Source organism: Lysinibacillus sp. NPDC048646 (assembly GCF_050272295.1).
In the GTDB taxonomy this organism is placed as follows: domain Bacteria; phylum Bacillota; class Bacilli; order Bacillales_A; family Planococcaceae; genus Lysinibacillus.
Genome location: NZ_JBNNLZ010000016.1, coordinates 1 through 57671, shown reverse-complemented (window position 1 = coordinate 57671; position 57671 = coordinate 1). Strand labels below are relative to the sequence as shown.

The window sequence follows — 57671 nt, the reverse complement described above, 5'->3', positions numbered from 1 at the left end:
TATGCAGGAACTGTAGAAGATGGTGCTGATTTTTACATTTCCGACTGTGCATTTTCAGATTTTTCGATGCTACTTAGACAAATTGCTAAAACGGAATTTAAGTATGGCTCCATCATTCCAATTGGATTTGCAGATTTTTTTGTACGCCTTCGAGATGGTTATTCGTTTAAAAGCGTCACGCCTGCAGAAGCCGTTACACATATTGAGAAGCCCGTACTCTTTATCCATAGTATTCCTGATACGTTTATTCCGGCTTCAATGTCATTGGATTTATATCATAAAAAGATGGGTACAAAAAAATTAAAACTTTTTGATCTGGGGGCTCACGCACAGTCCTTTAATGAAAATATGGATGAATATGAGGAACTAATACATGAATTTTTAGAAAGTTTCATCTATCAAAAAATCAAGCATGATTCTTCATCGTCTAATGTCATTCCATTTCACTTTTAAAGGGTAATGATTTTTCTGATAAAAGCTGGCCTTTCATGCAGAATGGAGCTATCTCAAAATTATGAGACAGCTCCATTTGTTGTTTTTATTCGGCGAAAACGATATGCCATTCATCGCGTTTTGCTAAAAATTCTTGTGCTAATGCTTGTGCACCTTTAAGGCTATGGCTTGCTGCCCAGCCACACTGCACTTCATTGCAAGCAGGTACCGCTGTTGCTTTTGTAACATCCGTAAATGTTTTTTCTAAAATATTTAACAAATCCTCATAATCATTGTGATTTATTAATGAGACGTAGAAACCCGTTTGACATCCCATTGGACTAAAATCAACGATATTATCTGAGTAATTTCGGATAATGTCCGCCGATAAATGCTCTAAGGAATGTAAAGCTGGCATATTCATATGTTCCTTGTTTGGTTGTTTGAAGCGAATATCGTATTTGTATACTTCATCGCCATTTTTTCCTGCTTTTACTCCCGCTAAACGAACATACGGTGCCTGTACTTTCGTATGATCTAAATCAAAGCTCTCTACATTTGTTTTTTCTTTTTGCAAAACGAACAACTCCTTTTTGTCTATTATTTCTATTATAACGAGTTTTCCAATAGAATTATATGATTTTTATGAATTTTACAAAAAGAAGGGCCGCTCCACTTATCTTAAATCACCAAAGAAAAAAGCAACTAGCTTGGCTTAGACTAGTTGCTCCTTAAAAATCCCCATTTATTTTTGGACTTTATTCATTTGTGCCATCATTTGACGTACTTGCTTTTCAGACGGAGTACGACCCATTTGTGCCATCATCATACGAATCATTTGTTCATTAATTGGTGGGTTTTCTTTTAAATATTTCATCATAGCTTGACGAGCGAAATAGAAACCAAGCGCTGCCCCTGCTGCTAAAGCAATAATTACAATAATAATCCAAATCCAAGTTGCCATATTGCCAACCTCCTCCACTAACAATATACCGAGAAAAAACTCTCCACGCTCCATTATACACGAAATAGTAGCGTGTTACTATATATTGTCGTGAAAATTCCTAGTGCATGGTATACTTCATCGGCTTTAGCCAACCGCACTCATTTTCTTGTTTATTAAAAGCAATAAAGCGATCACTCATTTTTGCAAGCATCTGAAATAGATCCAAATCTAGCATGCGTGAACCCTCACAATAGACGCAGATTTTACGCTCCACTAAATAAATGGCCATTTTCCCTTTTATCGGGTGTTCTAAAAATAAAGCATTGCGAGCTTTTTCTAAATGGGCATACTTTGAATCTAACTGCGCTTCTAGCATGGCAGCAATTTCTTCGAAACCAATTGTTTCACATATATATGCGAGTTCCTTTAAGGATTTCTCATTGGCGTCTTCACAGCCCTGCATCATTTCTAATAACTTACGCTCTCTGCCGAAAATAAACGTTAAATGCTCTTCTTTTATTTTATAGATGGAATAGGTTCTCACCAGAAATCCCCCTTCGCTCAGTTTCTTTATCGTAAGTATAGCCTATTCAAACTCGTTAATTTGTCAAACGAAGGAGGCATTCATCTTCTATTTTTGTCGAAAACCTTCTAGTTTCGGCTTCTTACAATTACCTCAGCCTCTAGACCTAGAAGAAAATCCATTTCCAGTCCGTTTTAGCAAAGCTTTCAAACAGGTAGTATTAAGGTACAAACGAAAGGAGCTAACATTATATGAAAAAATTTCTTTTACTAACAAGCGGCATTATCGCAGCATGTGTCGCACTTGCCTTAATCGGACCACTTGCAGGTCTATTATTTTCAGGCGTACTGGTAGCACTCGGTATGCACTTCTACATCGCAAGCAAATCGACATTCACCAAAATAATTTGGGCCACAGTTGGGCTTATCGGTGTTCTCTCAGCAGTATCCAACATCCCAGCAATGGTAGGTCTAGCAGCAATCGCCATTATCTATGTGATCTATAAAAAATGGAATGGCGAAGATGTAAAAATCCCAACAGTTGAAGCCAAAGAGGAAGACCCATTTACTAACTTCGAAAAAGAATGGTCAAATTTAACGAAATAAAAGGAGCGAATTAACATGAACTTATTCCAACGTTTTAGATACACAATAGAGGCAGACTTACATCAAGTATTTGATAAGAAGGAACAAAAAAATCCAATTGCGATGTTAAACCAATATATTCGTGAAGCGGAGAAACAAACAGAACAAACTGGCAAATTATTAGAGCGCCAAGGTCAGCTTAAAGAAAAGCTAGAAGTGGAATTCAAGGAAAACGCAGAGTTACTAGCAAAACGTGAAGCTCAGCTACAATTAGCAATTACAAGCAGCGAGCAAGATTTAATTGAATTCGCTACAGATGAAGTAGCAGCATACACAGCTCGCAAAAACACATTACAATCGAGCATTGAGTCAAGCACTCGCGAGTACTTTGAGCTTGAGCGTAAATTCGAAACAATGAAGCACAAAATTAAAGATATGAAGGTTCGTCAGTTACAACTGATGGGCAAAGAAAATGTGACAAGAGCGCATCATCAAATGGACGGCATGCTTGCCAAAAACAATAAAACCAATTTCGAGGATTTAGAATCATACATCGATAAGCTGGCATTCCAAATTGATAAAGATCATGAAGTCACGACTTTTGAGGCACGCCTTGCAGCACTCGAAAAAAATGCAACAGATGATAGCTCACCATTACTAATTGAAAACAAATAACATGTTATAATGGAAAGAAATGCGCCACATTTAGCGGCGCATTCTTTCATGTTTTATATTAGAGGGATATTAATTCCCTCTCTCATACTATTTAGTAGAAAGTAGGTGTCCCTCTTGCAAAATTTCACAACAAATAAACTCACATTTTGGGTACTGTGCTTCTTTTTACTCGTTTTTGTGGAGCTCACAATTTTTAATAATGGCGGTGCTTTTTGTTTATTGATTGGGGCTGTACTACTTTATTTAAGCTTTTCAAAAAATGTACGATTTTTCAAATGGACAGGAATTTTCTTTATTGCGATTGCACTCTTTACGATGTGGAGTTTGCGCCTATTTATTGTCTTACTGCTCTTATACATGCTGTACCATTATTTGCAAAAAGAAAATGAACCTAAAGTGGTAACATTAGAATTTGAAAAGCTTCCCGCAAGTAAAAATGATATATTTGGCACAATGCCTGCACCTGTAGAAGCTTATAAATGGCAGGATGTACAAATTCAACGACTTGCAGGTGACATTACAATTGATACAACACAAACGATTTTACCAGCCGGCACAAGCCTTATTACAATACGACAAGGGATCGGCAAAGTACAAGTTTATGTCCCTTATGAAATACCATTCCGGTTGCATTATACGACGCTGTTTGGAGAGTTAACATGCTTGCATACTGGTCCGCAGCGACTCCTTAATGAAAGTGTAGTTTTCTCTGACGGAAACCCTGAGGATGCGAAGCGTACACTTGTGATTCATGTGGCTACATGGCTTGGAGATTTGGAGGTGTTGCGAAAATGATTGCCTTTCTTTCAAGAGTATTTACCTTGTTCTTCATATTAATAGGTGCTGCATTCGGCCTCCTTTTTGCTTTGTGGGGCGAACCAAACGAGAAAGTTTGGCAACCTTTATGGCAACAAAATTACGATAATATTCCGTTAGGCGGCGTTATTGTACTTAGTCTATTTGCACTTAGTCTACTAATTTCGAGCTGGATTAGTATGACGGCTAGGGCGCGAGAGGCGCAAGCAACCCGCTTTGTAAAGGAATTAGTCGAGCCGGATTTTATGCTACCGAAAAAACAGACACTACCGAAACCACTGAAAAAAGCACTTACGCAAACAAGTGAGCTCATCGATACACAACGGAAAAGCCTACAACGCCTTTCCAATGAACGAGCTGAAGCCAATGATAAAATTATACAAGAACGCATTATTGCCGAACGTCAACGTCTTGCGCGCGAGCTCCATGACTCAGTATCCCAACAATTATTCGCTGCTTCGATGTTGCTCTCTGCATTAACAGAAAGTGATGAAAACGCCAAAAGCTTAAAGCAGGTAGAGAAAGTTGTTCAGCAGGCCCAGCTTGAAATGCGCGCATTGTTATTACATTTACGGCCTGTTGCGCTGCATAATAAAACCCTCGCACAGGGCTTAGAAGAACTAATTATCGAACTACAGCAAAAGGTCTATTTCCATATTGAGTATGAGCTAGAGGAAATGGCTTTAACTAAAGCAGAGGAAGATCATTTATTCCGCATTGCGCAGGAAGCTCTATCGAATACATTGCGCCATTCAAAGGCCACTGAGGTTGAATTACTACTCGTTGCCCGAGATGATTTAGCCATTTTACGTATTCAGGATAATGGTCTCGGCTTTGATGTCGAAACTGATAAATCGACTTCCTATGGCCTACAAAATATTGCTGAACGTGCTGTTGAGATTGGTTGTACGTACAAAATTGTTTCTGTACCTGGAGAAGGTACGATTGTGGAGGTAAAAGTCCCATTGCACAAGGAGGTTGTTGAAGTTGATTCAAGTATTAATAGTGGATGACCACGAGATGGTCCGCATAGGCGTGTCTGCCTATCTGTCAGCACAGTCTGACATTACCGTTGTCGGTGAAGCTGAAAATGGTGTGGAGGCTGTTGAACAAGCCCTCGCACTGCGTCCGGACATTATTCTAATGGACAATGTCATGCCTATTATGACCGGTGCGGAGGCGACTGTTAAAATTTTAGAAACATGGCCAGAGGCGAAAATTATGATGGTCACAAGTTTTTTAGATGATGACAAAGTCTATCCAGCACTAGAGGCTGGTGCTGTTAGCTATATTTTGAAAACATCGAACGCCAAACAAATTGCCGACGCTATCCGTAAAACAATTGGCGGTGAAACGGTATTGGAGCCAGAAGTAACTTCTAAAATGATGCATCGTATGCGTCACGGTTCAAACATTCCACTCTATGAGCAGCTAACCGACCGTGAAATGGAAGTATTACTGCTGATGGCGAAAGGCAAAGCAAACCAGGAGATTGCTGATGACTTATACATTGCTTTAAAAACTGTCAAAACACATGTCAGCAATATCTTAGCTAAGCTGGATGTACAGGACCGCACACAAGCCGTTGTCTATGCATTCCAAAATGGTTTGGCGAAGTAGATTTTTTTCGGTTTCACAAAGTTTTCAGCGTAATATGTGATTTTATCAGCGATTTTTGATGCGCTATCAGCGATTTTACAATTTGAAGCTGCACTAAAAAAGATCCATGAATGTCATGGATCTTTTCACAATATCTAGGTATTTTAAACCACAACTAAGTGAGGATTTCTTTTAACTCATTCACACTATGAACAATATATGTCGCCTTTGCATCCACCAATTCTTCAAGAGAACCATATCCATAAGTAACACCAATAGAATCGATATGGTTTTCATTCGCCCCAATCAGATCGTATTTACGGTCACCAACCATAATAAATTGGTCTTCATTAAATTCACTAAAATACGCCAGTACATCAGCAATGATGTCTCCTTTTGCTGATCGCGTACCATCTAAATTACTGCCAACGATTAATTCAAAGAATTGCGCAAGGTTGAAGTGATTTAATATTTGTTCGGCAAATACAGTTGGCTTTGAAGTAGCCACTGCTAATCTATACCCCTGCTTCTTTAAATGTTCGAGTAACGTCGTTATATGTTGATATAGTTGATTCTCAAACATCCCTTTGTCTGTAAAACGTTCACGATAGTATGTAATTGCTTGATTTATTAAAGCATCATCCAAACCATAAATCTCTTTAAATGATACTTGCAATGGAGGACCAATAAAAGTTTCAAGCTTATCTAAATCCCTTTCAACAATATCCATCTTCTCCAACGCATATTGAACGGACTTCGTTATGCCTATTTTAGGATCCGATAACGTTCCATCTAAATCAACTAAAACAACGCTATACTTTTTCATTTTCACCCATCCTTTTTCGCTTACTAGTGTTACGATCTTCTATATTTGATTTATCGAATTGATTGATAAACTTTTGAGCCAAACTCGCGAATATCTTACATAAATCCTTCGGGTGAACCAAAACGATTAAAACCTCTTACAGCTACAATATTCTTTGGTGGTATATCCAATAATGCTACACTCGTATACCCAAGTAATTGAAAACTTCCTTCAGGTAAAATGGGACTTACCGCTGTAACCCCGACGTTTAGCATTGGATAATTGTTCAACTCTACATCTTTATACTATCATTGTATATAGTGCAGATAATACTACCATATAAACTTCCATCCTGCGGAGATGTGAATAATATCAAATTACGAAACCTTTCATTTCCATAATCGTTGTTATTTGTTAACGGGAGGAGATTACTTGGACAGTCGTTTTACGTACGATAACTTCGTTAGTGATAAATCATTTACTTTGCTTGAACCAATTTTTGAAGTCATTGTTCTATACTCGGTTTTAATGCTTATCATTGCCATAATAAAAAAAATGCCGATTTGGTTTTGTTTACTCTTCGCTAGCCTAACGGTGATTGTCTCAGGACAGCTACTTTGGTTTAGTGGCATTATTGTCGATGAACTGAGTCTTGGTGGCAATTCAAAGGACTTCTATTGCTTTGTTGCAACGGTCATTTTACAAAGTGCAGCCGTCTTGATGAGCTTGTATAAATCTTCAAAAAACGAAAAAATACCGCAGCGCTCGATTGACAGTTAACCCATCATTGAGCATTGCGGTATTTTAAATTTATATTAGAAATTATAGCGCTTTAACTTTAGCTACAACATTTTCGACTGTAAATCCGTATTTCTCCATCACTAACTCACCAGGTGCAGATGCGCCGAACTTGTCGATTGCAAGTACATCACCCTCGAAGCCTGTGTATTTGTGCCAGCCAAATGATGCACCCATTTCAATAGCAAGACGTTTTGTCACTGCTTTTGGCAGTACAGATTCTTTGTAAACTGCGTCTTGTTTTTCGAAGCGATCCATTGATGGCATTGACACAACTGCTACATCCAAACCTTCAGCTTTTAACGCTTTTTGTGCTTCAATTGCAAGTGAAACTTCCGAACCAGTTGCAATTAGAAGTGCATCTGCGATTTCTTTAGAAGCTGGAGAAACTGTGTATGCACCTTTTGCTACGCCCTCGCGCACTGTATCGATCGATGCGTTGAGCACTGGTAAGTTTTGACGAGATAACACTAAAACAGTAGGTGTTTTTTCAGAAGCTACTGCAAGCTCCCAAGCAACAGCAGATTCGTTCGCATCTGCTGGACGAACTACAGATAGGTTTGGCATTGCGCGTAATGATGCTAAGTGCTCGATTGGTTCATGTGTTGGACCATCTTCACCTACAGCAATCGAATCATGTGTGAATACATATGTCACAGGTAGACCCATTAACGCAGAAAGTCGTACAGCAGGTCGAATATAATCAGAGAATACGAAGAACGTACCGCCAAAGACATTCACACCACCGTGTAGTGCCATACCGTTCATTGCTGCGCCCATTGCGAATTCACGTACACCAAACCAAATATTACGGCCCGCATAGTTTTCTGCTGAGAAGTCGCCAGCGCCTTTCATAGTTGTTTTGTTTGAGCCAGCAAGGTCAGCTGAACCACCGAAGAATGAAGGTGTTTTCTTTGCGATAGCATTGATTGCATCACCTGAAGAAGAACGAGTTGCGACAGATTTACCAACTTCATATACTGGTAATTCTGATGCGAAATCTTCTGGTAATTTACCGTTCATTGCATTTTCGAATTGTGCCGCTAATTCTGGGAACTCAGCTTTATATGCTTCGAATTTTTCATTCCAAGCAGCTTCTGGTTGAGCTCCTTGCTCTACTGTTGCTGCGTTAAATGTGTCATACACTTCAGCAGGAATTTGGAATGGCTCATGTGCCCATTCATATGCCGCCTTCGTTAAGACAACTTCATCCGTTCCAAGTGGCGCACCGTGTGAATCTGATTTACCTGATTTATTTGGTGAGCCAAAACCGATTACTGTTTTTACTTCAATAAGTGTTGGCTTGCCTGTTGATTTTTTCGCTTCTTCAATAGCAGTGTTAATCTCTGCTACATCTGTACCGTCTGCTACTTTTAAGTAGTTCCAGCCATATGATTCAAAGCGTTTTTGCACGTTTTCTGAGAATGATTTTTCTAAATCACCATCTAATGAAATATCATTTGAATCGTACAGCACGATTAATTTTTCAAGCTGTAAGTGACCAGCTAAAGAAATAGCTTCAGCTGCAACACCTTCCATTAAGTCGCCGTCGCCGCAAAGTGCAAATGTGTAGTGATCGACGATATCATGACCTGGCTTGTTGTAAGTAGCTGCTAAATGGCGCTCAGCCATTGCCATACCAACTGTCATGGCAATACCTTGGCCTAGAGGACCTGTTGTTGCCTCTACCCCAACTGTATGACCATATTCCGGATGTCCTGGTGTTAATGAATCCCATTGACGGAAGTTTTGAATTTCTTCCATTGGTAAGCCGTAGCCACCAAGGTGAAGTAGGCTGTATAAAAGCATCGAGCCATGGCCTGCAGAAAGTACGAAACGATCGCGGTTATACCATTTTGGATTTGCCGGATTGTGGCGAAGTTGTTTTGTCCAAAGCGTATAAGCCATTGGCGCTGCCCCCATTGGTAATCCTGGGTGACCTGAATTTGCTTTTTCAATCGCATCGATTGACAATGTTCGGATAGCATTAATCGCTAGTTGATCCGCATGTTGAGTCATTATGTTGTGACATCCTTTCTCGTCCTATATATTGTTCTTCTACAGTTTAGTCAACATTGCCTAAGAAAACAATGGTTTTGTTATACTATTTGAGATTTATGACATACTTAATAGCATTGTGTCACATTAATTTAAAAATTTATTTTTTTGCGCTTGTTTTACCTTCTCTGGCGTTACATCGTTGCCCTCTGCATCTACAATTTTTACGTTTTCAATTGTATCGCGCATTGATGCTCGAAACGTATCCAAGTACTCTTTACGCAGAGCTGTACGTTCTTTTGCTTCTTCTTCAGTAAGATTACCTGTTTTAGCTTTTGCTGATAATTCATTAATTCGATTAATTTTTTCTTTTGATAACATAATTCCACACCTTTCAGTACCTATCTTAATGAATATGGTAGGCAAAGTATAGCATGAATTGCTTCAAAATGCAGTTATATCAACCTTTTAAGCGATGCTATTTTCTTTCAGGTAGTGCAAGACAATGAGACTAAGTGGGGCAAGCTGGGCAAATAAAATACGGCGAGTGTGTGTACAGGAATGTGTGAATAGGATTGAGACTAATTAGGGTGCAGTTCACCTACGAAATGGTCTTTTTATGGCTTATTTAACTAGCTCATGTTTGTTTCAATCTGTTTATTTTTGATATTTTATACAATGAACTTGCTATAACAAAACAAAGCACACCCAAAGTACCTTTCCAACGTTGAGGAATAAAAGGAATATAATCCTTCAAATATACAACTTCAATCATCCCCGTAAAAATTAAAAATATTCCAACAATCAAAAATATAAAACTAATAATTTTTAGTATTTCTAACACCTCTTTAGCCTTCCATTTCAAGACGAAATCGCCGACGTTGTAAAGTAGTCGGTGATATTTCATATTGCTTACATAATTCACGCATAGAAAAATGCCCCTGCTTTAGTAGACGAAGAATTTTTAATTTCAACACTCAACTGGGTGCTTACTTCGAACCATAAAAAATCCCCCCTTAGATAACAGATTTTTATTTTTTAATCTGTCTACCTAATGGGGAGCATATCAGTTATTATGAGCGCCTGGTTATGGTGACATAAAAGTAATTCTTCAATATCTTTTTAAAGGCTTAATTGATAAATTTCTAAGGATTTAATTCCTTAAGAGAATTGTAAGCACGGTACCCCACAAGAAAATCACACCATAAAAAAGTCCTTGTAATAAACCTGCTGGCAATGGAAAGAAAATCAAAAGAACGATCAGGATAAGTAAAACTATAAGGACAAATAAATTAAAATAGGTCCATCGCTTCCCTATAGTTAATGATTTTGCATAAATCCACAGTCCAAATAAAACGGTAATCATGCCTATTTGCGCTACTATAGAATGCCAAAATAAATCGATATCAGCTGGTATAAAACCAGATACAATATTTCCCAAAGCAAAAATGAGCATAAATACTGTTGCCAATATGTTTAACCAGTTCTTCTTTAGGTACTGCGAAAGATACAACACACCAATTGAAAATGTTAAACCATTCACTATAAATAATACATTCATCCAAAAATGATATGGGGAACAAATTTCATGAGGTGCAATTTCATAAGTATACTTCCCACATGATGTCACTCCCAGATCACTCATAGCTTGTTGCATAATATTATAAGGTACAAGTGAAGTCATAATAAAAATTGGTTCTATCACAAAATATAAAATTGTAACAACCCAACTTACTATTCCAACTTTTTGAGATATATGGAACAAAATTTATCCCCCTTCATATAATTACACACTTATTTGCAGAATAAATTACCAATGTAATAATCATAAATTATATGATGACCTTAATTTAATGAGACCTAGAAGGTAATTAAGCGATATTGATTTTAATCATTTATATGGAGCAAGAGTAATTCTTCTCATATATTTTGGAGAGGATAGAATAAAAGATGTTTAACCACTCTCTTTTTTATTCATTACAAGCATTGGTTGGTTCATCACCGAAAACAGTAGCAAATGTATTAGAAACGCCCTGTGCTCCTAAACACATTTTATATTCTAATTCATCGGATACGCCATAATGCAGGACTGTACTTCCTATAATAATGATTGATACCCCAAAAAATAACATTTTCTTCACATTATTTGCTCCCTTAAATAACACTCTGATTGCTCCCTTCAACAAGAAATATTTTCTATAAATAGCATATCAAAGGTATACTTCGCTCGTAAATACAGTGTTAGACTTATACAACATCAGACTTTAGACTTACATTTGATTATGATAGTTCTTCATCTCTATTTATAACATCGTTGTAGAATAGTAATTTGCAATTCCTAATCCTAGTGAAAGAAGTAATCTCTGCCTTGTATCGTAGTGGGTTGTGGTTGGGTGTATGCAATCATTTCTTCCGGGTCAATACGAAATGCATTCAGGACTGTAGACCCGAGTTCATCAAAATCTAAAGTATTCATAATCACTAGAGCGTACTTCCCTACTAGAGCTGTATACATCAATAACTTTCCATCCCACACTGCCACACCCATGTGGATCGAAAATTGAAAAGTAAGGTATGTAACTAAATTAGCACGCTGTACGTATATGATAGCCCTTTAATACTACCCTTTAATGAATAGACTAATGAGGAAAGGGGGTGTAAAAATGTGTAGAAATAATTCTATGAATTGCGGATGCGGTTGCCCAGCTGAAAATAATGTGGGATGTAATGCAGGACCATTTGTTGGTATTGATGCTGCATGTATTCCTACAATCCCTTCCAATCTAGGCTCTGCAATCATTCCATTCTCCTCTGGAAATACACCTGCGATTATATTAACGGATGTCAGTGGTTTACCTGAGACGGTTGCCCTTTTAGGATTCGGTACCGCTATTACAGGAATACCATTTACAGGTACTTCCATAGACTTAACGGCCTCTGTTGGAACTGAAGCGTTTGCTGTTGCACGTGCAGGTAGTATTACAGCTATTGCAGCATCTTTCTCTGCAACAGCTACAATAGCTGTTGCTGGAACAGTTACAATTAGAGCACAAATTTACCGTGCAACTGCTGATAGTAATATTTTCAACCCTACAAATGCATTTGTTGATTTAGTTCCACCTCTTAGCGCAATAGCTGTAGGTACCTTGACTAGGGGTCGTAAAACTATTACACCACCAGTACAAGTGGCAGATGATGATCTTTTATTAATGGTGATCTCAGCCTCTGCAACAGGAACTGCCCCCCTAAACAATTTCATAACAGGTAACGCAAGTGCAGGAATCACTATAGCTTAAAAAATGGCTTCTTCTATCTATTAATTATCTAGCGACCCTACTCATACTGAAACAACCAATATTAAATGAACAATAAATAAGTGCATGATTTAAAAAAGTTGATTGAATCATGCGCTAATTTATTGTTATAGATAATGAATTGGTTGGCTTCTTATCCAAACACTCAATAGCCTTACTATGCACTTAGAAATACCGCTCTTAATGTACTAGCTACCGTAGGCACACCTCCTTTAATCCCATAGCAATTTTAAATAGTACGTTCTTAGCTTTTGTAAAGTCAGTTGCACTATGAACCTGTGCAGCCAATAAAGCCTTATGCATTTCATCTTTATCTGTTAATACTTCGATAATTTGTTTGTTAAATACATAATAACGAAACGTATTCAGTGGCTGATTTAACAAAAATTGCGGAAGCTTTGGATGCTGAACTGGAGATTAATTTCAAATTGAAAGATGGTACGAAGGTTTAAAACAAATTACTAATTACGGTTGTCTGTTTTTTCGCATGTACAACTGCATATCATTTCCTTTATAGTTATATAGAAGGAGGAGAGGTTTAATATGGGTTATTTATTAGTATTTTTAGGTATGTTTGGAGTTATTGTAGGTCTTGTTTTATTAGTAATTGGACTAATTAAAAAGAAGAAAATGAAAGGCGGTTTTGTGTTAGGTATCTCGATAGTTGCCTTTATTATTGGGTTTATAATAGTACCTACCAACAGTACAGAATCAACTAACAACTCTAAGGATAAAGAAAAAGTAGGAACAGCAGCAAAACCTAAAGAAGAAACACCAGAAGATAACACCGAAAAGAATATGAAAAATGTAGCTACCGTTACACCTGATGAATTTAAACAAATTGAAAAAGGTATGAGTTATGATCAAGTAAAAAAAATCCTCGGTGGCAAAGCGAAAAATGAAAAGAAAAATCAATTTGATGAAAAGTTAGTTTCACTAGATTTTGACGGTGAAAGTGGTGTAGATAAAGATTCATCTATGACTATTATTTTCAATGATGGAAAAGTTGATATTATTATGGAACGCGGCTTAATTACAAAGAAAGAGGAATTTACTAAAGAAGAGAAAGAAAAAATTGAGGAAAATATATCTCAAATAAAAAGTAGAGTTTCAACAGACGAAGTAGAAAAAATTATTACTGATAAACTAGGCAAAAATAATAATATGAAGAAAAAGGTAATCGAAAAAATAGAAGCAACAGACAGTAATTTAAATATAACATTAAATGCTTCAGAAAATTTTACAGTTGATATGACTAAGCGTAACATGTGGATGGATTCGATTAAAATACTAGAACCACTTTCGAAAACTAATAACATTAAACAAGTTAACTTTAATTGGCAACTTCCACTCGTTGATAAATTTGGTAACGAAAAAGATGCAGAAGTAATGAAATTTAGTATTGATAAATCAACACTAGATAAAATAAATTGGGATAAATTCTTAACAGAAAACTTCCCAGATGTAGTTAATAATTATAAGGAACATCCAGCTTTAAATCAAAAATAGGTCACTCAAGGTAGTGGCTTTTTATTGTCAAAAATAAACGATTTTTATTATGGTAAATAAATATTTTAATGGTTAAAGTTATATTTATAGGTTATTTAAAGAAATCACCTTTAACAAGTTAAAAGGAGGATACATAAGTGAAAAATTTATTTAATAAGAGTTTTATTTATCTAGCATTAATACTGATAGTACTAGTTAGTTATAGTGTTGAAAATGCACAGGCTGAAGATGGGTATTCAGAAAATGTAATACCCAAAATGACCTCAGATGTATCAGAGTTTGGCAAAGCTTCATCTTCAAGTAACTATAGTGGAACACCTAGTTGGAAAGCATTTGATGGTGTGCTAAACTATCAAAATGGTAGTACATACAATGCTTGGGGGACTACCAAAGAAACAGGATGGTTAGCTTACGAATTTACAACTCCAAAAGCCATCAGTAAATATGTAATGTATAATAGTGGGCAATGGCCAACTTTATTCCCGAACACATGGACGTTTGAAGCGTGGGATGGATCTCAGTGGATAGTCTTAGATTCCCAAAGTAATGTTACAAAAGAAGATTGGAAGACGAACCCAAAACAAAGTTTTACTTTTGAAAATACTAATTATTATAACAAATACAGAGTTAATATCACCCTAGCTAACGGTGCAACTGGTACTGTCAGATCCGGAATATGTGAACTGCAAATGATGGAAAAGATTTCAACTCCTTCAGAGCCTAATACTGAATCGATCACATTAGACAAGAATGCATTAGAACTTTTAGAAGGTAGTCAAGATAAGTTAATAGCCACAGTAATTCCAGATACTTCAAAAGTAGTATGGTCCTCTAGTGATGATTCAATTGCCACTGTAGATCAGAATGGTAATGTAACCGCTATTCGCGAAGGCGAGGCAATAATTACTGCAAAGATAGAAAACACAGATATTGCTGCCACTAGTACAGTGATTGTTAAGACACCAATCAATGAATTTTCAAGTGCCATTTTAAGCATTACTTTAGTAAACGGTATAACAAAAGAGTATGACGTTACTAATAAAGTATTAAATGACTATTTGAATTGGTTTGATAGTGCACAAGGAACTTCAACATTCAAATTTTCTAAAACTATCTCCCCTTATAAAAAGGTAACTGAATATATCGTACATGATAAGATTGCTTCATTTGAAGTAAGAGAATACTAAACATAAAAAGACCAGGTACTCACTTGAAAATGAGCACCTGGTTATTTATTTAGATGGCTTAAAAGCAATTCCTGACAGCCCCCCTTTCTTAAATTATTTCAAACGCTCTATTGGAAATAGTCCACCTCCTCGATGAGTGGTGGGATGAATATTATTACGCTGTTTTAGCGGAAGAATGGACATAATACCTTCCTTGTAAAACAAAAAAGATTAGCGGTGCAAATTATTTGCCCGCTAATCTTTCTTGATGCTCCTTATATCTTCGATGTACCGTCGCCTTACTAATGTCAAAACCAAGTCCTCTTAGTGACACGGCAATTTCCTCAAAGGTGAAGCCACGATTACGAAGTAGCACGATTTCTTCTACAGGTACTTCTTTGCGTTCCTGCCCATTAGGATTCCCACGATTGGACAGATTTTCTTCGGGCCGATAGCCATTTTCTACTGCACGACGCATGCCTCTGCGAATCTTCGCATTATGAATTTTACGCTGGTACTCCTCGACAATCGCTAAAATTTCAAGGAGCATCGTGTCCATCTCATTCAGCTGAACAGGCCCTGCATCACGCATGGAAAAAACGTCTGTTTCTGTTTTTTGCAACAAATGCAGCACCGCCATTCGTGCATTACCACGTCCTAAACGTGTCTCATCCTGAACAAATAATGCTTGAATCTCTTGTTCTTTTATGAAATCTAGCATTTCAAGCAGTCCCTCTCGCTCAACATCATAGCCGCTATGTTTATCCGTAAAAACACCCTTAACATCATAGCCTTGCTGATGAGCATAGTGCACTAATTCTTCCTCTTGGCGCTCAAGAGAGGAACTTTGCGTCTCTTTTTCTGTACTTACGCGGCAATAAACAACAGCCGATTGGTGATTATTCATCATTTTTCATTTCTCGCAATTTCAATTGAATTTGTGGGCCTGGCGTTCTCCCCCACTACTGGTATGACCAATGATTTGCCTGCTACGATATTGACGTTCTTTAATTCATTTTCTACTTTTACAAGCTTTATCCAGTCATCTGTTCCCATTTTACCACGGTATTGTTCTGCTAACGACCATAAGCTATCGCCATGTTCTATAGGAATTTCTGTATATGTAATATCTCCAGGGTCTGTTACAAAAAGGTACCCCGCAAATAGTAAACAAGCCCCGATTAAAATTGAAATATGTGTATTTTTCTTTATCCAGCTCATGATTATAACCCCTTTTTAGAATGTTTGTTCGGAATGTATGTTCTGATTTTAAAACGAACAAACGTTTTTGTCAAACACTTTTCGAACCTATGTTTGCATAAGTGTTCGCATTCTGCTATACTATCTAGTAAGAAGAACAAAAGATAAAAAGAGGTGAGCAATCATGAAAAAAGTTTCTAAAAGACAAGAGGACATATTAGCATTTATCAAAGAAGAAGTGCGCGCAAAAGGTTATCCACCATCTGTACGAGAAATCGGTGAAGCGGTTGGACTTGCTTCTAGCTCAACAGTTCATGGACATTTAGCTCGTTTAGAGCAAAAAGGCTTCATCCGTCGAGATCCAACAAAACCTCGTGCCATTGAAATTTTAGAGCCCGAGGATTCCATTCAAAAACAAAGCGTCATTCATGTACCACTTGTAGGGAAAGTAACAGCTGGATCACCAATTACGGCAATTGAAAATATCGATGAATATTTCCCTTTACCAGATACTTATGGCACAAGCGAAGATCAGCTATTTATGTTAGAAATCATGGGGGAATCAATGATTGAAGCAGGCATTTTTGACGGGGATTTAGTAATCGTAAAACAAAAGTCTACTGCCGATAATGGTGATATTGTCGTTGCCATGACAGAAGAGGACGAAGCAACCGTTAAACGTTTCTTCAAGGAAAAAACACATTTCCGATTACAACCAGAAAATGCGACAATGGAGCCAATTATTGTTGACCAAGTAACGATTTTAGGACAAGTTGTAGGCTTATACCGCCGAGTTCATTAATAATAGATTCACAATATGGATTCATCAAAAAAGAGAAGCATACAACTATGCTTCTCTTTTGTATTTCAAACTCGCTTTGATAAAAGCGGTGAACAGCTTCTTCGCTGTCTCATCCCCTACGATTGCCTGTTCTTCAGGATGCCACTGCACTGCGAGACAAAACGGCAAAGTGTCATGTACTACCGCTTCGACAATACCATCACTCGATTTTGCTACCACATTTAATTTTTCCGCTAATACATTAATCGCTTGGTGATGCATTGAATTCACCGCAATTCGATCTTCTTCCACAATGGTTTTTAATAAATTATCCGAAACGATATTGACATTGTGTGTGGCAACACCTCGAGCTGCTTGCTGCATATGCTTTAACAGCTTACTACTATGATATTCACTTTCCATATCCTGATAGAGCGTGCCGCCAAGAGCAATATTCAACATTTGAATACCTCGGCAAATGCCAAAGATCGGCATTTGTCTTATTAAAGCCGCATTAATCAATGCGAGTTCTAGTGTATCCCTTTCTGGTTGAATCTGTCCTAATCCTGTAGATGGCTCTGCGCCAAAGTGAAATGGATGCACGTCATAACCACCAGATAGTAATAAGCCATCTGTCAACGATAAAATCTGCGCCACATCCTTATCTACCTCAAGTGGGATAATCAGTGGAATACCCCCCGCTTCAATTATACTTTTACAATACGCTACATTTAATCTTGATGATAAATCATCCTCCGCAAATGCCGTTATCCCTATAACAGGTTTCACACGATCGCCTCCCTAGCTAAAAGGTTTTTCGTCTACCAAAATCCTACATACCAATCTATGATGGCATCTCCAAAAAAATAAACAACTACGGCGGCAAGCGCAATCGATGGGCCAAACGGTATAGGCGTTTTCCTCCCCTGCTGACGCAGTCGGAGCACCACGATGCCAACTATCATGCCCATTGTCGCAGCTAAAAACAATGTTAACAGTGTCTCCAACGTGCCAAGTACAAGACCAATTAAAAAGAATAATTTTATATCCCCACCGCCCATGCCACCACGTGACAGCACAGCGATCAAATATAATATGCCAAAACCAACTACAGCACCTACAATACTATCCCACCACGGTGTCAATGGCGACACCACACGCCCTATAATCAACAATGGCAAAAAGAAAATCAGTACTTTATCAGGTATAAGCATATACGCCAGGTCAGAAACGACAAGTATCACTAATAATGATATAAATAAAATCGCAACAATAAATTCTACGCTAAAACCTAATCGCCCATACGCAAATGCAAATAATAGTCCCGTGATAAGCTCCATGAGCGGATAAATCCATGAGATTTTTTGCCCACAGCTACGACATTTGCCACCTAAACAGACATAGGACAGCACCGGCACTAAATCCAGTGCCGTTAGTTGCCTGTTGCAGTTCGTACAGTGCGAAGGTGGACTGACAATCGACTCTTTCACAGGCACACGTAGACCCACAACATTAAAAAATGAACCAAAAACAAGCCCAAAGATAAAAACTGTCACTGTATAAGCCATTTCCATTTTTCTTGCCTCCTAAACCAATAGACGCCCATACATTTGAAGTATGCGCGCCTACAAATTATTGTTGTCCTTCATAATAAAACGTTGTTACCTGAACAGTTGCTGTAATAGTTGAATCTGCATCCTCTTGAAATTTTTCTTCTTCACCAGTTAATGAGAAATCCAATGCATCTATCTTCATGACGCGTTCAATTTTTTCAATTTCTTTTAAAAATTCGAGCATTGCTTTAGCGTCTATCGCCGCCACATCAATACTAAAGGTCACTAATTTTAACTCTGCTGGTAGTGATTCTTTTGCAATCGTAGACGATGGCAATTGGTTTTCTGCTTCCTCACTTTTTTCAGTATTTGACTGTTCTCCTGTTTCAGTTGCTGGTTGCTCTGTATCTACTTGCTCCTCTGGAGTAGGTGAGTTAGGATCTGAAATAGTCGAGTCTATAACGAGTGAATCATAATTATTAAAGTCCACAGATTCTACCCTTGTTCCTGTCACCGCTTCGATTTCTTCAATATGTCGAATGACTTCTTCAATGGCACGAGTTTGAGGCACTTTTTTACGTAAAGCTAAAACACTCGTACCATGTGGCACCTGTTCTGATTCAAGCACTGCTACTTGCTCCTGAATAGTTGCAACTTCTTGTTGCAGCGAGCTAATAGCATTCTGCTTTGCCTCTACTTGATCCAACTTTGGCGTTAATATATAGTAATGAAGAGCAAATAAAATGGCAGCGACTAACGCTGTTAGCAAAAGAATCGCTGAATTTTTATTACTTGTCATGATTCCCTACCCCCAGCTAGATAGATATAGTCAATTGCTAATGTAATAGTGACCGAATAACGCGGCATTTCCTTAAATTTATCCATTGAATTTTCTTCGTCCTGATCCCCGATGGATAGATCAAAATTAGAAATAGTACCAACCTGAATATCATTAAAAAATGAGCTGACTGTAAGTTTATCTAGATAACTTGAAATAGCTGACATGGTTTCAAAATCAGCAATAATTTCAATATCTTTCTCACCAAATACGTAGTTTCTTAGATACGTCTGCTCGGGCAATAATACTTGTGTTTCATCGATTAATGGTGACACAGGATATGAAACATTATCTACGAATTGTACAGATTGTTCCAATGATCCCTTGTTTGTATTACGTTTGACATCCAGCTCAATCTGTAGTTGGTCACGCTGTGATGCGAGCTCCACCTCTTGTGCACTTAATTTAGTAAGGTCACCCTTCGCTTGGAAATACGAGAAAATCATATAACCTAATATGATACCAATCAGTACAATCAATAATACATATACTACTGTTGGTGCCGACTTCTTCTTTTCTAGATTCGGCAAGAGGTTAATTTCTGGTACCATTAGTGAACCCCCTTCAATGCAAGCCCAATTAAACTAGCAAACTTCTCCGAAAATTGAGGGAAGGACTTTACAATCATTGCATCATTTAACACTGTAATCGGCGTAGTAAAATTATTACCTAGCAACTCTGCAATCATAGTCAATAATGGATTATCACCTAAAATAATGATATTATCTACACTCTTTTCACCTTTATGTAAAGAGAATTTAAAGAAATTCATAATACGATCAATTTCAAGGACCTGATCAGTTAGTATCATTTGATAGTCGCTGTTGTCACCAATTAAATTGAATGAATAATTAAACTCCTCAATCTCCTCAGGCTGCCACTTTGTCAAATCCGTTTCAAATGATTGATATCGCAAAAATTCAAGATGTCCAAGCGAAAAAATACTAATGGACAATTCATTTATTGACCAATCTGCTATTAAATACGTTCTATCATTCTGTAATAATTGCAGATACTCGAGTAGACGAATATTACACAATGCACGTATATCTGCTACTTGTGGTTCTATAGAAGCATCTAATAATAGACTAACTGTTTTAGTCACTTCTTCTGATGGAGCAGCAAATAACATGGCCTGCCCATCCTCAGGTGTTGGGTCATAGACATCAATGAGCGGCTCTTGAAACGGTAAATGAATTGATTGCCCAAGTTCCATCTCTACATAGCCTTTCAGATTTTTAGATTCGACATCACGAGGGTGTTCAAAACTTTTTAATAAAACGGAAGTATCCGGAACGAAAATACGCGCATTTTGCTTCTTGCCTGCCCATTTCGCAACATTATTTTTCATAATATCAAACATGGCCATTTCATCCATTATAATGGAACCCTCAACAATGTCTTGCGCTAAGGGCTGTTCATAGCCTTTCCATGTTGCCGGATCAGCACCTTTTGCCACAATCGCACGCACTACATAATCCTTTATTTCAATCGACACATGCGAATTTTTTTTCTTATTAAACATGCGTAAAGATGCCTCCTTTTCAATAGTGGAATGTGAATTATAACCATCCATTTCCCAACCAGAAGCGTAGCCTAAGCTACGCCTCTGAGTGAGTTGGGAGGGTTAATTGCCCCAGTTAAATGTATCATCTTCTAAATCTTTTTGATCTACTTTCAATGCATCTAAGTTACCCACAGAAATAGTAAAGTCTTTTCCTCCTGCTTCACCTTCTGCTGTAATTGTCATACCTGACTTTGCTACCGTAAATGTTTTAATAGATCCTTTATTAGTAAGATATTCTGTTACATTAGTAGATTCGTCAGTAAAAGTTGTTTCATTAGTGTTATCTGTAAAATATATATTTGCTGCACTTAGTATGTTTGCCGCATCAGCTTTCGCTCCCTTGACGCGACTATTATCAATAATATTCCCAATCGCAGGAATAGCAATTGCAGCTACGATTGCTAGGATAACGATTACTGCTAGTAACTCGATAAGCGTTAAACCTTTTTGATTTTTTAATACTTTTTTGTTCATGATTTTTTTGAACATTGGTGTTCCTCCTTTAAAATTTTATTATAATTAGTGCTAAAACACGTACACCCATTACTGCGATACTCTGATTTCCATACCACCCCCTTTCAATTTATCTAGCGATTACATACTTTCGTATAATGCAAACATCGGTAGGAAAATAGCCGCTACTATCACACCTACGACAGCTGCTAAAACAAGTATCATCAACGGTTCTATCAGCGATTTTAATGTATCGACTGAGCGATCCACCTCATCCTCATAAAAATCCGCTATCTTTTCTAGCATGTAATCGAGGGAACCTGTTTTTTCACCTATTGAAGTCATTTGGGTCACTAATGGCGGGAATAGCCAGCTTTTTTCTAGAGGCTCAGATAATGTTCCACCTTTTTCAAGATTATCTCGGGCCTCTAAAACTACCTTGCCAATAACCGGATTACCTACTACTTTTTCTACAATCCCTAGTGCTTGTAAAATTGGCACAGAGCTACTAAATAAAGCCGATAGGGTTCTTGTCATACGTGCAATGACGTTCTTCTGCATTAAAGCACCAAATACAGGCATACGCAGGAGCGTATAATTGACATTGTAATAAAACAACTTATTATTTTTATAAAAGAATCTAAAGGTAAGCATCGCTAAAATGACAATGGCAGTTGCGAGATACCAATACTTTATTAACCAATTTGAAATACTGACAACAATGACCGTTAGTACGGGCATTTCCAAATCCATATCCTCAAAAGTTGCCATAAACGTTGGCACAATGAAAATCATTAAAAACATACCAACAGCAATAGTTAACACTGACAAAATAGCAGGATAGGTCAATGCAGATTGCACTTTTTTCTTTATCTTAAATTGCTTTTCAAATGTGCCTGCTAAGCGTTCTAATGTCTCATCAATATTCCCTGTTGCTTCACCGGAACGCATCATATTGACAAACATTACTGGAAAAACTTTCGGATGCTTGGCAGCAGCATCCGAAAATGACGTACCACCACGTATATCCTCTTCAACTTGTTCTAATGCCTTTTTTAATGCCTTGCTTTTCGTTTGTGAACCTAAAATATGTGTGGCCTCTACAATCGAAACGCCAGCACGAATTAATGTGGCATACTGACGGCAGTAAATAACGAAATCTTGATGTTTCACTTTGCCACCGATATTCAAGTCTTTATGTAAAATACTTTTTGACGCTTCAAGCTCCCGTGCATTAATGCCTTGCGCTCGTAATTTTTCGAGTGCTGCATTTTTATTTACAGCATCAATAATCCCCTTTTTTTGGGTACCTGTTTTTGTACGTCCACTATATCGAAAAACGGTCAACTATAATCACCCGCATTCATATAGGGCCTTGCATCCTCTAATGAAATTTTTCCCGTAGCAATCAACTGCTGCATGGATGATTCCAAAGTATGCATACCTAAAGCACGACTTGTCTGCATAACACTTGGAATTTGGTGAACTTTTTCATTGCGGATTAAATTAGATATGGATGGTGCCTGTACTAATATTTCAGTTGCTGCAATCCGTCCCTTTGCATCCTTTCGTACAAATAAGCGCTGAGAAATTATGCCAACTAAGACATTGGCTAATTGCACACGAATTTGACTTTGCTGGTGCGGTGGAAAAACATCTATAATACGATCGATAGTTGTGGGAGCACTACTTGTATGTAATGTTGCCATAACTAAGTGACCTGTTTCTGCAGCGGTTATGGCTGTTGAAATCGTTTCATAATCACGCATCTCACCGACTAAAATGATGTCAGGGTCCTGACGTAGTGCTGCACGCAAACCATTTGCGAAGCTTTGTGTATCTACTCCTACTTCACGTTGATTGATCACCGATTTTTTATGTGTATGTAAATACTCAATTGGATCTTCAAGCGTGATAATGTGCTTTGCTTTTGTTTCATTAATATAGTCAATCATCGCTGCAAGTGTTGTGGATTTACCAGAACCTGTTGGACCTGTCACTAAAATAAGCCCTTGAGGTTTTTCGGCTAGCTGATACAGTACCTGCGGCATATTTAACGACTCAATGGAGGGAATTTTTGCTTCGATTAGACGTGCAGCTATTGTCACCTCATTGCGTTGATGATAAGCATTCACACGGAAACGACATTTCCCAGGCAATGAATAGTTAAAATCCGTTTCACCTTTGTCATGAAATTCTTGATATTTATGTTCTGGCAAAATAGCTTTCACCATACTCAGTAACTCTTCGGAAGTAAGTGGTTCGCTACCATAATGTTCTAGCTGACCATGAATACGATAAACAGGTGGAATGCCTTTTGTTAAATGTAAGTCCGATGCTTTTTCCTCAAATGAACGTATTAAAAGTTCTTCAATATTTCTCGGTGTTGTCATCACACGCTTCACATCCTAATCTACATTTGCCACACGCAATACTTCTGAAGTGGTTGTTTGTCCATCAACTACTTTTAACAAGCCATCTACTAGTAAAGTGTAATAGCCCTCTTGTTTCATATAGTCGCGAATAACACGCTCACTACTGCGACTTAAAATCATATCTTTAATATGGCGATCAATTGGTAAAATTTCATGAATAGCCATACGCCCACGGTAACCTGTCTGGTTGCAAGATGGACAACCCCTTCCACGTCTACCATGTGTTACTCCTTCAATGCCGTTATCATGCATGATTTCTAATTCATGATTTGTGAACGTATATGTTTCCCCACAATCACGACAAACTCGGCGTACTAAGCGCTGCGCCATAATTCCTATTAAGGAGGAAGATAATAAGAAAGGTTCAATACCCATATCCTGTAAGCGTGATATTGACTCTACAGCACTATTCGTATGCAAGGTACTTAACACTAAGTGACCTGTTAAAGAAGCACGTACAGCAATTTGCGCCGTTTCTAAATCCCGAACTTCCCCAATCATGACGATATCTGGGTCTTGGCGCAAAATGGAGCGTAATCCAGCAGCAAACGTTAAACCAACTTCTTCTTTCACTTGAATTTGGTTAATGCCATCTAGCTGATATTCTACAGGGTCTTCAACTGTGATAATGTTGACACCTTCTTCATTTAAGTTATTTAAAGCGGCGTACAATGTAGAAGATTTACCTGAACCAGTTGGCCCCGTGATCAACATAATGCCATTAGGATTGGCAATCATTTTACGAAAAAGTGCTTCGTTTCCTTCAGTAAAGCCAAGCTGGTCAATTGAATTGGCAACATTACTTAAATCCAAAATTCGCATAACGACTTTTTCGCCATAAACTGTCGGCAGTGTAGAAAGTCGAATGTCTACTGGCTTGAAATTGACATTCGTTTTAATACGTCCATCTTGAGGAATACGATTTTCCGTTATATTTAAACTCCCCATAATTTTTATACGTGCTAAAACAATACTTTGCATATGTTTAGGCAATGAACGTTCTGTTTTAAGAACACCATCTACACGATAGCGAACTCGTAAATCCGTTTCCTGCGGGTCGAAGTGAATATCACTCGCACGTTGCGCTACACCATTGGCAATAATCTGGTTAACAAGACGAACAATCGGTGAATCCTCACGTTCAATTTCAACCTGCGTTTCCCCACTTGTCGTGCCAATGTCTAACAACGCAGCTTCCATCGATTCTTGCAAATCATAATATTTTGTCAGCGTACGATATAAATCATCTTTTGCTGCAATACTTGTTTCTATTTGACAGCCGGTTGCCATACGCACTTCTTCTATTGCAAAATAGTCCATAGGATCAGCCATGGCGATGAATAGCTTATTTTTCTCACGACGAATTGGAATAATATTCGCACGTTTCGCCAACTCAGCTGGAACTAGTTGAAGTAAATCCGGGCTAATTGAATATTGATTTAAATGAATGTGTGGAATACCTAATTGAAACTCAAGTACTTCGATTAATTGTTGCTCTGTTAAGATATTTTCTTTAATAAGAAAATCCCCTAATTTTTCTTCCTTGGTTTTACTCGTTAGGGCATATTCCAATTGCGTTTCTGTAATAACACCCGATTCAACAAGTAAATCCCCCAACCGCTTACGTCCTGACTTTACTGCCATCTGAATGCACTCCTTTCTTTAAGGACTTGTTTGTACGAAATTACCGCCTTTATCATAGTAGCCATAAACAATTTCAGGATCATTTGATGTTGAAGAAGTAGTTCTATTTGGTGGTGTTGCGTCATTTTTATTAGCAGGTTTTTGTGGATTATTAGATTGTGTATCCGGTAATCCATCCCCATCTAAATCAAGCTGTAAGTCAGTGTCAGTTGTGTTTGTTGCATTTCCTGATTTAGGCTGTCTCGAAGATTGCACGACAATTTTATTAATAGGTGCGTAATAATCACGGCTTACAAGCTCTTCCCTCGTGCTACCATTTTCTAAAAACGAACGGTACACCTCAACACGCACTCCTTCTTGCCCTTTTTGTACAATCTCTTCTGCACCAATAGCTAATTCTTTTGAATAGCGAGTAATGATACGAGGTTTTATGATTTTATCTTTACTGACGCGAACGGATATCTCTTTTTCTTTTTTTTGAGCCAGCGTTTCTACTTTTAAAGAATTATTTTCTACAGTTAGTTTTAACCTATTTGGTTGATCGGAATGATTAACAAATTGCAAATCCTTATTTAAGGCACGATTCACTCCTGCATCTAAACCTTGTTGCAAATACTCCGGGATTACTTTTTGAGAGTGTCGTTCTAAAATCTCGTAATCAGTTTGAAGCACAATATGATAAATCATAGAAGCAACAAAATCTACTCCTTCACTATTCGCTTGCTCAAACGTTTCTCCTATAGTTGCTAAAAATGAAAATGGTTCATTGGGAGCGATAACAAAATCATTAAATGAATTGGCAAGCTCCACAACCCCTAAAGCATTTTTAGGAATATCTTCAATAGATAAAGCTAAACGTTCTTCCTCAATTGAAGATGTATCGGCTACTGTTGCTTCAATCTCATGTTTTTGTAAATAGGAAGCTTGCGAAACTATCTCGTTCAGTGTTGCTTCTACCTCCCACGCACCCACAGATTCAAGTTTCCTCTTCACTTGCTCATCCACCACCACATGTAATGGAATATGTACTGTTTTCCTTTGCTTCCAGAAGTCATACCAAGATTTGTCCGTTAAACTATGATATTCAGCTATGGAACTCGCTACATCAAAGGCAAACAATGTAGGATCCAGCGTGACTGTAAGACCAGCCCCTTCAACATGGATTGGAGTGTCTTGCCAGGTATCAATAGCCTCCTGAATCGCAGTTTCAATAGCTTCATCCTCTAGATTCTTAATTGAAATCCCACCAATTGTAGAGTCCCCCCCTTTAGCTAACGCACTATCTACTATTAGATTGGGTATCCAGACTGCCATCAGAACCACTAGACCTACTACTATTGAACCTACTTTCATATACAACTTCACAGACTCACTTCCTTTACAATTATGACCCAAAAATAAGCACCTATTATACTATAGTAAATCAATACTTTATATTCATATATTTATAATACTACAAAAATAACGTAATTGAACACACCTTTTTACCTAATGATTGTGATTAAATTGTGAATATTATACATTTCACATAGTTATATAATGCCATCAAATTCAAATCACCATATTGTCAATATGTTTTTAAACCTATATAATTAGGCTGAAATTACCTTTCATCCTCTATTTTTGAATAATTTTATCCAAACAATTTTTTCTATCTGTACAAAATTTAAATCGAGGTGAATTTTTTATGCTGATGAAATCACAAAAAGGTTTTTCTTTAATAGAAGTGATCGCATCCATTGTATTAATATCCATTATTCTATTAAGCTTTGCTCAACTCTTTATATCTACTAATAAAACTGCTGCAATCAACACTGAAAAGCTAGTTACAGTGAATTTAGCTGACGCTGTATTGGCTAAGCTAAAATCCGAGCCACATCATAAAATTGCAACAAATGATTTAAATGATTACTTCAAAGACTTGCTCGAAATGGATTTAAATGGAAAAACATATTCAATTACTTATACCCCAAGTCAGCATAATAATAAATATGCAAATTCTAATTTTACCGAGAAGGAATTAAACCTAATAAAAGTTGTCGTAACCGTTACTTCTCCAAATGGAAAAACCAAAGGCTCCTCGGAAGGATATGTTTCAATTGAATAAATACATAAAGAATAAGAATGGTTTAACTTTAGTTGAGTTACTTGCAACGATTGTTATTCTAGCAATTGTTTCTACTCTAGTATTTTCAATACTTATGAAAACGATTGAAACAAATCACAACATTCAACAAGAAACTATACTTAGAGACGAAGCAGATCTCATCATTAGTAAATTTATTAAAACCCTCTACTCAACAAATCAAAATCAGATTGTTCGTAATATTAACAATCAATATATAGAAGTAACCAATGATCTTACCAAATGTCAAAAGACTGAGGAAAATGAATGGATTATTAATACCGCATGTGAAAAGACTTTAGAACCTATAGGATTTAAAACAGAAAAAAACATCACCTCCATCTATTTTAAAAGTGAGAAATATAGCGTACAAAACAGTAATATAAAAATTTTGGAAGGCTCAGAAATTAGTGGTGACCCTTCTAACGAATCTATTTACGGAATTGATTTAAAGCTTGAAATTACTAAAAAACGTTCAGGTAATAACCACCCAAAAAAAATGGAATTCAAAAATCAGATTCAACCTATTGTAAATTCGAAATAAAAAATGACAGGGGGTAAATATGTGGGGACTTTTCGAAGAAATGAAAACGGCTATTCATTATTAATGACTTTTGCAGTTATCATTATTTTTGCAGTACTTGGCTGGAGCCTCATAACCTTAACATCAAGCGGTATTACCAAAAACAATACACGCGAGGAAATAGTACAAGCACAGGATTTATCAGATAAAGGTATTGACTATGCAGTGAAAGATATTCAATCTTTTCTAGCAAAAGGCATCAAAGACAATCCAATGGGGAAGACCGAATTTGAAGGATTTCTCGTTAATACTTTGACATCTGCAAAGCTAAGTTGCACACAAGGGATTAAAATCCCTGCAGAAAATAATAACGAGACAACAGTCTGCATAGAAAAAGTCGAACTAGTGTCAAGCGAAGAAAAAGATAGATATAAGCGACTCGTCACATTTAAAAGCACTGGGAGAGTGAACAATAGGGAACATATTACACGTTCACAAATAATAGTTGGAACGGATGCGATTCCAGATCAGTTACGGTATGCGATTTCAACAAATGATGGTGGAAATTTATATTTGCATGGTGGAGTGGAAATTCAAGGGGATATTAAAACAGATGGCCATTTGATATTTTCTGAAAAAGCCCATTGGTTTAGTGGAACTACTGCTATTTGGCAAGAAAGTGTTTATACTCGAATAATCCCTGATTCAAAAAGCGTTACACCAAAGATTATTATGAGAGAATCAGGAAAAAACATTTATCTCGCTAAGAATCCTACTACCTTAAACTATAACTCACATATAGCAGGTAGTCCTAGCTATTTAGATAGCTCAAGGTATACAAAACTCATGCCAACAGGTCCGACTACTAAAAATACGATACAGAACACAATGTTTCTTACAAAGAATTTATCAATACTTACAAAAGACTTACCTGGTGATAACCTCGAAATAGCTGAGAAAATTACACCTCTTTATTCAAATAAAAATTATAAAAAAAATTATCCTTCTGGATTATCTATTAAAACTACCAATCACGAAACATCTAAATTCAAACGCGACGATGTGATATTTGTACATGGAGAAAAGCAAGTACAAGACAGCTGTAAAAAATATATATTGAACATGTGTATAGAATGGAATTATAAAAATATTTTAGATAAAGCTAGTTTGGTTATTGATGGAGCAAAAAATACTATTAAACTCTCTGGTACTTACTACATTAATGGTAATCTTGATATAGTGAATACCCATTTACAAAGTGATGCACTCCTATATGTAGACGGTGATGTGAATATTAAAGAAAGTACTTTAAACGGAATAGATTCTTCTAGTACAATTTTTATTTTTGCAACTGGCAATATTTCAATCAGTAATATTTCTGTTGATAGTAATACACCAAGTGTTATTAAAGGTTTTTTCTATTCTAAACAAAACATGATTATGTATGGGGTAGGTTCTAATATAAATTTACATGGTGGTATTTCTGCTACGAGAACTATTCTAACTGCCGTTCGTGGTGTTAGTAATAATAATAAGTTTGAAAATTCTGCAAGCCAAAAAGAAATAGCACTTGTGAATGGTAATGAAACCCCAAAGAAAAGCTCTAGATTAAAAATAACATACGATGAAAATTTAATCTCTCAATACACTTCCTTCAAACGGGATGAAGAAGAAGAATTTATTACTGAATTGAACGAGCCTGAGACAATTAATCGTAATTGAAATAAGGGTTATTTAGAAAGTCATGTTTACAATGACAATCTAAATAACCCATTTTTTATTTCCGCCAATCGTGATAAACAGTATTACTCTAATTAGTAAATCAAGGGCTGACAAATCAATAAAATTAGACTGCTAATATAACGATCAGAACAGCTACTTTTGAGCCTAACTTCAAATATAATTTCATAGCCTCAATATCTTTACAAATATATATAAAAACAAATACCTAATTACTCATACAATCCCAATACTTTTTATTCATATTTCATATTACAACACAATGGTTATATTTTAATACACCTTCCTAAAAATCGGCTCTTCACCATAACTTGTGGTTGAATTCCGCTCTGCCAGTGTGCTTTCCAGGGGGGCGTCCGATGGCCACTAGGGGCAATAGGATGTTGGTCACGAAGGCGTTATCACAGGACGTGATGCTTTTAGCCTTCGTTCCTCTATGTTGCTCGCTCCAGGGTCTCATCTGTGACGCTTAATCCCCTAGGAGTCACACTGGCGCCGCTCCAGTCAACTACTATTAACAATTAAAAATGTTAACCACATCTTTTGGTGAAGATCCTAAAAAATCATTAATTTCAATAATATGTAATTATTTTAATTACCATTATATTGCCAATTCATTATATAACCTATATAATCAGGTTACATCTACCTATATTATCCTGGAATAATCTTATCAAATCAACTGTCATAGATAGAAAAAACTAGTAGATTGGGGATTAGTTTTGAAGATGCTAAAAAAACGAAAGTAAAGAGAATCTTGCTGCACTACTTACTTCTAGAAAGAGAGTGATTATATTGAAAATAAAGCAGTATAAACTAGGTACTTCTGGATTCTCACTAATAGAAGTCATGGCCTCTATTATTATTCTCTTCTTCATCTTGTTAAGCTTTTTTACATTATTAATAAGCTCTGCAAAGACAATTAATACTTCTGAAACGATTGTAAATTATACGTATCTTGCACAAAAAGAGATGGAAAATGTTTACGAAAAAAGTTCTTCATCTACACTTAACAAATGGGAAGAGATAAAAGATAGTATACCCAGTTTAGGCTATGCATACATTGGTGAAGATTCTGACTATACCATTTTCCAAAAAACTATTGCTGACAAAAAAGCTTACATTTTATTAAAGATTAAAATGCACAAACCTTACGAATACAGCAATTTAACAAACATTATTATAGAAGTTTACGATGAGGAGAAAGATAGACTAAAATCACAAATGGAATCAATTGTATCGTGGGGAGGGTTGTAAAATGAGTAAACTACCAGACCAAAGAGGACTTACACTTATGGAAGTTCTAGCAGCAGTTACAATCACCTCTATTATCAGCGTTCTCATCTATGGAATACTTTTTAATAGTAAAGAGCAATACAACACGCAGACTGAAAAAAATGAACAACTGTCTGACATGTCCTATGCACTAAAAGTGATTACTAAGGATCTTCGAAAATCCGGCACTGCTCCAGAAATCAATCTAAACACCATAAAAATTGGTGAGGAAGAATACGTTTTTAATACTTCACTTAACAGTATTTCTAGAAACGGTGTTGAATTGATTCAGCATATTATAGATTTCAAGATTGAACCTATTACAGAAAATAAATACAAAATACTGATTAAAAATACTCGAGAAAATGTTGATACCGAAATTGTCATAAGGAGTGAACACTAGATGATTAAATCCAAATCGGGAAATTTTTTCTCAAAAAATGAGCAAGGTTACGCCTTATTAATTGTATTACTCGCCTTAGTATTAATATCAGTTTTAGGTATGAGTCTTTTAACAATTTCTAATAACACATTGAAAACTTCAGCAAATGAACGAACTGATCAATCTTTATTTTATATTGCAGAAGCAGGATTAATTGATAGAAAAGCTGCTCTCACCAAAGAAATTAAAGAAGCTTATTCTGATGCAGTTTTAGAATACAAAAAAGAACTAATAGAAAATTCAAAAAAAGATCCTTCTAAACAAATCAAAATAAGTTTTCAAGAAATCTTCAAAGAACGTTTACCAAATTCCGATGCTTCAAAAAAGGAAACTTATACCAATTTTGAGGAGCATTTTTCTAAAAAACCTTTAGCAGAAATTAGTATTCTACAAGAAGAGCAAGATACTAAAATGTTTTATACGATTACATCAACAGGGTCAGTGGAAAATTCAAAAACTTCGCGGTCAGTTTCTCAAAAAATTATTGTTGATCTAAACAGCGCTTCATTTGATGGAAATTCAATAAATGGAAAATATACTGTGTATGCAAGAAATAAAATTGAATATGAATATTACGATATGAAGAATAACGTAATAGGATCAATTGCTTCTGCTACTTATGACCATGTAATTTCACCTGGTTCACAAATTCCTTTAATACATGATCCTAATAATTATGATTCGTTACTTGCTAATAAATATTACGAAAAATTAGCTTTCGATACAAAGAAATTTATAAATGCTACCTATTATCCTAGTAATTCTAACTTAATTAATAATAATAATTTAATAGCAGAGAATTGGGATAAATACAATGATACAACTCTTCAACTAACAGACAATTTAAAGCTCTCTACCTTTTCTTTAAGTAACGGTGGTATGACTTTTACAATTGATGTGGGAAATTCCGACAAAATTCTCTATTTAAAAAAATTGGAACTTAACGGCTATATTAATGTGATTGGCTCTGGAAAATTAACTATCTTTGTAGAGGATGAAATAATATTCGGAAATACATTTTTAAATCAGAAGGGAGCTTCAAATAATTTAAGTATCTATTATGCAGGAAATAAAGAATTAAACTTTTCAAATAATACTTTTGTCACAGCTAATATGTATGTTAAACAGGCTGACCTCACCTATCAGGGAGGTGGAGCATTTAATGGTAAGTTTTATTCTAATGGTGTAGGGACTATCACGCTAGCAGGTGGAATTTTTAATGAATCCGTAGACTTTATCGTTCCAAACTATAATGTAACAATGGGAGGTAGCGCAACTATCAAGGGATCAATAATATGTAATAATTTATACTTACACGGAGATGCCTCAATCATATCAGGAAATAGTAGTTTAGATGACTCAATCACTATCAACGAATCTGCCCCTATAAAATATGAGACACTGATAGAAAAATAATACTTGATACAAATACTACCAAAAATTCTTACAAATAAAAAAACATTTCTATATGATTAATGTATGGATTTTTTCATAAACTTGGTGATATGGAACATAAAACATGCTTCCATATCACCAAGTAAAATGTTCAACAGGTGGACGTTTAAAATTATTGTTGCATCAGCAAATTTAAGTACACTTCATTTCCCACCTCAAACATTTTTTTATATTTACTTAAATTACACAGAAATTACTACATTATATTATTCTTATCTACTAACCTTGTAGTATCATTTTTCACGCAACAACCTACCCGACAACAACATCCCAATTCCACCAATCGTGATAAACAATATGGCTCTTATCAGTAAATCTAATGCTGATAAATCGAAGAATATGAGTTTGACAAAAGCGATGGCTAATATCGCAAAGCCAGTAAGTCGTAGTATACGTAAAAGATGGATGGAGCTAAGCCACAGTGAGGCACTTGCTGCTAGGAACAGTGTAATCGTCGATAAAGCAATACTTAGCTTCCAATCAAGTAGATTGTTATAGGCAAGCTGGGACACAAAGCCCCAAATCGCGATCATGACGAGCACAACCCCTGCACTGACAATCGGGTCCAAAAACTTGGCCATGTGTTCTTCATATATTTGATAGATGCGTCCCTTCATTAGCAAATCCACAACAATTGCCACAATAACAGCCATATAAATGAGCCTTGTCGCTAGGTTTATCCATTCAACACCATGCATATTGTACGGAAGTATCATAAGCATTAGTGTAAAGAAAAGGAAAAACGCCCCGAGTACTGGTGTTAATGCGCGTCCCTTCAACTTCACTGGCACTAAAAGTGATACCGCAAATAGTACAGCCAGCAGTATAGACATGCTATGTGGAATATTGCTAGCGCCGGCAAAATAGGCCGTATCGAGTTTTCCGAAATATGCGAGGAAGTAACCCGCCGTGATAACTGCTAAAAAGTCGACTACATACATATCCTTCATCAGCTTTTCAAATGCATTCAGTGTCTCCTTTGATCGCAACGCATATAGGTAAATGATAATGAGATAGATTCCTGGCAGTAACAAGCTTACATGCGCTATGCTAAAAAACGGAATCGGCTCATGGACCGTATAGCTTACAAATAAAGCGAGTGTGAATAATAGTGAACTAACGACCTTCATCATACTGGCACGGAGTCGCAAGCTGATCATGACACCTGCAAATGTCATGAACGGAAGCAGTAAGTCATCAACTTTTTCCGGCATGTTCATGACAAGTAGCGTATTGCATAAGGTGATAAAAGCGAGTGTTACGGCACTATCAAATGCCTCCTGCCATTTTTGCTTATAGCCATAACTCGCTACAGCTACAAATAAGCTGAGTAACACGAGCAGTAATAACTCATTATAGTCGATGGATCTAATGATTAAATTCATGAGTAATAAACTAAAAGCCCCAAGGCTAAATAGCAATCCTACATGTAGATGTTTCCATGTAGATTCAGGATTGTATAGACGGCACCAACTCAAGAAATAAATCGCGAGTACAATGAGCATACCTACCCCAAAAACAGCTTGGTTGTCACTGTTCATAAACGCTAAAATGCTAACAGCTAGCACAGAGAAAAAGGTCGCTACATACAGAGCAATTTTTTGTTTATGTTGAAGAATAACAAATTGTAATGTTGTAAACAGCACGATCACAAAGCTTAATATTATGACCGGGCTAAAATCCATATATTCTAATAAATATGGCAGTAATAATGAGGTAAAGGCAACAAATAATGTGAGTACCTCATTTTTCTTTAAATAACTAATGGCAATGCCGTAGCCGATATAAATAATGGCAATGACCAGTGCCATTGTTAAACCGAGTACATCGTATAAAATAGCACCAGCTGCTGTGGTTAAAATTCCGATGATAAACGCTCCACCATATAAGGAAATCATGAGGGCTGATGACCCAAGCTTTTTAACCTCCATTACATAAGCTATAACTGCTAAGCTGATGGATAAAATATAGGCGAGGATGATTTTTACCTCGTTCGACAAGTAGCCGTAATCACTTACGAGTTTTAACCCCCACAGTACTCCGAGCACTAAAATAACCATAAATACTTTTGGGAGCGCCCACATAATATGCTCCTCTAATGAACGCTGTGGTTGCACTTTTTTTTCTTGAACTGGTAGTGGTCTAGGTTTTTGTGTTGGTGTTGGTGTTGGTGTTGGTGTTGGTGCTGGTGTTGGTGTTGGTGAAGTTTGCTCTAAGGACTTTCTGGCACTCAGCGTACTTGTCTGTGCAATAGACTGTAACCGCTTCAATGCATCCACTTCTTGTCGCAAATCCACTACTTCTTTTTCTAGTTTCGTGATCCGCTGCTCCACTTCTAGCGACATTCAATCATCCTCCTTGCTATTTCAATTTTCTAACATTATAACACATTCACCTTTATTGTAAAATAACACTTTTGGTGTCATTTGATTATTTTTATCTGTAACTTATTATCTTGGTTTTCGATACATGAGTGCACGTTCACTATCACGGGTGCCTTGTGTAGTAGGGTCAACAATAACACCCATTAAAACGAAAATCGATAATCCTGTATTAATGATGGACGTTAGCTGTTCGCTCATCATACTTGTTAATTCGTAGCCAAAAAGTGCTGCCACTTGCTGTGCGAGTAATAACAGTAAGGACAACAACGCCAATAAAAATGGTTTATGCATTAACCGTATTTTCCAGTTAACTCTCATAAATGCTCACCTCCCCCCTCCCTCACCACAGTATATGCCAGGGGTTACATAGTACATATGCTAAAATGGAGCTTCAAACAGTGTTTTTATAAGCTTACTATGGGCTGTGCTGTCAGTATTGACGGTAGGTCTTGCAGCGTCGGTACAACCCTATTCGACTATATTTATAGTTCTAGCGGCGTTTATTACTGGTCTACCGGCGATTTTCACACTTCTAGCGGCGTTTATCACTGTTCTACCGGCGATTTTCACACTTCTAGCGGCGTTTATCACTGTTCTACCGGCGATTTTCACACTTCTATCAGCGTTTACGAATTAACGACTGTATTGTAACTGTAAAACTAAATGTTTGATATCTAAAAAAGGGAACCCTGCTAAAACAGGAAGTTCCCTTTTATTTCTTAAGATAAAAGTACACCAAACCAAAACTCCAAAATTATTAAAATCCCCCAGCCAATCTAACCGTAATAGACACTTTCACATGTTTCAGCTGCTGGTTCATAAAAACAATGATTTTTAAATTGACCAGTAAAAGGTTGACCGTACCATGTAGGAGGACAGGGAGCATATGGATTAAAATACCAAAGGGCAAATTTCGCTGGATGTTGTCTCCAATAATCCAAATTCTGTTTTGCTAATCTTTTTTCAGTAGACCTCGCTCTTTGATAAAATAAATTCCCTTTTTGAACAGCTTCAAAAGAATAATTTCCTCCTTGCACCTGATAAATAACATCTTCAATTGTTCTTACATCTTGAAAGTCTAAACAATCTGCCACAGCACGATTAACAATTACATTGCCAACATATAACATCCCTTGTTTTCCTTCACCCTCGGCTTCCGCTCTCATCATCCTTGCCATTAAATCAATGTCTGCTTCTCGGTGTTTAACTCTTGGCATTTTTTTCACCCCAAATATATAGTATGAAAAAAAGCCTACATTGATGTCGTTTTTTATACCTTATTCAACTATCCTGTTACGATAGTTGAATACCTCAGATTCAATTTATTTGGATTTAATTTTCCATTCATTGTTGTAACATATGCAAAAAAGCATCCAGAGTGATGTTTACAGCAATTTTCCGTTTTAAATTTTTTAAACAATGAACTTTACGACCAGACATAAAAAACCTCCCTGTATATGTTTCCCTAAACACATTACAAGAGAGGCGCATTCATCCATGTAAACTAAAGCTAACAAATAAAAAAGCCACGTCCAATATAGACATGGCGTAATAAGCATACTTCCATAGTTTTTTATAGAGGGTTTCAGCTATGAACCTCTTCCGTTCAAATGTCGGTATTATTCGTTTGATATAATACATAAAACAAAGGAATACGTCAAAAATATTTTGAGATCAAAGCTTTATTACAAAAACTTCGTATTCAGTGCAGCCATAAATGCTGCGACAATCGATACAATGACTACTAAAATCGGTGCATAAAAGATTAAAAAATCGTGCATCATTTTTACACTCCTTACACATGTGTTTCTTCTTTACCAGATACATAGTCTTTGTTAAAGACAAATAGCTTAAATACTAAATATAAAGAAGGTACAAGCAACACTAAGCCTGCGACAAATGCCACAACGAGTGCTATAGCCATCGCTTCATTTGTAAAACTATCATGAATCGTTAAATACGGATAGAGTAGATATGGATAGTGTGAAATCCCATAGGCAAAGAAGGCGATCGCAAACTGGACGATTAATAAAATGACCGCTAACCCGTATTTTACTTTCGCCCATAATAGCCAAACCGTTGCTAAAAAGACAATGCCGGTTAGCGCAAATAACCAAGATAAATCAACCATTTGGGCATAATGCCAATTCCCAAACGCTTTTAACTCAATGATGATGCCAAGACCACTAACGATAAGGGGAATCGCCCAAGTAAGCGCATATTTACGCATCAATTCACTTGCTTTATGATCTCCTGCTTTTTGTGCGTACCATGTTAAAAAGACAGCTGAGATATACAGTACTGCAATGATACTTAATACAACGATGGACCATGATAATGGACTTGTCAGCAATGCTTTGTAGTCTAAAACTGGCTGATCGCCTTGCATCGTAACAAAGCCACCTTCAGAAATTGTTAGAATGACCGAAAATGCAGCTGGGATAAAAAGACCTGACACCCCATAAGCGAGTGCATAGCCTTTATGTCCGCTCATACCGCTATAAGATTCAAAGGCATAGTAACTACCGCGAATCGCTAGCAAAATAAGCGCAACGGAAGCCGGTACTAATAAAATGGTACCGTAGAAATATGCGGTTTGCGGAAAGAATCCAACAATCCCGACAAAGAAAAAGACTAAAAAGACGTTCGTAATTTCCCATACCGGAGATAAATACCGCTTAATAATGTTTGACACAATATGGTCATTGCCGCGCATTAAACTATAGGCATTAAAAAATCCTGCGCCAAAATCAATCGATGCGACAATCACATAGCCAAATAAGAAGAGCCAAAGTACCGAAATACCTAGTATTTCTAATGCCATACAGAATCACCGCCTTGTCGTGCTGCTAATTCTTTTTCAACCGGGTTGTTTTTAAACATGCGATGTAATACGACTAAACTACCGATTGCCAACACAAAGTAAACAATCGCAAAGGCGATAAATAAATATTCTACGCCGGTAGCACTTGTCGCGCCGTCTTCTGTTCGCATAAGGCCATATAATATCCATGGTTGTCGTCCTAATTCCGCTAACCACCAACCTGCTTCAATCGCTACAAGTGATAATGGACCACTTAAAACAATCAGCACTCGGAACCATTTTGATTCAACCCACTGCCACTTTCTCCATTTCCCTACTATATAAGCAACTGAAAGGAAAATCATCATCATACCGATCGCTACCATGATATCAAAGAAATAGTGGATAATGAATGGTGGTTGTTCGTCTTCTGGATATTGATCTAAGCCAATCACTTGTGCATTGAAATCATTACTAGCTAAAAAGCTTAACATTTTAGGAATGCGGATTTTATACTTGATTTCCCCTTCATCTAGTACACCAAAGAAGATTAAATCTGCCCCTTCTTCTGTTTCAAAATGCCACTCTGCTGCGGCTAGCTTGTCAGGCTGATATTCAGCTAAGTATTTTGCTGAAAAGTCACCAACTAATGCAGAAGCAATAGAGAAAATAACACCTAATTTCATCATCATAAATAATGCTTTTTTGTGATACACATGGTCTTCGCCGCGCAATAGCTTATACGCTGCAATCGCCGCTAAAATAAATGCGACCGTCATATAACTTGTTACTAGTACATGCCCGATTTTTGTCGGCATGGCCGGTGTAAACATCGCTAAAAATGGTTGAATATTGATGAGCTCGCCATCGACGATATCAAACCCTTGCGGTGCATTCATAAAGGCATTGACAATCGTAATAAAAACGGCTGACATTGATGCCCCTATTGCTACAGGAATGAGCAATAATATATGATTTTTTGGATTCTTAAATCGATCCCATGTGTATAAATAGATTCCTAAGAAAATCGCCTCAAAGAAGAATGCGAATGTTTCCATGAATAGCGGTAGTGCAATAACTTGCCCTGCTAATTCCATAAACTCTGGCCACAGTAACGATAGCTGTAAGCCGATGACTGTACCTGTTACGACACCGACTGCGACTGTAATCGTAAAGCCACGCGCCCAACGTCTTGCCATCATCGTGTAGTGCATATCATTTTTCTTATAGCCTACATATTGAGCAATTAAAATCATTAACGGCACACCCACACCGAGTGTTGCAAAAATAATATGGAAAGATAACGTTAATTCGGTTAATGCCCTACTCCAAAAGACAGTTGCCTCTTCCATCTGGACTCACTCCTAAACTCCAAATATTGTTGTAATCACTGCTACTAAAAAAACAGCTGAAATGGTGAAGCTCGTAATCATAAATCCTTTCGATTTTTCCATAACCAATCACCTCTTATAAAATATCTAACCATGTTTTAATGGCTGTACCTAAAATTAATAGTGCTAAAATAGTTTGTAGTGCTTTTGTATTGAGCTTGCCGCCGATTTTTGCGCCAAGTGGAGCCGCAAGTATACTTGCCACAATCATTACCGCTGCTGGTCCATAGTCGATTTGCCCTGTCATAATTTTGCCGACTGTTCCACCAATCGATGAAATAAACGTAATTGCTAAGCTCGTTGCAATCGTCATACGTGTTGGGATTTTCAATACAACGAGTAAAATTGGTACTAATAAAAAGCCACCTGCTGCTCCAACAATCCCCGAACCAATCCCAACGATAAACGCCAGGCTCGCCGCTAGTGGTTTACTAAATGTAATTTGATCTAACGACTTATCGTCAATTTGCTTTTTCGGAATAAACATCATCACAGCTGCAATTAAGGCTAAAACACCGTATACAATATTCACTGCCGCTTCTGATAACATGCTGGAACCAAAGCTACCTATGAAGCTACCTACTAAAATAGCCGTCCCCATATAAAGAATAAGTGTTTTGTTTAAATAGCCGCTTTTTCGATATGCCCATACACCTGCAATCGATGCAAAAAATACTTGAACGGCACTAATACCGGATACTTCATGTGCGGTGAAGGCTGCTAACCCAAATAACGGAGGAATATACAAGAGCATTGGGTATTTAATGATGGATCCTCCAACACCTACCATCCCTGATACGAATGATCCAATAAAACCAATTAAAAATATGACGACGATGAATGTAAAATCCATCGTACACACCTTCCTTCTACCTTATTTACTTTAAGTATAGAGAGTGCGTTGTTTCTAAAGTATAGGGGTAAGCCCCTATACTGCCGGAGAAAAAGGCGGATTTGTGTGTTCGGAAAATCAATGATATGAGGAAGACTAGGGAGGATGATGATGAACAAGTTTCTATTCTTTCCCTAAGTATCTAGTATATAAAAAGCGATAAAGCCGATTGCTTTATCGCTCAAGACAAGGGTAAGAATGGATGATAAACTGTTCTTCGTTTACAAAATGTTTGCCTGAATCGGCCACACTAAGTTGGATATAAAAACTAAGGGCTTATTTAACACGCAATAAATCTGTACAAACTGATTTTCATATCCGCCAATTGCATCTGGATTTTCGCCTACACTTTTTATATAGCTTGGCTATATGTAAAATATCGGTAACTTACGTTGAATAGGGACCGGTCTTCAAAAAGAATCTTTTTTATCGGGACTACAAAGCTGCAGATAATGAACGAAAATTTACTCCAAGTTACGGTGAAGAGGCTAATCTATGCAAAAAGACGGTCTGAAAAATCCTTTTCAACCACTAACCAATATAAAAATATCAAAAAAACTGCCCACCTATTTTAAGGATGAGCAGATTTTATTAGACAGCCCTTGCATACTACGTAATGTACTTATTCGTAATGCCATATTGAATGAGTTCTGCCTTGCTTTTTAAATGTAGCTTTTGCATAATATTGGCTTTATGGTTTTCTACCGTTTTAGCACTAATAAATAGCTTTTCTGCAATTTGCATATTCGTAAACCCTAAAATCGTTAATCGAACAATTTCTTGTTCACGTGTTGATAATATATCCGGGTTGTTTTTCCCTTTTTTCTTAAATAATTTTTCGATTTGTTCTTGTGGCAATCCGACCTCATAATAACGGCGTCCTGTATACACACTTTGAATTGCTTCATACATTTCGCCGCCTTGGCTATTTTTTAATATATAGCCATTCGCACCAACTTCCATTGCCTGTTGAATATAGGCTATTTCGTTATGCATCGTCAGCATAATGACTTTCATTTCAGGTAAATTCTTTTTAATTTCCTTCGTAGCAGTAAAACCATCTAAACCATTTGGAATAGAAATATCCATTAAAATCACATTCGGCTCTGTTTGGTAGGCAAGCTGAATGGCCTCTTCCCCGTCACTTGCCTCTCCTACAACTGTAATATCTGGATAATTCCCTAAAAGAAGCGCAATGCCCTTTCGTATTAAAACATGGTCATCGACGAGCAATATTTTAATCATGTTGCGGCCTCCATCTCGGAATGACAATATCAATACATGTACCTTGTCCTAATTTTGACATGATTGTACAAGTACCGCCCAACTGATCGACCCGTTCTTCCATATGCTTTAGACCAAGCCCCGCATTTTGAACCTTATCTCGCTCAAAGCCAACCCCGTTATCTTGAATGGTCATATAAATATGCGTGTTGTCCTTTTTAATATGGATATGCACTTGGGTTGCTTTTGCATATTTAATAATATTATGCAACGCTTCTTGTGTGATTCGATACAAGTTAATCTCCACCGCCGGGTCACATCGGTCAAGACCACGTGTCGTTAATTGAATATCCAAATCTGGTCTATTTTTTTTAATCCCATCTATTGTCGCTTGAATTGTTGGCTCTAATCCTAATTGGTCTAAACTGTGCGGTCGCAATTGATGAGAGTACGCGTTAATGTCTTTCATTACCTTTTGCAGTTCCACACGTACCTCAGAAATATAGTCATTCAACTGCGCATTATCTTGAACAAATGATTCAATCGCTTGCATCGCAACAGATACAGAAAATAATGATTGTCCGACACCATCATGTAGTTCTTGCGCTAACCGTTTATGTTCCGATTCTTTTGCCTCAATTAATGCTCGAATCATTTTTTTATTGATGGCCGCCTCTTGTGCTTTTTTAAAAGTTTCTTGATCACGTAATACAAGCAAATATTCTGTTTCCCCTGTATTTTCATTGGCATAAATAGCGGCTGTGCTCATTTCGACATCAATTTTTCTACCATGATATGTTGGCATTTCGGATAAAAATGAAGGCACTTCGTTGTTCGCAATCAAATAACAAGTAGGCTCGCCTTGTTCCTTTTTTCGGGTCATACAATAGGAGCAGTACGGCACAAAATCACCATTCTCCCAATCCGTCAAGTGTTGTGCAGCAGGGTTCATCATAATGATTTCCCTGCTTTCCTTCATAATGATAATGCCATCTTGAATATGCTCATAAATTTGCTGAAAATATTCATTTTGTAGGCGGGATTGCATACTTTACGCCTCCTTATAAATCAACCCTTTTACTTTACACGTTTTTTTCATCATCGTATAACTATTTACACTATACCCTTTTTTCCGTAAAAAACGGCTAGCCATGTTTAAATCTATTTGACTTTCTACAAGCAGATGGATGGGGCGATTTTCGATTTCTATATAAAAACTTGGCAAGTAGCCGTACGGAATATGCTTACTATTATAAACTAAACAGCCTGCTGTATTGTAATCACGCACATCAAGTATTTGATATGCTTCATCTACTTGGCGATACGGAATGGCTTTCACCTGTTTGACAGGGACAAGACGGATATAAAAAGTACGCGCTAAGACAATGCCCACTACACCGATTAGTAAAATTTTCATAAAACCTCCAAAAGAGTGCCTCACATTAGAAGGCACTCTTTATAATGATTAACTATTTTACTTCTATCACCCATTGACCGTAGCCGCCAGTCATATTGACTAAATTGTGGAAGCCATTTGTTTTTAATATGCTGGCTGCAATAGCAGAACGACCACCGGCTTGACATTGAACAATGAGTTTTTTATTTGGCACTTCATCTAAACGATTTTTTAATGTACCAACCATAATGTGCTGTGCACCTTCAATATGCCCTTCATTATATTCTGTCAGATTACGCACATCTAATACAGCTACATCTTCTGCGTCCATCATCGCTTTTGCCTCTGAAGGTGTAACATTTTCATATGAATCTAGTACATTCGCTTGCTCAATCATCGCTTCTACATCTGCATAACCTAGTACTTGGTCAATACCGATTGAGCGAAGTGCGATCAGCATGTCATTCATCTGAGCAGGATCAACTAGTAAATATAAAGGTTCCTTGTAGTTAACAATCCAGCCCATCCAGTTTGTGAATGAGTTATTAAATGGCACGTTCATCGTTCTCTTAATATGTCCTTGTGAGAAGCTTTGTGCATCACGTGTATCTACTACTTGCTGCCCTGCTGCTATCAATCCTTCAATTTCTTCAACAGAAGTAATAACTTGTGACTCTGGTAAATTTTTAATTAACTCAATACCAATTTTATTGACTGATTTCATCACTGCAAAGTAATAAGGTGGTTCTGGTTGACCGTCTAATAATGCTTTCACAAAGTCTGGCTCGTTGTCAAATTGCATTGCCCAGTTGAATTGTTTTTCATAGCCAACTGTTGTAGAAGGTACTGCACCAAGCGCTTTCCCACACGCACTACCTGCTCCGTGTGCTGGCCATACTTGTAAATAGTCTGGTAATTGCTTAAAGCGCTCCACAGATGTATACATCACTTTTGCTCCTGCATCAGCTGTGCCTTGAAAACCTGCTGCTTTTTCAAGTAAGTCTGGTCGACCAATATCCCCAGCAAACACAAAGTCACCTGTAAAGATGCCAATTGGTTTGTCTGCCGCTGCTCCATCTGTTAACAGGAATGAAATTGATTCTGGCGTATGACCTGGTGTATGCATTACTTCAAAAGTAAGCTTACCAAGTTCAAATTTGTCACCATCTATTAATAACATATGGTTAATGCCTTCTAAATTTTGATATTTCCAGTTTTCATCGCCTTCATCTGAAATATACATTGTTGCACCGAAACGATCGGCTAATTCACGAGAACCTGCTACAAAATCGGCATGGATGTGCGTTTCTAATGCCCCAACGATTTTCATATTTTCTTTTTCAGCTACTTGGATGTATGGCTCAATGTTGCGCATTGGGTCAACAATCACTGCCTCGCCTTTTTGTTGACAACCTACCATGTAAGAAGCGTGTGCTAATTTTTCATCATAGAAATAACGTAATAACATAAAATTCTCTCCTTTTAATTTGATTTTTTATTTAAAACCTGTAGTGTTGCTTGTACATATTTCAGTGACTTTTGAACACTCGGGTCTTTTAACCATTTCATAATGGTAAAGAGTTTTACTGGTTCTTTTGTTGCTTCTGCTTGTTGTTGAATTTCTTTTACTAGCGATAAGCCTTGTTTTCCTTTTTCTACAACAGGTTCTGTGTAGGATTGGATACTTGCTGTTGCATAATCGATTGTTTGTTGATCCGCTAACACAGCTGTTGCAAAATCGAGCAAGTCTTCTAACTGATTGATCATTTGTAAAAGCTTCGGCAATTTTTCTAGTAAGCCAACCAATGCTTCCACTGTTTCAAGATTTAAGTTATAGCTTCGTACAAGATCATCGTATTTTTGAATGGCTTGCTGATCTTGTAATACCGCTTGTCCAAAACTTACTACATTGCCGATTGCTTGTAAGTTTTCTTCATAGGTCGGCAATTTCTGTAGTAATGATACGAGAGCTGCTTGAACATCCGGCTGCTTTAGTTGCTCTAGTAACGGATTCGTTTCCATTACATATGCCTCCTTTCTACATCGTTCCTTTTAGCATGCCGTCCCAGTACATGATCGGTAATAAATCTTTTTTCATCATATACATGCTCGTACTTTCAACGGCTTGGTTAAATGGCATAGTTTCAGCAGGCTCTTTTGTATAGTCGAACTCTGCTAAAATTAGCTTGTTGTAACCTGTGACGATTGGGCAAGATGAATAACCGTTATACGTTTTATCCATTGTTTGATTGCGCATACAAGCGAGTACATTTTCTGCAACGACTGGCGCTTGCTTACGGATGGCTGCCCCTGTCTTAGATGTCGGTAAATTTGCACAGTCGCCAATGCCAAACACGTTCGCATATTTTTTATGTTGCAATGTATACATATCTACATCTACCCAACCATTTTGGTCAGCTAATGGGCTATTGGCGATAAATTTCGGTGCATTCATATAAGGTGTGACGTGAATCATGTCATACTTCACTTCCTCTTTCGCACCTGTATCTAGATTTTCAAAGATTGCAATTTTTTCATCCGCTTTAATTTCGATTAAGTTACGGCGGAATCTTGCATCGATTTGTTTTCGTTCCACTACTTTTTCTAGCGCCTCACGGTATTTGAGTACATCGAAAATGGCTGGATTTGCTGAACCGAAGACAACTTTCATATTTTGACGAACACCCGCTTTACAGAAGTAATCTTCAGCTAAATGCATAATTTTTTGTGGTGCACCACCGCATTTCACAGGTGAATTCGGGTGCGTAAATAAGGCTGTACCCGATTTTAAATTGCGAATCGTTTCCCATGTATAATCTACATGTTCAAATGAATAGTTACTGCAAATAGATTTTGTACCAAGCTCTTCTTTCAACCCTTTAATGGCGCCCCAGTTAATTTCAATACCGCCTGCTACAACTAAGTAATCGTACGTAACAGATGTTTGATCTCCTAGGGTGACTTCGTTTTGTTCAGGTTTAAATTCAAGTACAGATTGTTGAATCCATACTGCACCTTCTGGGATAATAGATTCCATAGAACGTTCAGAATCTTCTTTTTTAGCAACTCCTCCACCGACTAGCGTCCATAACGGCTGATAATAATGTTTTGATGCTGGATCTATAATAGCCACTTCATGGTTGAGGCTTTGCGATTTTCTTAATAAGCGAGCAGCAACAGAAATACCAGCTGTTCCCCCACCAACAATGACGACTTTGAAAGAATTTTTCACGCTTCTTCCTTCTTTCTGCATTTTGTGTTGTGAAACTTTACACTCTAATCATAGTAAAATCTATATTTCAAAAATATAGGGGTTTCCCCCTAAACAATGACTTGTTTTTTTAGTGGAAAACCCCTAATTTTATTTATATTTATCTATATTAATATAAGAAGAAAGGAGCTGATACGATGCATTCTTTACAAACTTGGGCAGCGGCACATAAAGGGAAGCTGCTTCTCCTCTTTGTTTTATCTCTATTTTCAGGTGGCAGTATTGTTCTACAAGGCTATAGCATTGTGCAAATTGTCGACCTTGTATTTATAGAACAAAGCCCTTTTTCATCTACATTTCTTTTTTTACTTTTATTATTTCTTGCTATCCTGTTACGCTTATCTACACAGTTTTGGCTAAATAGAATAGGTGGGACATTGGCCGAGCGTGTCAAAAATTCGATTCGCCAAACACTGCTTCAGCATTGGACACAAAATGCAATGGAAGCGCAAATGACCACACAAACAGGCGAAAAGGTGACATTATTAATTGATACAGTAGACCAATTAGAAAGTTACTACCGGGAATATATACCACAAGTCATCAAAACAACCGTCGTACCACTCATTGTGTTAATTGCTGTATTTATGACACATGCGGCAAGTGGCTGGATTATGCTCATTACAGCCCCGTTTATTCCGTTAACGTATATCATCGTCGGCATGCAAACAAAAGCAAAATCCGAAGAACAATTAGTCGCGATGAATCGATTTTCTGGAAAATTCCTTGATTTACTGCAAGGACTTCAAACAATTCGTCTCTTTGGACAAAGCGATAAGCAAGAGGAAGTGCTAGCAGAAAGCAATAAAGGATTTATGGAACGTACATTGTCCGTTTTAAGAATTGCTTTTGTTTCCACATTATTTATTGAATTAATTACAACATTAGGGGTCGGATTAGTCGCGCTCGAAATTGGCTTTCAAATGATTGTCTTTCAATCGCTCACTTTTGCGCCTGCATTTTTTGTTTTAACGTTAGCACCTGAGTTCTACAATTCCTTAAAAGAACTCGGCGCAGCCTTTCATACAGGTCGAGGAAGTTTAGGCGCAGTTTCCATTATTGAAGAGGCTATGCAAACAACCGCAACACCCGTGCATTGGGGCAAAGAGCCGATTGACGATAAACCACAGCTTTCCTTACAAAACGCCATGTACCAGTATGAAAATGGACCGCTCATTGGACCAATTTCTCTTGCTGTAAAACCTGGGGAAATGATTGCTTTAATCGGTCCTACTGGTCACGGTAAAACAACGATTTTAAATATGCTGTCAAGTATGGTGGAATTATCTAACGGTGCTGTTTTAATCGATGGTAAACCGCGCACACAACTGTCCGAGCAAGATTGGTATCGTCAAATGAGCTATATTTCGCAACATCCATATGTATTTGCTGGTACGCTTCGGGATAATATTCGAATGGGGCTTTCAGCTACTGATGAGGAGATTTATGAAGCGTTGCATAAAGCACAACTCACATCTTGGCTGGACACATTGTCTGAACAATTAGACACTAACATCGGTGAAGGTGGACGCGGATTATCTGGTGGTGAAAAACAACGCGTCGCTATTGCTCGTGCTTTTTTAAAGAACCCAGCAATTTTATTTTTCGATGAACCAACTGCAGGACTGGATGTGTTAACAGAGCAACTGTTAACACAAGCGATGTATACATTCAGTCAACATGCAACCGTCATTACGGTAGCACACCGATTCGAGAGCATTCAGCATGCTGATACATTATATATTATTGAACATGGTCAAGTTAGCGCGAGCGGCACACATGCACAATTAGCATCTCACCCGTTTTACGAATATATGAAGAAAAGAGGTACGTATGATGAAAGCACTTATTCAGATGATTTTACATGATAAAAAAGATGTGCTACTTGCGATGACTGCTGGTACAATTAGCGGTCTTACAGCAGTAGCATTATTTGCACAAAGTGGCTTTCTCATTTCAAAAGCGGCTCTCATGCCTCCTTTTTATATCATTTTGATTTTAACGGCATTTTTAAAGCTTTTCGGTGTTGCCAAATCAGCTAGTAAATATGCCGAACGCTATATTTCACACCGTGTTACATTTCGCTTTATGAGTGCTGTACGCATGCGCTTTTTTAAAAAGTTAGTACCGCAAACAAACTTATTACATGCATACAAAAGTGGTGATTTATTAAATCGGATTACGAGCGACGTGGATCTATTGCAACATTTTTTCTTAAGGGTCGTCTATCCACCGTTTATTGCGCTATTTGTTTTTTTCGCAACGATTCTTTTTACAATGTGGTTTTCACCGTGGCTAGCACTGATTTTGATGATTGGCTTAATTTTCACAAGTACAGTCGTCCCAACAATCTTGATTTATCAAAAATCGAATACAGCTGTGCCGGTCAAAAATGCATTTACAAATGAAGCAGCGGAATATTTATACGGTTACCGTGATTTACAGCTACATTACCAGTTAGCAACGAAGGAACAGTCGTTAAAAATCATAAGTACAGATTATTCACGACTAAAAAAACAAGAGCTAAATCGTGAACAAAGCGTACATGTTTGGAATCAGTTCATTTCTTTATTAACGGCGTTTTTCATCGTCAGTGTAGGGGCCTATTTCGTTTCCATCGGTGCTTTAGATGGTTTATACCTTGCGATGCTAGTATTAGTGGCATTAACAGTGTTTGAATCGGCTATCCCACTTGCGATGCTACCTAGTCATTATAAAAATGCTCAAGAAGCGACCGCGCGATTAGATGCGATTGCACCACCCGCTTCTCCTACTGAGCGTATGCCATTAGTAAGCAATAAGCCATTGAACATTACATGTGAAAATGTATCTTATTCGTATCAAAATACATTGCATTCTGCTGTTTTACATGTCAATTGTACAATTGTCGCTGGGGAAAAAGTAGCGATTGTCGGTCCAAGTGGCTCTGGCAAATCGACATTATTTCAACTGCTTATTCATGAGCTTAAGCCGATTAGTGGCGAGATTTTTATAAATGAGCAGCCGATGCGTTCTATCGATGAGCAGGAACTTTGGGCACAAATGAGTATTCAATTACAGCATAATCACTTTTTCTCTGGCACCATTCGAGAAAATTTACTACTGGTAAAACCAACCGCGACAGATGAAAAACTACAGCAAGTGCTCGACCAAGTATTTATTACGAAATCATTATCCGCTATTGTATATGAAAAAGGCGGCAATTTATCGGGAGGCGAAAAACAACGCCTTGCCTTTGCACGTGTACTATTAAAAAATAGTGACCTATGGCTGTTAGATGAACCATTCACGAGTGTAGATGCCCAAACCGAGGTGCATTTATTTAACACTTTACTCACAAAAGGAAAAGACAAAACAATTGTCCTGATTACACATAAGCTAACAGATTTAGCAAAAATGGACCGCATCTTCGTGATGAATAATGGCACACTAGCAGAAAGTGGTACATTTGAACAATTGCTTACACAGCGCGGCCTTTTTTATACGATGTATATGCAACAAATACGAGGTGATAAAAAATGAATACGTGGGATCAACGCTTTAAACAACAGGAATATGTATACGGAACAGAAGCAAATGAATTTATACGACAACAGTCTGACCGTTTTCCAACAGGCTCTACTATCGCAGCATATGCGAAAGGAGAAGGACGAAACGCAGTATATGTAGCTTCCCTTGGACCAATGCCAATGTTACAGCTTATGACTATGCACAATCAGGGCTAGATAAAACAGAGGCATTAGCAAAAGCACAAAATATACATGTCCAAACGAAGCTTGTTGATTTAATCTCTGGCAAATGCGATGTTGTGCAAGTAGTAGTGAAAAAGTTAGACAGCTTTTGTAAGTCGTAGCACTTCATATAATAGAGGATGAATTGAAAGGATGAGACATCTGCTCATCCTTTTAATTTTGTTGTGGTTTACACGATGGGGTTACTTGGGTCTGCTGGTTTTGACCAGATAGCCGTACGTTTTGCTCGGTTGCAGAATCTTTTTGCTCGTTCGCCAAGTACTTTTGACCGTTGATATGACCAATTTTGCTCAATCTAGACAGTTTATCATTCCACCACTTCAACAATCACCTTTTTATTAAGGTAATCCCAGCACCACTTATAGCAATCGTTTTATTAACAGCTGTAGCAATCTATAGTGGTGTGGAATTAAGAACAATTGGAGATTTAGGAAGCATTACAAAACCACTTCCTACTTTTCTCATCCCTAATGTGCCTTTTACGTTTGAAACACTTCAAATAATTTTTCCATATTCATTAGCATTACCATTGTACACTTTTACCCCTCGCTTGCGTAAATTCTGCCTAAGTAGCACTTCATCACTTCTAATTTGATCCCCATAATGCGAACGATCAAATTAAATATGATTGATTTTCACCTTTTGCGACATCCAGACCAACTACTGGATTCATAGTTTATCTCCTTAACAGACGTAGTTTCCCCTTTATCCAGTAAAGCTGCCAATTGAACAATGGTTAATTCATTGACATTGTTCATATTAATACCTCCACATTAAATACTCCCTCACGCTTGAATTTATTGATTAAAATCGTTCCTATATCAAAACATTTATCGAAGGAATTATTCTTCTCCTTATTCAACTAGCCCCCGTTAGTTGAAGAAGAACGAGTTTAAATGTGATGAACATCCACTATTTCAAACCCTTGATTTTAATCTTATCCCAATAATTTTCTGCTTCTGGGATACAATTCAAGACTTCATTTGCAATACCATCAAAAATACTTTCATCAGCACTAGGGGTATCATACCTAAACCACTATTCGCAAGTGTTCGATAGCTTCCTTCTCCATTCAGGCATGTACTACTTTTACTTTAAATCCAGTTGAATATACTTTATTTGTTCTGCTCATAGAAAAATCCCCTCCAAATAGGACATGCAATTGACTATAACTATAGTCTTTTTTTACATTGTCTACTTAAAGGGGATAATACCAACCATCAGGAGTGGTCTTTAACATATTTTATAGTAGTAGGCTACTTCGTTTCACAAAAATCATTCTACTTTTAGATTTACCCACCTAAATACTCTATCTCATTACTTTAATCAAAGCAGCAAGCTCTTCATTTCCGTAGCCTGCATCCAAAGCCCTCTTGAAAAGGCCTTGGGCAAACAGCGGAAATTCATTGTTAATTTTAGCTTCTTGAGCTTGTACCATGAAAAGTTCAACTGTAGTCATGCACATATTTATAGAACTCTGTGGGTTATCGTAGGTTTCTGTTTGAATTACTTCACTCTCATACTTAATAACCTCCCCAACAACTTGTGAAACATGGGCAATCATGGAACCGAAATCATCTATGCGTAGTCCATCTGATTCAAGGATTCGTGCCGCGTGGAAAAATCCTAAATATGAACCAAACAAGTATGAAAGAAAGGCTAAGTCTGTAGAAGATGCAGCACTAACTTGCTCTCCAAGATAAGGAACATTCCCAGCTAAGCATTTTAAAATTTGTTCACTCTGTTTATAGGCTTTTAAGGAACCTGAAGTGAAAATTGTTGCCTCTGAATTACCCATTTGAAGTGGTGAAGCTGCTATTGCTCCATCAAGATATTCTACATTATTTTCTTGAGCCCATAATTCATTGTCACGTGCTTGCTGAGGGCTACCTGTACTCAACTCGATAAGTACTCGACCTGAGAGAGCTTGTTTGACCTCTTTTGTATCCAAAATACTAATGGAAGCTTTATAATCGGACAAACAAATAATGGACACGTCACTTGCACTTATGGCACTAGCGACACTGGTAGCTAGGATTGCCCCATCTTCTAGTAGAGATTCTGCTTTTTCTATGGATCGATTCCACACGGTCACTTGATAGCCTTTTTTTAGCAATACCCGTGCTAATGTTGCCCCCATTGATCCCAAACCGATTACTGTTACATTATTCATCTATTGTACCTCCATGTCCTATTATCATTTTCTGTATGATTCTTTCTTTTTTATAAGAGTTCTGCGGTATTACTGACATAAAATTGTGTTGCAGCTAGCTCTTTTCCATTTATTATGACTGCTAGCGTATGTTCACCTGGATGATGCTTACGGGTTGTCAAATCTTTAAAATGGTGGCTCTGTATATATCGGCGGCCTTCTTTTTCGAATATGCGTTCCGTCACTTTAAATAATTTTCTAGAAGTCGTTCCATTCGCTTTGACAAAATCAATCGCATATTCCACACGGAGCTTCTGCGATTCAGAGGAGTTAGTCTGAACGGAAAATGAAAAAATAAGCGTTTGCCCAATTTCCAAACTATCCTCTTCTAGCGATAATTCAGTAACTGACACATCTGGAGAGATTTCAAAACCAAGCAAGAAAAGTACTTCTGAATCTCCCTTTCTTAGTAAACCACGACATCCATGTTTAATAATCCAATCTGTAATGGAATTCGCCCCATACCAGCCATGACCGAGATCTTTCACTAAATCCGGATGATCTTTGGAAATATCGTTCAAATTGTTAGCCACACTTTTCTGTACATACACAGAAGTATCCTGTTTAAGCTGATTTAAAATCGGTAAAATGGGTGATGGATTCAATTTGAATGCTTCCAACACAGGCGCCCAAGGTAATCTTGGCCGACACCCCTCGCTGGCTAACCGTCTGATATGATGATTGGGATGGCTCGCCCACTTCAACATTTGATCCATCATCCTTTCGGGATCTTTTAATATGAAAGACCGAACAGCAAACTCTGAACTGGAGAATTGAGTAAATATCTCTAATGCATGAATGGAATCATGCCAATCATCTAGTCCATTCACTTCCACAAAATCTGGAAAGAATAAGTATTCCACTCCAATACATTTAGGTGCAATTCGAGTCAAAATAGATAATGCATCACTATAGGACGTAGGTAAGGTCATTCGTAAAGAAGCGCTTATATGTCTGATACGCTGTTTGAATTGTTCCTTTTCCCAATGATCGTCGTAGATTAAACTCATAAACTTATTTGAATCAAAAGCAGGATATTCAAGTTTTACAATATGCGTAAATTTGTTGAAGAAATCTGGTGTGTATTTACCCGCAAATGTATCAGCCATGTTCCATCTCCCTTCTGTTAGGTATCAGTTCCATCCTGATTGAGCGATGGCACTTAACTGACTTTCACAAACCTCTACAAGTTCAAATTAGTCGGGATCAGATGTCTTAGCGTAATCTCCCGTGAATCAATCATCGACACAAAATTTTGAAACTCTGGTATAGACTTGAGTTGCTCCATCGCTGCCAATGCCTTTTCCATATCACACCAATATATGATGTCCGTCCATTGGCTTTCGTCTGGTGTATGTAGCAATGTGCGCCCCTCAAATCCTGATATTTCAAATTTTAAGACCTTGGTAAGTGCGGCAGCTGCCTGACAAAAACGATGCTTGCCAGTCCCCTCCTTCAGCTCAAATAAAACAATTTCCATTACATATTTTTGATTTTCTGGTTCCATTTTTTAGTCACCTTTCATCCTCTTATTGGTGAAGTCAACGTATTTCTAGTCTAGATTCTCGTAGCTTCATAAACATTGACTTCTAGTTTTAATATACGGGATAATAGTGACAACTATTGGCACTATTAATAATTTTTTTAATAGAGGAGGACTATTTTATGCACAAAGCGCAAAGACTTATTCAACTCATAATGAAGGTCAATGAACGTAAGAAATTTACCATTCAGGAGATGGCGGAAGAATGCGGTGTTTCACGCCGAACGATGATTCGCGATTTAATGGAGCTGAGTGAACTGGGTGTGCCGCTTTATTCCGAAACTGGACCCAACGGTGGTTATCGTGTTTTGCGTGAAAAAGTGTTACCGCCAATTAGCTTTACAGAACATGAGGCAATCGCATTGTTTTTTGCTTGCCAATCGTTACGTAATTACAAAGCACTCCCCTTCAAAAACGAAGTGAATACAGCATTAGATAAATTTTTCCACTATTTGTCGAGTGAACTAAAGAAAAAGATTGAAAGTATGCAACAACGGCTTATATTTTGGGTGCCTCCACATGAGTTAAATGTTCCGTTCTTAAAGGAACTACTTGAAGCTGCACTGGAGCAACATGTCGTCACTATCCTGTATGTAGTTTCTACTAGCAAAAGTAGAGTAATTCAACCTCTCGGGATTTATACGATGAATGGGTTATGGTACTGCCAGGCCTATTGTTTCTTAGCAGAGGATTATCGAGTGTTTCGTGTAGATAGAGTGAAGGATTTTTCTTTAGACGCAGATCAAAGTTTGAAATTGAACATGACGAATGAGCACATAAAGTCATGGATCATGCCAACAAATGAGGATAATATGTTAGACCTTGAGGTAGATTTAACACCAGAGGGAGTAAGACGATGTCAATCAGAAGTATGGTTATCCCAGTGGCTTAAACTGCGAGAGGATGGATTTGGTACGATTCGTACAAAAATGAACACTTCGTTTACACCATGGATCGTCCATTTTTTCCTGGGCTTAGGCATGGAGGCCAACGTAAAACATCCCCAGGTAGTACGGGAACAAATAAAAAGCAAGTTACAGGAACTAATCAAACAATACGAATGAAGACAACTTGGGGAACCGTTTTTCAGTTACTTAATTTAGTACTCTATTGGTCGTTTTTATATTGAGGGGGTTCATGACAATTTATTGACTGCTTCAATGTGTTGTCATGTGAGGCATGTAGGGTGGCTTTGTGATGATTTAGGAACCATCACAAAAGGACTTGTATACATGAAATTCAATCATAAACGCAAGTCCTATTCTTATTAAACTAAAGCACCCCGTTAGCCATCCATGAAGCGAAAAAATTAGCACTTCATCACAGAATACGTAAGATAATAAAGTTCTTTCATGGGAGTTTAAGTATAATTATTCACAAACTAATATCTTTTAGTTCATTATTAATTCCTAGAAAAGAAATCTATTGTTCTTCTTCATATTTTTTTAGAAAAGCAAAAATAACCTCTTAAGGGCAAGACCCAAAGAGGTTAAATAAATTTGTTGTCTGTTTTTATTGAGTGTCTTCGTCACCTTTGTACTCCAAAATATCACCTGGCTGACAATCCAAAGTCTTACATATCGCTTCTAATGTTGAAAAACGAACCGCTTTTGCTTTCCCATTTTTCAGAATAGAAAGATTCGCCATAGTAATTCCAACCCTTTCCGAAAGCTCCGTTACGCTCATTTTTCGTTTTGCTAACATCACATCAATATTAATAATAATTGCCATACCATCCACCTCAGACCGTCAAATCATTTTCTGATTTTATGTTAATCGCTTCTTTTAGAAGCCGTTGGAGGATAGCAGCAAAAACGGCGATAACCAACGAAGCAAAAATGATGATGAGTCCCATTAATCCAATAGGAGGGTCAACTTCCTTCGCTATAAAACGAAAGAGTGGCAAACCTAATACATACAAACCACTGATTGTAATCGCACAGCACTTTATGTTCTTTAACGCCTTTACAGATAGTTCCGAGAACGCTGCGTTCTCGTCAATGTACCGTAAAAGATTGAAAGCCTGATAGAGAGCAAAGTAAAAAGGCACAGCCGCTCCATACATCACGATCAAAACGAGATATTTCATTAGGGCAATATTTGGATACAATTTTGCTGCGAAATTCGCCATATGGGGCACTAAAAATATACATAAAGCAAGAACCGGTAGTCCTATAATAAAAACAGCTATTTTTAAAAACAATGTTGTAACTTTTCTCAAAATAAACACCTCACATTTTTACTTCATTTTTTTCTAGGAAATTTTTAATTGGCTTTTGAAGAACACTTACAAAAGTTGCAACGATACTTGTCACTAAAATACCCATTAGACTTAATGATATAGGACCTGCTGCATCATCTCCAGTGACTTTAGCAAGTACCATTAAGCTTACTATTCCTAACAGAATGAGGAAAATGACTGTAAAAGCACATTTTTTTATAACTTTCAAAGATTTAAGGGATAATTCAGAGAAAGCATTGTTTTTTTCGATATAGGTTAGTAGTTTAAATGCTTGACACAACGCAACAGAAAACGTAATACAGAATCCATATGCACATACTAAAAAGGGGATTAGGAAGTAAGCCGTATCTGGATGTACCTTTGCATCTTTATTGGCTATCTCAGGCAACCAAAAGATACATAAAGCAAGCATCGCAATTCCAATCAGAAAAATAATTACCTTTAAGAAGGTGGTTGAAGGTTTAACATTCATTTAAAGCACCTCACTGATTTAATAATAAAATGACTTTAACACATCATTTATCGTTATACAATAAATTAATATCGTTTTTATTATATCCTTTTAATTTTGAGAAAATAAAAAGCATTTCTCATTACAAAGAAATGCTCTTACTGCCCTTACTTTAAAATGTTAAATTTACAACTTGTTCAACAAGACTGCCCGTTCAGCAAGAAAATGTTCGGAATATTCTATTATCAACAATAAGATTTAACATAGCCTATTTTTTTATACATATTCATCCCTCCCCTAAAGAAAAATCACTTACTTAAAGTGTAACGTTGACAACCTTGTTTGAACACTTCTTCTTAAACTAAGCGTTAGTAATAGGTAAGCATTTGAAGTTATCTCCAGCTTTTCCCCTACTCCACACGGAACGTGCCAGTTTCCAAGCATTCCGCGTTCCATCTAGCGATGGTATTATTAATTATAAGTTTCAAGTTACTCTTGTTGATTTGGGTTAGTTTATTATTTCTAGCTCACATTTTTCTCGATATTTATTGATTTTCTTTAACATCGATTCAGTGATGCCCAAAACTTTTATTAGAGTATTCGCCTTGATTTTGTCAGTCATATGGATTAGTTTATGTACCTCTTTTTGGAGGATACGTAAGTTATCGAATTTATCGCTTCCTCCAAGATGCTTAGGTATATAATGGTGGCAGTATACGTTTTGTGCTTGCAGGAACATGCCAGTTATTTCACATTTCCCTTTCTTCATACTGTATCTACTAATCCGATTGTCCATATATTCGACACTTCGTGTCGGTGTTTTTGATTCCATTAACAATACGATTTCATGTCTTATGTCTATACTCAACCGTGTGGTTATTTGTACTCGACCTTCTTGGGTAAATGGGGTTATA

Annotated in this window: 65 protein-coding genes, 1 pseudogene and 1 riboswitch (1 of these 67 running past the window's edge); of the genes and pseudogenes, 23 read left to right on the top strand and 43 right to left on the bottom strand. The window is 37.2% G+C overall.

Annotation, left to right across the window (positions count from 1 at the left end; genetic code table 11):
* Positions 1-453, top strand: the 3' portion of a protein-coding gene (locus ACQKII_RS16470) for an alpha/beta hydrolase (protein ID WP_427461025.1). Its footprint begins 519 nt before the window's first position; only the last 453 of its 972 coding nucleotides appear in the window; its start codon lies beyond the left edge, outside the window; its stop codon occupies positions 451-453.
* Positions 454-538: 85 nt separating this feature from the next.
* Here the strand turns inward: ACQKII_RS16470 and ACQKII_RS16465 are convergent, their stop codons facing one another.
* The 3 genes from ACQKII_RS16465 to sirA form a co-directional block, all read right to left on the bottom strand.
* Positions 539-1009 (bottom strand): S-ribosylhomocysteine lyase, encoded by a 471-nt coding sequence (locus ACQKII_RS16465; protein ID WP_427461023.1) that lies wholly within the window; start codon positions 1007-1009, stop codon positions 539-541.
* Positions 1010-1177: 168 nt separating this feature from the next.
* Entirely contained in the window at positions 1178-1396 is a 219-nt protein-coding gene (locus ACQKII_RS16460) for a YneF family protein (protein WP_010858628.1), read from the bottom strand.
* 100 nt (positions 1397-1496) lie between these two features.
* On the bottom strand, positions 1497-1922 hold the full coding sequence (gene sirA / locus ACQKII_RS16455; protein ID WP_427461021.1) for a sporulation inhibitor of replication protein SirA: 426 nt from the start codon (positions 1920-1922) through the stop codon (positions 1497-1499).
* Between the two features lie 230 nt (positions 1923-2152).
* Between sirA and ACQKII_RS16450 the strand changes: the two genes are divergently transcribed.
* The 5 genes from ACQKII_RS16450 to ACQKII_RS16430 all read left to right on the top strand — a co-directional run bounded on the left by ACQKII_RS16450 (position 2153) and on the right by ACQKII_RS16430 (position 5596).
* A complete protein-coding gene (locus ACQKII_RS16450) occupies positions 2153-2506 on the top strand; it encodes an ABC transporter permease (RefSeq protein WP_427461019.1) in 354 nt (117 codons plus the stop codon).
* Positions 2507-2521: 15 nt separating this feature from the next.
* The gene (locus ACQKII_RS16445) at positions 2522-3160 is read left to right on the top strand and encodes a PspA/IM30 family protein (RefSeq protein ID WP_427461017.1); all 639 of its coding nucleotides are present in this window, start codon (positions 2522-2524) and stop codon (positions 3158-3160) included.
* A 114-nt stretch (positions 3161-3274) separates the two neighbouring features.
* Positions 3275-3955 carry a cell wall-active antibiotics response protein LiaF gene (gene liaF / locus ACQKII_RS16440; protein WP_427461015.1) on the top strand — a complete coding sequence of 227 codons (681 nt, stop codon included), beginning with the start codon at positions 3275-3277 and terminating at the stop codon, positions 3953-3955.
* On the top strand, positions 3952-4989 hold the full coding sequence (locus tag ACQKII_RS16435) for a sensor histidine kinase (protein WP_427461105.1): 1038 nt from the start codon (positions 3952-3954) through the stop codon (positions 4987-4989). Before liaF ends, ACQKII_RS16435 begins: the two co-directional genes overlap by 4 nt.
* A complete protein-coding gene (locus ACQKII_RS16430; protein WP_427461013.1) occupies positions 4964-5596 on the top strand; it encodes a response regulator in 633 nt (210 codons plus the stop codon). The genes ACQKII_RS16435 and ACQKII_RS16430 overlap by 26 nt, the downstream gene beginning before the upstream one ends.
* Before the next feature lie 154 nt (positions 5597-5750).
* On the opposite strand, the gene ACQKII_RS16425 is transcribed toward ACQKII_RS16430, so the two are convergent.
* Entirely contained in the window at positions 5751-6401 is a 651-nt protein-coding gene (locus ACQKII_RS16425) for an HAD family hydrolase (RefSeq protein ID WP_427461011.1), read from the bottom strand.
* Between the two features lie 95 nt (positions 6402-6496).
* A complete protein-coding gene (locus tag ACQKII_RS16420) occupies positions 6497-6670 on the bottom strand; it encodes a hypothetical protein (RefSeq protein ID WP_427461009.1) in 174 nt (57 codons plus the stop codon).
* A gap of 142 nt (positions 6671-6812) precedes the next feature.
* On the opposite strand from ACQKII_RS16420, the gene ACQKII_RS16415 reads away from it, so the two are divergent.
* Entirely contained in the window at positions 6813-7160 is a 348-nt protein-coding gene (locus ACQKII_RS16415) for a hypothetical protein (RefSeq protein WP_427461008.1), read from the top strand.
* A 42-nt stretch (positions 7161-7202) separates the two neighbouring features.
* Here ACQKII_RS16415 and tkt read toward each other — a convergent pair whose 3' ends face one another.
* From tkt to ACQKII_RS16385, 6 genes are all read right to left on the bottom strand, one after another.
* Positions 7203-9197 carry a transketolase gene (gene tkt / locus ACQKII_RS16410; protein ID WP_427461005.1) on the bottom strand — a complete coding sequence of 665 codons (1995 nt, stop codon included), beginning with the start codon at positions 9195-9197 and terminating at the stop codon, positions 7203-7205.
* Between the two features lie 126 nt (positions 9198-9323).
* The gene (locus ACQKII_RS16405) at positions 9324-9557 is read right to left on the bottom strand and encodes a DUF896 domain-containing protein (RefSeq protein WP_143997826.1); all 234 of its coding nucleotides are present in this window, start codon (positions 9555-9557) and stop codon (positions 9324-9326) included.
* A 256-nt stretch (positions 9558-9813) separates the two neighbouring features.
* Positions 9814-10020 (bottom strand): hypothetical protein, encoded by a 207-nt coding sequence (locus ACQKII_RS16400; RefSeq protein WP_427461003.1) that lies wholly within the window; start codon positions 10018-10020, stop codon positions 9814-9816.
* Positions 10021-10024: 4 nt separating this feature from the next.
* Positions 10025-10153, bottom strand: a complete 129-nt coding sequence (locus tag ACQKII_RS16395) for a helix-turn-helix domain-containing protein (RefSeq protein WP_427461002.1) — start codon at positions 10151-10153, stop codon at positions 10025-10027.
* A 176-nt stretch (positions 10154-10329) separates the two neighbouring features.
* Positions 10330-10941 carry a DUF998 domain-containing protein gene (locus ACQKII_RS16390; RefSeq protein WP_427461001.1) on the bottom strand — a complete coding sequence of 204 codons (612 nt, stop codon included), beginning with the start codon at positions 10939-10941 and terminating at the stop codon, positions 10330-10332.
* Between the two features lie 205 nt (positions 10942-11146).
* Positions 11147-11341, bottom strand: coding sequence for a hypothetical protein (locus ACQKII_RS16385; RefSeq protein WP_427461000.1), 195 nt, complete (start codon positions 11339-11341; stop codon positions 11147-11149).
* Positions 11342-11839: 498 nt separating this feature from the next.
* On the opposite strand from ACQKII_RS16385, the gene ACQKII_RS16380 reads away from it, so the two are divergent.
* The 3 genes from ACQKII_RS16380 (at position 11840) to ACQKII_RS16370 (ending at position 15186) form a co-directional block, all read left to right on the top strand.
* The gene (locus ACQKII_RS16380; protein ID WP_427460999.1) at positions 11840-12472 is read left to right on the top strand and encodes an exosporium glycoprotein BclB-related protein; all 633 of its coding nucleotides are present in this window, start codon (positions 11840-11842) and stop codon (positions 12470-12472) included.
* Between the two features lie 561 nt (positions 12473-13033).
* Positions 13034-13999: a hypothetical protein gene (locus ACQKII_RS16375; RefSeq protein ID WP_427460998.1), complete on the top strand. Its 966-nt coding sequence runs from the start codon at positions 13034-13036 to the stop codon at positions 13997-13999.
* Positions 14000-14136: 137 nt separating this feature from the next.
* Entirely contained in the window at positions 14137-15186 is a 1050-nt protein-coding gene (locus tag ACQKII_RS16370; RefSeq protein WP_427460997.1) for an Ig-like domain-containing protein, read from the top strand.
* Positions 15187-15409: 223 nt separating this feature from the next.
* On the opposite strand, the gene ACQKII_RS16365 is transcribed toward ACQKII_RS16370, so the two are convergent.
* A complete protein-coding gene (locus ACQKII_RS16365; RefSeq protein WP_427460995.1) occupies positions 15410-16075 on the bottom strand; it encodes a YneB family resolvase-like protein in 666 nt (221 codons plus the stop codon).
* Entirely contained in the window at positions 16072-16386 is a 315-nt protein-coding gene (yneA, locus tag ACQKII_RS16360; RefSeq protein ID WP_427460993.1) for a cell division suppressor protein YneA, read from the bottom strand. Before yneA ends, ACQKII_RS16365 begins: the two co-directional genes overlap by 4 nt.
* A 163-nt stretch (positions 16387-16549) precedes the next feature.
* On the opposite strand from yneA, the gene lexA reads away from it, so the two are divergent.
* A complete protein-coding gene (lexA, locus tag ACQKII_RS16355; protein ID WP_143997821.1) occupies positions 16550-17167 on the top strand; it encodes a transcriptional repressor LexA in 618 nt (205 codons plus the stop codon).
* Between the two features lie 45 nt (positions 17168-17212).
* Here the strand turns inward: lexA and ACQKII_RS16350 are convergent, their stop codons facing one another.
* The 10 genes from ACQKII_RS16350 to ACQKII_RS16305 all read right to left on the bottom strand — a co-directional run bounded on the left by ACQKII_RS16350 (position 17213) and on the right by ACQKII_RS16305 (position 27001).
* Positions 17213-17935, bottom strand: coding sequence for a gamma-glutamyl-gamma-aminobutyrate hydrolase family protein (locus tag ACQKII_RS16350; RefSeq protein WP_427460991.1), 723 nt, complete (start codon positions 17933-17935; stop codon positions 17213-17215).
* Positions 17936-17967: 32 nt separating this feature from the next.
* Positions 17968-18720, bottom strand: coding sequence for a prepilin peptidase (locus ACQKII_RS16345; protein ID WP_427460989.1), 753 nt, complete (start codon positions 18718-18720; stop codon positions 17968-17970).
* A gap of 58 nt (positions 18721-18778) precedes the next feature.
* Positions 18779-19498 carry a potassium transporter gene (locus ACQKII_RS16340; RefSeq protein ID WP_427460987.1) on the bottom strand — a complete coding sequence of 240 codons (720 nt, stop codon included), beginning with the start codon at positions 19496-19498 and terminating at the stop codon, positions 18779-18781.
* Positions 19495-20088, bottom strand: a complete 594-nt coding sequence (locus tag ACQKII_RS16335) for a PilN domain-containing protein (protein ID WP_427460985.1) — start codon at positions 20086-20088, stop codon at positions 19495-19497. Before ACQKII_RS16335 ends, ACQKII_RS16340 begins: the two co-directional genes overlap by 4 nt.
* Positions 20088-21062 (bottom strand): type IV pilus biogenesis protein PilM, encoded by a 975-nt coding sequence (gene pilM / locus ACQKII_RS16330; protein ID WP_427460983.1) that lies wholly within the window; start codon positions 21060-21062, stop codon positions 20088-20090. Before pilM ends, ACQKII_RS16335 begins: the two co-directional genes overlap by 1 nt.
* Before the next feature lie 102 nt (positions 21063-21164).
* Positions 21165-21593 (bottom strand): prepilin-type N-terminal cleavage/methylation domain-containing protein, encoded by a 429-nt coding sequence (locus ACQKII_RS16325; RefSeq protein ID WP_427460981.1) that lies wholly within the window; start codon positions 21591-21593, stop codon positions 21165-21167.
* Positions 21594-21698: 105 nt separating this feature from the next.
* Positions 21699-22904 carry a type II secretion system F family protein gene (locus ACQKII_RS16320; protein WP_427460979.1) on the bottom strand — a complete coding sequence of 402 codons (1206 nt, stop codon included), beginning with the start codon at positions 22902-22904 and terminating at the stop codon, positions 21699-21701.
* Positions 22901-23950, bottom strand: a complete 1050-nt coding sequence (locus ACQKII_RS16315) for a type IV pilus twitching motility protein PilT (protein ID WP_427461103.1) — start codon at positions 23948-23950, stop codon at positions 22901-22903. The genes ACQKII_RS16320 and ACQKII_RS16315 overlap by 4 nt, the downstream gene beginning before the upstream one ends.
* A 15-nt stretch (positions 23951-23965) precedes the next feature.
* Complete coding sequence (locus ACQKII_RS16310) at positions 23966-25636, bottom strand: GspE/PulE family protein (protein WP_427460977.1); 1671 nt, start codon at positions 25634-25636, stop codon at positions 23966-23968.
* An 18-nt stretch (positions 25637-25654) separates the two neighbouring features.
* Positions 25655-27001: a VanW family protein gene (locus ACQKII_RS16305; protein ID WP_427460975.1), complete on the bottom strand. Its 1347-nt coding sequence runs from the start codon at positions 26999-27001 to the stop codon at positions 25655-25657.
* Between the two features lie 322 nt (positions 27002-27323).
* Between ACQKII_RS16305 and ACQKII_RS16300 the strand changes: the two genes are divergently transcribed.
* The 6 genes from ACQKII_RS16300 to ACQKII_RS16275 all read left to right on the top strand — a co-directional run bounded on the left by ACQKII_RS16300 (position 27324) and on the right by ACQKII_RS16275 (position 33157).
* Positions 27324-27743 carry a type IV pilus modification PilV family protein gene (locus ACQKII_RS16300; RefSeq protein ID WP_427460973.1) on the top strand — a complete coding sequence of 140 codons (420 nt, stop codon included), beginning with the start codon at positions 27324-27326 and terminating at the stop codon, positions 27741-27743.
* Positions 27736-28305 carry a type II secretion system protein gene (locus ACQKII_RS16295; protein ID WP_427460971.1) on the top strand — a complete coding sequence of 190 codons (570 nt, stop codon included), beginning with the start codon at positions 27736-27738 and terminating at the stop codon, positions 28303-28305. The genes ACQKII_RS16300 and ACQKII_RS16295 overlap by 8 nt, the downstream gene beginning before the upstream one ends.
* Positions 28306-28326: 21 nt before the next feature.
* Positions 28327-30006: a DUF7305 domain-containing protein gene (locus ACQKII_RS16290; protein ID WP_427460969.1), complete on the top strand. Its 1680-nt coding sequence runs from the start codon at positions 28327-28329 to the stop codon at positions 30004-30006.
* A gap of 813 nt (positions 30007-30819) precedes the next feature.
* Positions 30820-31281, top strand: a complete 462-nt coding sequence (locus ACQKII_RS16285; RefSeq protein ID WP_427460967.1) for a type IV pilus modification PilV family protein — start codon at positions 30820-30822, stop codon at positions 31279-31281.
* Between the two features lies 1 nt (position 31282).
* A complete protein-coding gene (locus ACQKII_RS16280) occupies positions 31283-31702 on the top strand; it encodes a PilW family protein (protein WP_427460965.1) in 420 nt (139 codons plus the stop codon).
* Positions 31703-33157 carry a hypothetical protein gene (locus tag ACQKII_RS16275; RefSeq protein ID WP_427460963.1) on the top strand — a complete coding sequence of 485 codons (1455 nt, stop codon included), beginning with the start codon at positions 31703-31705 and terminating at the stop codon, positions 33155-33157.
* 272 nt (positions 33158-33429) lie between these two features.
* Here ACQKII_RS16275 and ACQKII_RS16270 read toward each other — a convergent pair whose 3' ends face one another.
* Together ACQKII_RS16270 and ACQKII_RS16265 are read right to left on the bottom strand one after the other, a co-directional pair.
* Positions 33430-35541, bottom strand: coding sequence for a DUF2339 domain-containing protein (locus ACQKII_RS16270; protein ID WP_427460961.1), 2112 nt, complete (start codon positions 35539-35541; stop codon positions 33430-33432).
* A 105-nt stretch (positions 35542-35646) separates the two neighbouring features.
* Positions 35647-35898 carry a phage holin gene (locus ACQKII_RS16265; protein ID WP_427460959.1) on the bottom strand — a complete coding sequence of 84 codons (252 nt, stop codon included), beginning with the start codon at positions 35896-35898 and terminating at the stop codon, positions 35647-35649.
* Between the two features lie 118 nt (positions 35899-36016).
* Here ACQKII_RS16265 and ACQKII_RS16260 point away from each other — a divergent pair, with 118 nt between their 5' ends.
* A complete protein-coding gene (locus ACQKII_RS16260; protein WP_427460957.1) occupies positions 36017-36217 on the top strand; it encodes a hypothetical protein in 201 nt (66 codons plus the stop codon).
* Between the two features lie 139 nt (positions 36218-36356).
* On the opposite strand, the gene ACQKII_RS16255 is transcribed toward ACQKII_RS16260, so the two are convergent.
* From ACQKII_RS16255 to ACQKII_RS16205, 11 genes are all read right to left on the bottom strand, one after another.
* Entirely contained in the window at positions 36357-36797 is a 441-nt protein-coding gene (locus ACQKII_RS16255; protein WP_427460955.1) for a cell wall hydrolase, read from the bottom strand.
* A 342-nt stretch (positions 36798-37139) separates the two neighbouring features.
* Positions 37140-37186: riboswitch (PreQ1 riboswitch) on the bottom strand.
* Positions 37187-37265: 79 nt separating this feature from the next.
* Positions 37266-37361 (bottom strand): cytochrome bd oxidase small subunit CydS, encoded by a 96-nt coding sequence (cydS, locus tag ACQKII_RS16250; protein WP_427461101.1) that lies wholly within the window; start codon positions 37359-37361, stop codon positions 37266-37268.
* A gap of 14 nt (positions 37362-37375) precedes the next feature.
* Positions 37376-38404 carry a cytochrome d ubiquinol oxidase subunit II gene (locus tag ACQKII_RS16245; protein WP_427460953.1) on the bottom strand — a complete coding sequence of 343 codons (1029 nt, stop codon included), beginning with the start codon at positions 38402-38404 and terminating at the stop codon, positions 37376-37378.
* The gene (locus ACQKII_RS16240) at positions 38395-39735 is read right to left on the bottom strand and encodes a cytochrome ubiquinol oxidase subunit I (protein ID WP_427460951.1); all 1341 of its coding nucleotides are present in this window, start codon (positions 39733-39735) and stop codon (positions 38395-38397) included. Before ACQKII_RS16240 ends, ACQKII_RS16245 begins: the two co-directional genes overlap by 10 nt.
* A 115-nt stretch (positions 39736-39850) precedes the next feature.
* Positions 39851-40627: a sulfite exporter TauE/SafE family protein gene (locus tag ACQKII_RS16235; RefSeq protein WP_427460949.1), complete on the bottom strand. Its 777-nt coding sequence runs from the start codon at positions 40625-40627 to the stop codon at positions 39851-39853.
* 648 nt (positions 40628-41275) lie between these two features.
* On the bottom strand, positions 41276-41911 hold the full coding sequence (locus ACQKII_RS16230; protein WP_427460947.1) for a response regulator: 636 nt from the start codon (positions 41909-41911) through the stop codon (positions 41276-41278).
* Entirely contained in the window at positions 41904-42938 is a 1035-nt protein-coding gene (locus ACQKII_RS16225) for an ATP-binding protein (RefSeq protein WP_427460945.1), read from the bottom strand. The genes ACQKII_RS16230 and ACQKII_RS16225 overlap by 8 nt, the downstream gene beginning before the upstream one ends.
* Before the next feature lie 3 nt (positions 42939-42941).
* The gene (locus ACQKII_RS16220) at positions 42942-43307 is read right to left on the bottom strand and encodes a sulfurtransferase (RefSeq protein ID WP_427460943.1); all 366 of its coding nucleotides are present in this window, start codon (positions 43305-43307) and stop codon (positions 42942-42944) included.
* Positions 43308-43359: 52 nt separating this feature from the next.
* Positions 43360-44754 (bottom strand): MBL fold metallo-hydrolase, encoded by a 1395-nt coding sequence (locus tag ACQKII_RS16215; RefSeq protein WP_427460941.1) that lies wholly within the window; start codon positions 44752-44754, stop codon positions 43360-43362.
* A 14-nt stretch (positions 44755-44768) separates the two neighbouring features.
* Complete coding sequence (locus tag ACQKII_RS16210; protein ID WP_427460939.1) at positions 44769-45308, bottom strand: hypothetical protein; 540 nt, start codon at positions 45306-45308, stop codon at positions 44769-44771.
* Between the two features lie 16 nt (positions 45309-45324).
* Complete coding sequence (locus ACQKII_RS16205; protein WP_427460937.1) at positions 45325-46539, bottom strand: FAD-dependent oxidoreductase; 1215 nt, start codon at positions 46537-46539, stop codon at positions 45325-45327.
* Between the two features lie 155 nt (positions 46540-46694).
* Here ACQKII_RS16205 and cydD point away from each other — a divergent pair, with 155 nt between their 5' ends.
* The 4 genes and pseudogenes from cydD to ACQKII_RS16185 all read left to right on the top strand — a co-directional run.
* Complete coding sequence (cydD, locus tag ACQKII_RS16200) at positions 46695-48425, top strand: thiol reductant ABC exporter subunit CydD (protein WP_427460935.1); 1731 nt, start codon at positions 46695-46697, stop codon at positions 48423-48425.
* Positions 48391-50079, top strand: a complete 1689-nt coding sequence (cydC, locus tag ACQKII_RS16195; protein ID WP_427460933.1) for a thiol reductant ABC exporter subunit CydC — start codon at positions 48391-48393, stop codon at positions 50077-50079. Before cydD ends, cydC begins: the two co-directional genes overlap by 35 nt.
* On the top strand, positions 50076-50282 hold the full coding sequence (locus tag ACQKII_RS16190; protein ID WP_427460931.1) for a hypothetical protein: 207 nt from the start codon (positions 50076-50078) through the stop codon (positions 50280-50282). The genes cydC and ACQKII_RS16190 overlap by 4 nt, the downstream gene beginning before the upstream one ends.
* A gap of 361 nt (positions 50283-50643) precedes the next feature.
* Positions 50644-50841 (top strand): annotated as a pseudogene (locus ACQKII_RS16185) (SulP family inorganic anion transporter); the annotation flags it as partial.
* A gap of 777 nt (positions 50842-51618) precedes the next feature.
* Here ACQKII_RS16185 and ACQKII_RS16180 read toward each other — a convergent pair.
* The 3 genes from ACQKII_RS16180 to ACQKII_RS16170 form a co-directional block, all read right to left on the bottom strand.
* Complete coding sequence (locus ACQKII_RS16180; RefSeq protein ID WP_427460929.1) at positions 51619-52482, bottom strand: NAD(P)-dependent oxidoreductase; 864 nt, start codon at positions 52480-52482, stop codon at positions 51619-51621.
* 50 nt (positions 52483-52532) lie between these two features.
* Positions 52533-53630, bottom strand: a complete 1098-nt coding sequence (locus ACQKII_RS16175) for a DNA alkylation repair protein (protein ID WP_427460927.1) — start codon at positions 53628-53630, stop codon at positions 52533-52535.
* Between the two features lie 74 nt (positions 53631-53704).
* A complete protein-coding gene (locus ACQKII_RS16170; protein ID WP_427460925.1) occupies positions 53705-54028 on the bottom strand; it encodes a hypothetical protein in 324 nt (107 codons plus the stop codon).
* 158 nt (positions 54029-54186) lie between these two features.
* Here ACQKII_RS16170 and ACQKII_RS16165 point away from each other — a divergent pair, with 158 nt between their 5' ends.
* The gene (locus ACQKII_RS16165; RefSeq protein WP_427460923.1) at positions 54187-55128 is read left to right on the top strand and encodes a helix-turn-helix transcriptional regulator; all 942 of its coding nucleotides are present in this window, start codon (positions 54187-54189) and stop codon (positions 55126-55128) included.
* 448 nt (positions 55129-55576) lie between these two features.
* Here the strand turns inward: ACQKII_RS16165 and ACQKII_RS16160 are convergent, their stop codons facing one another.
* From ACQKII_RS16160 to ACQKII_RS16145, 4 genes are all read right to left on the bottom strand, one after another.
* Positions 55577-55795, bottom strand: a complete 219-nt coding sequence (locus ACQKII_RS16160) for a helix-turn-helix domain-containing protein (RefSeq protein WP_049662949.1) — start codon at positions 55793-55795, stop codon at positions 55577-55579.
* 10 nt (positions 55796-55805) lie between these two features.
* On the bottom strand, positions 55806-56285 hold the full coding sequence (locus ACQKII_RS16155; protein WP_427460921.1) for a DUF2975 domain-containing protein: 480 nt from the start codon (positions 56283-56285) through the stop codon (positions 55806-55808).
* Between the two features lie 10 nt (positions 56286-56295).
* On the bottom strand, positions 56296-56778 hold the full coding sequence (locus tag ACQKII_RS16150) for a DUF2975 domain-containing protein (RefSeq protein ID WP_427460919.1): 483 nt from the start codon (positions 56776-56778) through the stop codon (positions 56296-56298).
* 487 nt (positions 56779-57265) lie between these two features.
* The coding region (locus ACQKII_RS16145; protein ID WP_427460917.1) for an HNH endonuclease signature motif containing protein at positions 57266-57671 on the bottom strand (406 nt) is incomplete at its 5' end.

What these genes read in the sequence shown, in the direction of transcription:
- ACQKII_RS16460 (WP_010858628.1), bottom strand. Translation starts at nt 1,396, where the DNA reads ATGGCAACTTGGATTTGGATTATTATTGTAATTATTGCTTTAGCAGCA.
- ACQKII_RS16450 (WP_427461019.1), top strand. Translation starts at nt 2,153, where the DNA reads ATGAAAAAATTTCTTTTACTAACAAGCGGCATTATCGCAGCATGTGTC.
- ACQKII_RS16445 (WP_427461017.1), top strand. Translation starts at nt 2,522, where the DNA reads ATGAACTTATTCCAACGTTTTAGATACACAATAGAGGCAGACTTACAT.
- ACQKII_RS16435 (WP_427461105.1), top strand. Translation starts at nt 3,952, where the DNA reads ATGATTGCCTTTCTTTCAAGAGTATTTACCTTGTTCTTCATATTAATA.
- ACQKII_RS16425 (WP_427461011.1), bottom strand. Translation starts at nt 6,401, where the DNA reads ATGAAAAAGTATAGCGTTGTTTTAGTTGATTTAGATGGAACGTTATCG.
- tkt (WP_427461005.1), bottom strand. Translation starts at nt 9,197, where the DNA reads ATGACTCAACATGCGGATCAACTAGCGATTAATGCTATCCGAACATTG.
- ACQKII_RS16405 (WP_143997826.1), bottom strand. Translation starts at nt 9,557, where the DNA reads ATGTTATCAAAAGAAAAAATTAATCGAATTAATGAATTATCAGCAAAA.
- ACQKII_RS16380 (WP_427460999.1), top strand. Translation starts at nt 11,840, where the DNA reads ATGTGTAGAAATAATTCTATGAATTGCGGATGCGGTTGCCCAGCTGAA.
- ACQKII_RS16375 (WP_427460998.1), top strand. Translation starts at nt 13,034, where the DNA reads ATGGGTTATTTATTAGTATTTTTAGGTATGTTTGGAGTTATTGTAGGT.
- ACQKII_RS16365 (WP_427460995.1), bottom strand. Translation starts at nt 16,075, where the DNA reads ATGATGAATAATCACCAATCGGCTGTTGTTTATTGCCGCGTAAGTACA.
- yneA (WP_427460993.1), bottom strand. Translation starts at nt 16,386, where the DNA reads ATGAGCTGGATAAAGAAAAATACACATATTTCAATTTTAATCGGGGCT.
- lexA (WP_143997821.1), top strand. Translation starts at nt 16,550, where the DNA reads ATGAAAAAAGTTTCTAAAAGACAAGAGGACATATTAGCATTTATCAAA.
- ACQKII_RS16345 (WP_427460989.1), bottom strand. Translation starts at nt 18,720, where the DNA reads ATGGAAATGGCTTATACAGTGACAGTTTTTATCTTTGGGCTTGTTTTT.
- ACQKII_RS16340 (WP_427460987.1), bottom strand. Translation starts at nt 19,498, where the DNA reads ATGACAAGTAATAAAAATTCAGCGATTCTTTTGCTAACAGCGTTAGTC.
- ACQKII_RS16335 (WP_427460985.1), bottom strand. Translation starts at nt 20,088, where the DNA reads ATGGTACCAGAAATTAACCTCTTGCCGAATCTAGAAAAGAAGAAGTCG.
- pilM (WP_427460983.1), bottom strand. Translation starts at nt 21,062, where the DNA reads ATGTTTAATAAGAAAAAAAATTCGCATGTGTCGATTGAAATAAAGGAT.
- ACQKII_RS16325 (WP_427460981.1), bottom strand. Translation starts at nt 21,593, where the DNA reads ATGTTCAAAAAAATCATGAACAAAAAAGTATTAAAAAATCAAAAAGGT.
- ACQKII_RS16315 (WP_427461103.1), bottom strand. Translation starts at nt 23,950, where the DNA reads ATGACAACACCGAGAAATATTGAAGAACTTTTAATACGTTCATTTGAG.
- ACQKII_RS16310 (WP_427460977.1), bottom strand. Translation starts at nt 25,636, where the DNA reads ATGGCAGTAAAGTCAGGACGTAAGCGGTTGGGGGATTTACTTGTTGAA.
- ACQKII_RS16300 (WP_427460973.1), top strand. Translation starts at nt 27,324, where the DNA reads ATGCTGATGAAATCACAAAAAGGTTTTTCTTTAATAGAAGTGATCGCA.
- ACQKII_RS16280 (WP_427460965.1), top strand. Translation starts at nt 31,283, where the DNA reads ATGAGTAAACTACCAGACCAAAGAGGACTTACACTTATGGAAGTTCTA.
- ACQKII_RS16275 (WP_427460963.1), top strand. Translation starts at nt 31,703, where the DNA reads ATGATTAAATCCAAATCGGGAAATTTTTTCTCAAAAAATGAGCAAGGT.
- ACQKII_RS16270 (WP_427460961.1), bottom strand. Translation starts at nt 35,541, where the DNA reads ATGTCGCTAGAAGTGGAGCAGCGGATCACGAAACTAGAAAAAGAAGTA.
- ACQKII_RS16265 (WP_427460959.1), bottom strand. Translation starts at nt 35,898, where the DNA reads ATGAGAGTTAACTGGAAAATACGGTTAATGCATAAACCATTTTTATTG.
- ACQKII_RS16255 (WP_427460955.1), bottom strand. Translation starts at nt 36,797, where the DNA reads ATGCCAAGAGTTAAACACCGAGAAGCAGACATTGATTTAATGGCAAGG.
- cydS (WP_427461101.1), bottom strand. Translation starts at nt 37,361, where the DNA reads ATGCACGATTTTTTAATCTTTTATGCACCGATTTTAGTAGTCATTGTA.
- ACQKII_RS16245 (WP_427460953.1), bottom strand. Translation starts at nt 38,404, where the DNA reads ATGGCATTAGAAATACTAGGTATTTCGGTACTTTGGCTCTTCTTATTT.
- ACQKII_RS16240 (WP_427460951.1), bottom strand. Translation starts at nt 39,735, where the DNA reads ATGGAAGAGGCAACTGTCTTTTGGAGTAGGGCATTAACCGAATTAACG.
- ACQKII_RS16235 (WP_427460949.1), bottom strand. Translation starts at nt 40,627, where the DNA reads ATGGATTTTACATTCATCGTCGTCATATTTTTAATTGGTTTTATTGGA.
- ACQKII_RS16230 (WP_427460947.1), bottom strand. Translation starts at nt 41,911, where the DNA reads ATGATTAAAATATTGCTCGTCGATGACCATGTTTTAATACGAAAGGGC.
- ACQKII_RS16225 (WP_427460945.1), bottom strand. Translation starts at nt 42,938, where the DNA reads ATGCAATCCCGCCTACAAAATGAATATTTTCAGCAAATTTATGAGCAT.
- ACQKII_RS16220 (WP_427460943.1), bottom strand. Translation starts at nt 43,307, where the DNA reads ATGAAAATTTTACTAATCGGTGTAGTGGGCATTGTCTTAGCGCGTACT.
- ACQKII_RS16215 (WP_427460941.1), bottom strand. Translation starts at nt 44,754, where the DNA reads ATGTTATTACGTTATTTCTATGATGAAAAATTAGCACACGCTTCTTAC.
- ACQKII_RS16210 (WP_427460939.1), bottom strand. Translation starts at nt 45,308, where the DNA reads ATGGAAACGAATCCGTTACTAGAGCAACTAAAGCAGCCGGATGTTCAA.
- ACQKII_RS16205 (WP_427460937.1), bottom strand. Translation starts at nt 46,539, where the DNA reads ATGCAGAAAGAAGGAAGAAGCGTGAAAAATTCTTTCAAAGTCGTCATT.
- cydD (WP_427460935.1), top strand. Translation starts at nt 46,695, where the DNA reads ATGCATTCTTTACAAACTTGGGCAGCGGCACATAAAGGGAAGCTGCTT.
- cydC (WP_427460933.1), top strand. Translation starts at nt 48,391, where the DNA reads ATGATGAAAGCACTTATTCAGATGATTTTACATGATAAAAAAGATGTG.
- ACQKII_RS16190 (WP_427460931.1), top strand. Translation starts at nt 50,076, where the DNA reads ATGAATACGTGGGATCAACGCTTTAAACAACAGGAATATGTATACGGA.
- ACQKII_RS16180 (WP_427460929.1), bottom strand. Translation starts at nt 52,482, where the DNA reads ATGAATAATGTAACAGTAATCGGTTTGGGATCAATGGGGGCAACATTA.
- ACQKII_RS16175 (WP_427460927.1), bottom strand. Translation starts at nt 53,630, where the DNA reads ATGGCTGATACATTTGCGGGTAAATACACACCAGATTTCTTCAACAAA.
- ACQKII_RS16170 (WP_427460925.1), bottom strand. Translation starts at nt 54,028, where the DNA reads ATGGAACCAGAAAATCAAAAATATGTAATGGAAATTGTTTTATTTGAG.
- ACQKII_RS16165 (WP_427460923.1), top strand. Translation starts at nt 54,187, where the DNA reads ATGCACAAAGCGCAAAGACTTATTCAACTCATAATGAAGGTCAATGAA.
- ACQKII_RS16160 (WP_049662949.1), bottom strand. Translation starts at nt 55,795, where the DNA reads ATGGCAATTATTATTAATATTGATGTGATGTTAGCAAAACGAAAAATG.
- ACQKII_RS16150 (WP_427460919.1), bottom strand. Translation starts at nt 56,778, where the DNA reads ATGAATGTTAAACCTTCAACCACCTTCTTAAAGGTAATTATTTTTCTG.